Below are 57671 nucleotides of genomic sequence, written 5' to 3'. Positions count from 1 at the left end.
GCAAAAATATTGCACCCATAAATATGCTTGCAGGCATGCTTTTTATGTTATTTGCACCAACTAGCATACGCGCTAAGTGAGGCATGAGAAGTCCCACCCATGCGACTATGCCGCTTATGCAGACGCTGCACGCTGTAAGAAGCGTAGCGCAGATGATGATGACAGCGCGCTCGAATGAGACATTTACGCCAAGTCTAGCTGCACTCTCGTCGCCAAGAGATAGTAAATTTATACGCCAGCTCATGGCGATAAGTAAAATGGCGCAGATGATCATCACAGGGGCTATGTATTTTAAGTTGTCACTATCAAGCTTTGCAAGGCTACCAAGCTGCCAATAAACAATGTCAGGTAGCTTCGTCTCAGGGTCGGCGACATACTTTAAAAAGCCGATCACTGAGCCCATGAGGCCGCTTACGATGATACCAGAAAGAACTAGCATAAGCGTGCTCGTGCGTCCCATCATCTTTGGTATGGCTAGCGTGATAGCAACGGCTGCTAGGCCAAAGCCAAAGGCAAAAGCCTGCACCCAAAATAGCGATAGATCAAAGATGATAGCAGTGGCTGCTCCCACACAAGCACCAGCTGAGACGCCTAGAAGATCAGGGCTAACTAGCTGGTTTTTAAAGACACCTTGATAGGCTGCACCACTCACGCTAAGAGCGGCTCCGACAAGGATGGCTGCGATGATGCGCGGGATGCGTAAATTTTCTATCACGTTTGTGATGTTGCTAGCTGCGCCATCTCCAAAACCAAAGCTGTGAGCCAGCACGCTAAAGACGTCGTTAAATGGTATGTAAAATCTACCAACGCCAAGTGCGACAAAGGCGCAAAGAAGCGTTAGTAGAGCTAAAAAGATAACAACTATTGAAAAATTTGCGTTTTTCATATCTTACTTGCTGCTACCGTCTGGATTTAGACCTTTTAAGATATAGCCGTACTCTGTATCGCTAAGATCGTGATTTAAGAACTCTTTATAAAACTCTTTTGTTTTTGCTTTTATATCGACATCTTTAAATAGATCTGGTTGGATAGTCTTTGCTGCCCATAAAATTTGAAGCACGTTTTCAGCGCCATATCTATCCCAGCTAAATACACCTTTTGGATTGCCATAAACTTTGCCGTTTTTAACAGCGTTTGAGCCAGAGAATGCAGGGTGCTCTTTTATCTTTTTGATCTGTGCGTCTGTGTCATTGCCGCCAACGATGATGATATCAGGATTTGCATTGATGATCTCTTCAGCGCTAACTTCGATCATTGAACCCTCAGTATTGATAGCATTTACACCGCCACCTAGCTTGATCCAAGTATTTTGGATAGTATTTGTACCATCAACTTTTAGCAAATTTGCGCCGCCAAGCAAGTGAAGTACTTTTGGACGTTTAGCGTCAGGGATGTTTTTTGTTCTTGCTGTTACAAACTCAGAGTTATCGTGGATTTTATTAGCAAGCTTTTCAGCTTTTTTTCTAGCGTCATCAGTGCCTATAACTTCAGCTGTTGCGTAGATGCTTTTCTCCATATCTGGGTAGTCTCTAAAGATCAAATTTACCGCGCTAAAGCCGTTTTTGATAAGCTCATCTTGGTAGTTTTTGTTAAAAACTATGATAACATCAGGTGCAAGCTTAACAAGCTCTTCTATCTGAAGGTCTTTGCCGTTTAGCGCAGCTGGTAAATTTTTAAGTTTTGGATAGACGTGCTCAAACCACTTGTTGGTTTTGATCAGATCAGTTGTGGCTACAACCTTATCCATACCGCCAAGTGCTAGGATGATCTCGTTGTTTGCATTCCACAGTGCTGCGATCTTCTCAACCTTCTCAGGCACGCTTACTTTGACGCCTTTCATATCTGTGATGCTTCTAGCAGACTCAGCTGCGCTTAGGCTAAGAGCTACAAAAAGTGAAGCAACAAGGCTAAATTTAGCTACTTTGTGTATGAAATTCATTTGCATATTTTTTCCTTTTTTCGTGTGAAATAGTTTGGTTGATATGTTACTGCTATTTACATTAATGTTATGTAAAATTTGCATGTTTATTGTGAAAAAATTGCATATTTTGTAAATTCATATAAAGCTAATAGGATAAATATTCTCTTTTTATTGACATATATCATTAGTCACTATTTTGAAATGAGATAAACTTTCTCCTAAATTTTAAAAAAGGAGAATCAATGCGTGAATACAAAAGATACTGGCTCGCACTTGTTGCTGTGCTGGTAGTTTGCTTTAGTATTTTAGGCTACTACGGCGTTGAGGTTTATAGAAATTCGCCTCCAGTTGTAAATTTCACTGACGAAAATGGCAAGGTCGTGATCGACAAAGAGAGCATCTACAAAGGTCAAGAGGCTTGGCAAAGCATAGGCGGTATGCAAGTTGGCTCTGTTTGGGGGGCACGGGGCATATCAAGCGCCTGATTGGAGTGCGGACTGGCTTCACAAGGAGCTAGTTGCCTTTTTAGAGATCAAGGCTGATGAAATTTATCATCTAAAATACGCCGATCTAAATGCCGAGCAAAAGGCAAATTTAAAGGTTTTGCTTAAAAAAGAGTATAGAGAAAATAGCGTCAAAGACGATAAATTTGTGCTAAGCGCTGATAGGCTAAAGGCAATAAGTCAAGTAGCTAGCGAGTATGCTGCGCTTTTTGGTAATGACCCTAAATTTAAGCCTTTAAGAGAAGCTTATGCGATGAAAGAAAATACGCTCCCAGGTGCAAGCGACAGAGCCGATCTAAACAACTTCTTCTTCTGGTCAGCCTGGGCGACAGCGACAAACAGACCTGGTAGCGAGGCAACCTACACAAACAACTGGCCGCACGAACCACTAATCGATAACGTGCCAACAAGTGAGAATGTCTTTTGGTCGGTTGCAAGCGTCGTGATACTTCTAACAGGCGTTGGGCTTCTTGTTTGGTTTAGCTCATTTTACGGCAAAAAAGATGATGAAAAGCTTGAGCCAATTAGCGAAGATCCGCTTAAAAAGCTAAATTTAACACCATCACAAAAGGCGCTTAAAAAGTATCTCTTTGTTACGCTAGCGCTATTTGCGTTTCAAATTTTAATAGGTGGCTTTACAGCTCACTACACAGTCGAAGGACAAGAATTTTATGGCATAAATTTATCAGCCTACATCCCTTATTCGCTTGCTAGAACGTGGCATATACAAGCTAGTATTTTCTGGATAGCGACCGGATTTTTAGCGGCTGGACTATTTTTAGCTCCGATCATAAATGGCGGCAAGGATCCAAAATTTCAAAAGCTTGGTGTTGATCTGCTCTTTTACGCGCTACTTTTCCTTGTAGTTGGCAGTTTTGTGGGCGAATATTTAGCTATCGCAAACATCATGCCTATAAATTTAAGCTTCTGGCTTGGACATCAAGGATATGAATATATCGATCTTGGACGAGTTTGGCAGATCATTTTGTTTGTTGGTCTTGTCATCTGGATGCTTCTACTTCTTCGTGGATTTGCAGGCGGGTTTAAAAACAAAGGCGATAAAAATTTACTTGCTATCTTTGCTATGTCGGCGGTTGCGGTTGGCTTGTTTTACGGAGCAGGGCTATTTTATGGTCAAAGAAGCCCACTTCCAGTGATGGAGTATTGGCGCTGGTGGGTTGTACACCTTTGGGTTGAGGGCTTTTTTGAGGTATTTGCGACAGCATCACTTGCTTTTGTCTTTGTTTCTTTGGGCCTTGTCTCAAAAAGATTTGCGACATTTCAAACACTTGCAAGTGCGTCACTCTTTATGGTAGGTGGGATCCCAGGCACCTTCCATCACCTCTACTTTGCAGGCACTACAACGCCTATAATGGCTATTGGTGCAAGCTTTTCAGCGCTTGAGGTCGTGCCTTTAGTTTTACTTGGAGCTGAGGCGTATGAGCACTACAAACTCCAGTTTGCTCAAAGCTGGGCTAAAACGCTTAAATGGCCACTTTACTGCTTCATCGCAGTTGCCTTTTGGAATATGCTAGGTGCTGGCGTCTTTGGATTTTTGATAAATCCTCCGATTTCACTATTTTACATCCAAGGACTAAATACAACGCCAGTTCACGCACACGCGGCACTATTTGGTGTTTATGGATTTTTGGCACTTGGCTTTGTTTGGCTTGTGGCTACTTATCTATTTAAAGGGCAAGAATTTGATGAAAATCTGATGAAAGTTGGCTTTTGGGGACTAAATGCAGGACTTATGCTAATGATCGTGCTTTCACTACTTCCAATAGGCATCTATCAAGCATTTGCAAGCTTGGAGCAGGGCATGTGGTATGCAAGAAGTGCTGAGCTTTTACAACAGTCACACTTGCAAAATTTAAGATGGTTAAGGATGCTTGGCGATACGATTTTAATAATCGGTGGCATCTGCTTCTTTGCTCAGCTTTTAAAATTTATGCTTAATAAAAAGGCTTAAATTTATGGGGGCGCTTTGCCCCTTTATTTAAGCTATCTTTTCATAAAATAGTGCAAATTTAAAGGATAGAAATGATGACATTTTTAAAGAGAATTTGCGTTACATTTGTCGTGCTTTTGCACCTATTTTTGGCGTTTTTGGTTGATTTTTCATTTCCGCACTACGCAAGCGTGCAGATAACTGGCGGCGACGTAAAACGCATGGATAAAGATGGCATAATAGACGCCAAAAACCCAGCCGATGGGCCTGTAAGAGATGTCTATTTTATCTACACAAAAGATGCGAAAAACGCTGAAAAAGTTATGGCTTATAGAAACGAAGATACGGCGTGGGGCTTTCCATTTTATTTTAAATTTAACTCAGCCGACATCCAAGCTAAGGCTCAAGGCTTTACAAATAGCGATAAAAACGTCACTATCAAATACTACGGATATAGAATTTCTATGCTAAACGAGTTTAGAAACGCGATCTCTATAAAAGATAGCGGCACAAACACCAGCTGGCCTATCGCTAGCTACGTGCTTTACTTCATTTTATTTATCTCGCTTATCATCTGGATAAGAAAGATAAACAAGGCTTTTGCGCCAAAAGTTGAAAATTTAGAGACAAAAAAAGAGAGTGTTTAAAACAGGGGCCTTATCAGCCCTTTTTGTTTATAAGATCAATGAGCCTAACATCCTCGCTTCTTACGATTAGGCTCTTTGGTAGCTCAAATTTAGCTATCACCTCGCACTCTTTCTCTCTCATCTGTCCGTCATCTTTTTCGTGATCAAAGCCTAAGATATGCAGCAAGCCATGTGTGAAAAGTAGCGCAGTTTCGGCATCTTCGCTGTGATTTAGCTCGGCTGCTTTTTCTTTTACCATATCTTTGTTTATGACTACCGAGCCAAGTGGGGCGTGGATGACAAGCTCAAGGGGGAAGCTTAAGACGTCAGTTGTTTTGTCTATGCCACGCTCAGATCTATTTAGCTCTCTCATCTCATCTTTATTGATAAAGAGAAGCTCAACTTCTCCAGGCGTTAGATATGAGCAAATTTGATCTAAAATTTCTGGATAACTCTCTTCACAAAGTATCATTTTTGGCTTGTCCTTAGTAAATTTTTGTATAATTTTAGCAAATTTAAAGGGCAAAATATGAAAAAAGCAGTTTGTATAATGAGCGGCGGCATGGATAGCACGCTTTGCGCTGTAATGGCAAAGAGGTCTGGATATGATGTGGTCGCACTTCATTTTGACTATAACCAAAGGACTATGAAGCGGGAAAAACGCGCGTTTGACGAGATCTGCGAGCGACTGGGCGTGGTTAAAAAGATAAATTTAGACGTTAGCTTTATCGCTCAAATAGGCGGAAATTCGCTAACGGATAAGAGCCTGCAGATAAGAAAAGATGGCGTCAGCAAGGACGTGCCAAACACATACGTGCCGTTTAGAAATGGCGTATTTATCTCAATCGCTGCTGCGCTTGCTGAAAAAGAGGGGGCGCAGGCGATCTACATAGGCGTGGTCGAGGAGGATAGCTCTGGGTATCCTGACTGCAAAGAGAGCTTTATAAAAAGCATAAATGAGGCGATAAATTTAGGCACGTCGGCTGATTTTTCTTGCGAGATCGTCACACCACTTGTAAATTTAAGCAAGGCTGACATCGTCTCAAAGTCGCTTGAGCTTGGCTCACCAATAGAGCTAACATGGAGCTGCTACGAGAGCGAGGATGAGGCGTGCGGGCTTTGCGATAGCTGCAGGCTAAGGCTAAATGGCTTTAAAAAGGCAAACGCCGTTGATAAAATCCCTTATAAAAAGTGAAATTTGCCTTGAAATTTAAAAGCTAGCTACTATAAATTTAGCAGCTAGCCTAAAATTTACTCTAAATTTAGCTCACTTATCTGTTTTGCAAGCTTCTCTTTGTATTCAGTCAAAGAGCTTTTGATGATATTTGCATAGTCATTTTGATTTACTAAAAGATACTCCTCTTTGCGTTTTACAACCGTGTTTAGCTCCTTGTTATTTACGTTTAAAGTGGTGCTTATATCGGCATTTAGACCGACTTTTACCGCGCCAAGCGTTAAGTAAGTCCAAAGTTTTTCTATCTTTGCATTGACGCTTATCGTATCCTTGTCTATTTCGTTTTCATTTTTTATGACCTGGTAGCCATTGCTTCTAAAGGCATCCTCGATGCGCGCCCTTACTACGCTAGTTGTCCTTTGTTTATTTTCTAAAATGACGTTCCATAGCCCTTTGCCATAGCCATTTCTCGTCCTGCCGATGTATTTTTGCTTCTCTTTTGCGCTAACTTCATTTACATTGTGCTTGTATAAAGATGGTGTGCTGGCTTGTTTTGGGTCGTTTTCAAAAGCCATCACATCCTTGACGCTTTCTATGTAAATTTTTGTCTTTTTGTTAATGGTTGAAGGCACTTGCTCATCGCATAAAAGCGGCAAATTTCAAATTTTATATTTTGATATCCATAATCATAAAATCTTAAATTTAATAACTAAAATTTAAATTTAACTTTTCTTGACTGCTATCAACCAAAATGGCTAGCCACATAGGATAAAATCCGCTTAAATTTTTAAATTCACAAGGAGAAAAGATGAAAGATATGAAGATGTTTTGCCATCAGTGCGAGATGAGCGCTGAGGATGGATGCGGTGCAAAGGGCCAACCTATGGGCACCTGTGGCAAGAGCGACACACTAGCGCTTTTGCAAGATACGATGGTTTTTGGCTTAAAAGGCCTTAGCGCATATCGCCACCACGCACACGAGCTTGGCGCTGATACTAGCAACGTTGATCGCGTTATGGCTGATACGCTTTATTTTACGCTTACAAACTCAAATTTCAACTTCGATGAGCACATCAAGCAGCTTCTTGAAGTAGGCGGTGCTGGCGTTGAGGTGATGAACCTGCTAAGCGAGGCTCACACAGCTAAATTTGGCATCCCAACACCAGTTAGAGTGAGCCAAAACAAGGTCGAGGGCAAGGCGATTTTGGTAAGTGGTCACAACTTGCATGCCCTAAAAGCGCTACTTGAGGCGACAAAAGATAAAGGCATCAACATCTACACTCACTCAGAGATGCTACCAGCTCACGGATACCCAGAACTACGCAAGTATAGCCACCTAAAAGGCAACGTCGGCAAGGCATGGTTTGACCAAACTAAGCTATTTAACGAATTTAAAGGCGCGATACTAATGACAACAAACTGCATCGTGCCACTACGCTCAAACTGCACATACGCTGATAGGCTATTTGGCTACTCGATCGCAGGCACAAACGGCGTAAAACACATCGAAAACGACGACTTCACACCACTTATCGAGTGCGCTTTAGCTTGCGGCGACGTTAGCGGCTTTGATAGCGACGAGAGCCTAGTAACTGGCGGTCACTACAAGACTATCCTAACTTTAGCTCCTCAAATTTTAGACGCGATAAAGACAGGCAAGATCCGCAGATTTTTCGTGATCGCTGGCTGTGACGCGCCTGGCAAGGGACGTGAGTACTATAGAGAGCTAGCTGCTAGCCTTCCAAAAGACTGTGTGATACTTACTTCAAGCTGCGGTAAATTTAGATTTAACGACATCGACTTTGGCAACGTCCCAGGCACCGAGCTACCACGCTACATCGACCTTGGTCAGTGCAACGACAGCAACGGCGCGGTTAAAATAGCCCTTGCACTAAGCGAGGCAACAGGCATCGCAGTAAATGACCTACCAGTTTCTATCGTGCTAATGTGGATGGAGCAAAAAGCGGTTATCATCTTGCTAGCGCTATTTAGCCTTGGTATCAAAAATATCAATGTAGGACCTAGCTTGCCTAAATTTTTCAATGAAGAGATCATAAATTTCTTAGTGGATAAATTTAACGTTAGACCAATTAGCGGCGACGCGCAAGCTGATCTAAAATACTTCTTAGGTGAGTAAAAAACTGCCAGGGCTTAGGCTCTGGCTCTAAATTTAAAAGAGTCCGCCTTGCTCTTTGCTTTGACTAAGGCTGTCAAGTAGTTCTTCTTTTTTGCAAAGCACAAGGGCGTAGACGAAATTTTGTAGCTTCTTTATCTCGTCTAAATTTTCATAAAAAATGGCATTTTCAACCTTTAGTGTGCTATCTTTTGGCAGGCAAAATTTAAGCTCGCTTTCACTGAAATTTCGCCTTAGAAATATACTTTCAGTCAAAAATAACTCCTCGTCTTCTTCAGCTATCACCGCTCTAAAACTGCTACCAAAGCCAACTGGCTTAAAGTCTTTGTCGATAAAGACTGGGTCAAAGTGCGATGAAATCCTGCTCTCTGTCACTTTAAAGCCGATATTGTTTTTCTTAAGATAGCCAAGAAGTCCGCAAAACATCCCAGCAAAAACTCTAGGGATGGATAAATTTTGATAGTATTTGTCATCGTAAATTAGCGTCGTAAAAAAGATAGAGCTTGGATTTAGCACGCTTATGTTTGTGTCAGTCCAGGCTGTCTCGTAAAGTAGCGAGAGCCTTTGAAGTATCCTCGTATCGTCGCTAAAAAATGTGTCAAACAAATTTGCATGAAAAATTTTGTAAAAAAGCTCGGTTAAATTTTCAGGTATGACGTGGGCGTTTTTTTCAAGGTGCGACTTCTCTAAAAGCGCTTTTATAAAGGGATTGACCGCGCAAAATTTGATATTTTTATGGATCGCCTCAAAGCGCATGAGCTTGATGATAGCCGTTTGCAGGCTTGCTACCTTGATAAAGGCTATCTCATCGTCGATTGGCGTGATATCATCTTCGCTAATGATAGCGTAGGCACCTTGCTTTATCGCAGGTGCGATCTGATCGCTTTGTGTGGCGATGAGAGCGTAGCCTCGTTTTATATTTTTGGCCTCAAACGCGAAGCTAGTCACGCTTGAGATGCTTGGGTTGTTTAGAATTTGCCCATTTATTATGTGGGTTAAATTTTCTATCGTCATTTAGCCAACGATCGCGCCGTTTTTGACCTTGCTCTGCGTGCCAAGAAGCGTTAGAGAGCCGTCTGATGCGCTTAGGATCATGCCTTGCGAGACATATTTTTTCATCATCGTTCGCTCTTTTAAATTTGCTAAAACGCAAACTTGCTTGCCCACAAGTGAGCTAGGCTCGTAGTATTTGGCGATGCCAGATAAAATTTGACGTGGCTGCTCCTCGCCAAGATCTATCTTAAATTTAAGCAGCTTATCACTGCCCTCGACCCTTTCGCACTCGAGCACTTCGCCTACTTTTATCACAATTTTGGCAAAATCATCGATGCTAATGATATCCTCTTTTTTCTCCTCTTTTGGCTCAGCCTTTGCCTCTACTTTTGGCTCGCTGGCCTCACCCATTAGCTCTTTTTCTATCCTTGGGAAGAGTGGCTCAGTAGCTTTTGCTACAAAATTTGAAATTTCATTTTTCAGTACAAGAGTTTCGTAAGAGGCCGTATCTATGCTAAAGCCAAGCGTGTCAGCTATCTTAGCGCAAGTTTTTGGCATAGCCGGACTAAGCAAAATGGCAACTTTAGCAAGTAAATTTGCGCAAAGTGCCACAAGTGCGTTTGCCTCGTCACTTTTACCAGCTTTTACAAGCGACCATGGCTCATACTTCGCAACGGCTGCGTTTGCCAGCGTTACAACCTTCCAAAGATCCTCTAAATAGCGGTTTGTTGCTAAAATTTCTAAATTTTTAATAGCCTCATCAAGATAGCCCTTCGCCTCATCAAGCTCAGCTTTGTGAAATTTGACCACGTCTTTTGAGCCAATTTTGTAGTCGCTATACTTTGCGCTCATGCCTACGATGCGGCTTAGTAAGTTGCCAAGTCCGTTGCCAAGCTCTGAGTTTATGCGCTCGATCAAGGCTTTTTGGCTGTAGTCGCCATCTTGTCCAAAAGGTACCTCTCTAAGCAAAAAGTATCTGAAATTTTCAAGCCCATAAGCGTTTGCGACCTCTCTTGGGTTTATGACGTTGCCCTTGCTTTTGCTCATCTTTTCGCCATCTATCGTCCACCAGCCGTGTGCTGCGACGTGTTTTGGCAGTGGCAAGCCAAGGCTCATCAAAAATGCCGGCCAATAAACTGCGTGAAAACGTAAAATGTCCTTGCCAACGATGTGTGTCGTGTGTGGCCAAAAGTCCATTCTAGCGTTATCTCTTGAGTATCCTAGTGTTGTTAGGTAGTTTATAAGCGCGTCAAGCCAGACGTACATAACGTGTTTGTCGTCATTTGCGCTCTTTGGTAGCTTTATGCCCCAGTCAAAGCTCGTTCTTGTCACAGAGAGATCTTTTAGTCCGCCTTTTACAAAGCTTACGACCTCGTTTTTCTTGCCCTTTGGGATAACGCAAAGTTCGTCGCTCTCATACCATTTTAAAAGCGCGTCTTCATATTTTGAAAGCTTGAAAAAGTAGCTCTCTTCTTTAACTAAAGATGTCACGCGGCCGCAGTCTGGACAGCGATTGTCCTCAAGCAGGTCTCTTTGGTTGAAAAACGTCTCGCAGCTAACGCAGTAAAAGCCCTCGTACTCGCCCTTGTAGATATCGCCGTTTGCTTGCATCTTTTCAAAGACATTTTGCACGGTTTGCTTGTGCTCTTCGTCGGTTGTCCTTATAAAATGGTCGTAGCTTATCTCAAATTCGTCCCAAAGAGATCTAAATTTCGCACTGATCTCGTCTGCATACTCTTTTGGCGTCTTGCTCCTAGCGCGAGCTGCTTGCTCGATCTTTTGACCATGCTCGTCTGTGCCAGTCATAAAGTAGGTCTCTTTGCCTTGCAAGCGGTTAAATCTAGCTAGCGTATCAGCGATGATAGTCGTGTAGGCGTGGCCGATGTGTGGCACGTCATTTACGTAATAAATCGGTGTAGTTATATAAGCTTTTTCTTTCATATCTTTCCTTTAAATTTAAAAATCAAATCCGCCGTCACTGCCGGTGTTGCCTTTTGACATCGAGTTGTAGCAGCTATTTACATACTCTATCCTCGTCTCGCAGTCAAAAAATGCCTCGCAGTTAAAACAGCTTTTGCGCCCTTTTTGCTCTTGACACTCTTGCATGATTTTAGCCTTTTGTTTTAGGGCTAGCTCAAATGCGTCAAGTGGCTCGTTTACTTGTGCTTCTTGCATTATTTTTGCTCGTAAAATTTATGCAAAAGTGAAATTTCATCACGTGAGCCAAAGAAGCATGGCGTAGTTTGGTGAATTTTTTCTATTTTTATATCAAAGAGTGTTTGATTTTTGCCATCTGTCGTTGCGCCCTTTGCGTTTTCATATATAAAGGCAAAAGGCAACACCTCAAAGACGACCCTTAGCTTGCCATTTGGATGATCGCTCGTTGCTGGGTAGCTAAAAAGACCGCCGCCTTTTAGTAAAATTTGATGCAAATCGCTCACCATCGCACCTGAGTATCTTAGCCTGTAGCCCTCGTTAAATAGCTCGTTTATGAAGTTTCTATGCGTTTGGCTCCAGCCTTTTTGCGTAGCTCCTGTGGCGTTTAGCTTGCCTTTTTCTTTTAGCTCAAGCTCTTTTACAAATTTAAACTCGCCATCTTTGCCAAGCCTATAAAATTTAGGCAAAGCACCCTTTTTCTCGGCAATTACTAGCTCAAGTCTTGGACCATAGATGCTGTAAGCCGCGGCTATTAAATTTTCTGGTTTTACCTCGTCTTCGTAGATGCCAAAGATCGAGCCAACAGCGAAATTTACATCAACTAAGCTTGAGCCATCGAGTGGATCGTAAGCGATGATAAATTTAGCATTTTTACTTATCTCAAGCTCGTCCTCTTTCTCTTCGCTAATTAGCGCTTTTACGCATGAAAGCTGCTTAAATTTGGCCGTGATGATCTCGTCGCTTTTAACATCAAGCTTTAGCTGGGTGTCGCCAGTTGCGTTTTCGTGAGTTGTGTAGCCAAGATCGGCGTATTTTATGACCTCGCTTATCTCTTTTGCGATCTCTTTAATGGTGTTAAAAATTTGGTTTAGTTCTTGCATTATACAGCCTTTGCATTTTTGATTATCCACGCACAAATGGCGTCTATATCGTCTAAATTTAGATTTGTGATCTCATAGGGGATCTGCTCTTTATAAGTAGCGATCGCATCTGAAAAGCTAAGATATGCTTCATCGATCTCGCCTCTAAAGACGCTTAGTCTTGGCAGTGGCAGCGTCTTTAGCCCCTCGACCAAGAGCATGTCAAACTCGCCGATCATCCTTATGACCTCGTCTATGCCTTGCGAGCTTTGCGAAAAATAAGTCGTTCTAGTCGGACTCATCACGACTACGTCAGCTCCTGCCTGAGAAAATTTAAAGCTATCCTTGCCTTCAACGTCAAATTTGGCCTTGTCGCCTGGGTCGTGCTTGACTACAACGACCTTTAGCCCATCATCTATAAATTTTTTTGCGACTTTTAAGATAAGCGTCGTTTTTCCGCTATTTGAAGGGCCAGAAAAAGCAATGGCAAGTCTTTTCATAAGAGCCTTTTTCGTTAAAATTTCTTGCGATTATAGCTCATATTGGCTTTAAAATTTATGAGTGAAATTTAAAAAATAAAATGCTAAAATGCGAGAAAAATTAATCTTTTAAGAGTTTTTTTATGAGAAAATTTACACTATTTTTTATATTTGTTTTGATGATATTTGGCTGCGCCGATCAAAAAGTGATCGTGCATGAGCCACTAAAAAATGAGCTTTTAGCCTACACAAGCAAGAGTGAGATCATCGATGGCACCGATAGAACGCTTATAATTGCAACCTATCTAAATCCAATATATAACTCAAATTTAGACGAGAACAAAGAGCACTTTTTAGTAGCCATCAACCCAAAAGAGCATGCGCAAAATTTGAGCAACATAAAGGTAAATGGCGACTCAAATGCCACAAGCGCAAGACTGCTTGATGAAAATGACGAGATGCTTAAATTTGCTGGATTTTCTATGCCTTGGGCGGTCTATTATGAAGTGACCACACCAAGCAAGCAAAGTGACGATCTTGCGCTTAGTTTCGAAATTTATCAGTCAAAGCCGGTTTTGTTAAATTTTCGAAAAGTTGCGAAATCTTTATACTGGAACCATTAAGCGCCATATAGATCACGTAGTTTGCAAGCACCTTCTTGCCGTAGTTTCTAGTCTCTGCAACAGGGACTAGTTCGATCGACAAAAATGGCTCAAATTTCCCCTCTTTAAACATATCTTCTCTTGTGATGACTTTTTTGGTAAAGCCGATACCGCCGTTATACGCGTATGCGGTAAAGAGCGGATGGTAAAGAAATTTATCAAGGTAGTTTAGGTGGTGATTTGCAAATTTAAATGCAACATCAGTTTTAAAAAGATCGTCCTGGTCAAAATTTGGAATTTTTAGCTCTTTTTTGCCGATCGCATTTGCAAGAAATGGCATAAACTGCATCATGCCAAGGGCGTAAGAGGTAGAAACGACGCTTGGGATAAAGAGGCTCTCTTGTCTGGCCAGAGCGTATATCATCGACTTTCGCTCAGTGCTGATGCCCTCAAGCTCTGGTGAGCTTGGCATCAAAAAGTACTGCTTCTCCCAGCCATGCGCCTTTTGCATGAAATATGCGTATGCGCCGATGCTCTCGTTTGTGTAAAATCTCATCGCAAATTCGCTTGCTTGCGTGGCGTTCATATCCTTTGCAAGGGCTGCGGTTTTGTTCCATAAAAATGGATCGCTCACATCAAAATTTTCGATATTTTGCTTGCTAGGCCTTGGTACGATCACCTCAAGTGGCTCTCCACCGACCAAATCTCTTGCGTAAAGTGAGTAGATATTTGCATCTTTGCTAGCGCTTAGCTCTTTTAAAAAGCTCTCATCGCCGCTTAACTCATACTGCCAAAAGGTTGCATTGTCCCTTTGCCAAGCCCTATCGAAGGTATTTTTGGCCCTTGTGAAAAAACTAAATGCAACGTCATTTTGACCAAGCAAGATAGCGTTTAGCCCGAGCGTAAATGCGTCGCTTTTTTCAGTGACAGCTGGATCTATGTTAAGTAAATTTCTTCTAAAGCTTTCATATTTTTTATTAAACACGACATCGTTTAATAAATTTGTAAAGCCCTTTTGCATGTAGAGCTTGTTCATAAAATTTGTTTCAAAGCTTGCGCTAAAAAGGGCATTTTTACTTTGCGGACTTGAAGCGTTAAAAAGCTCTAAAAAGCTCTTTGTATCGTTTGTATTTGCAAAGCTAAGAGCAGGATTTGCCTCGTTTAAAGTGCGTAAAATCCTAGCTTTTTCTGGATTTGTGCTTGCAAGATTTGCCGCTAAAATTTCACGAGTTTTGCTATCAAGCTTTAGAGAAAAGCTCATCGTTGTTAGTAAATTTTGGCAAGCCAAACTAGCACTTGTAATGTTGCTTGCGTTTACGCCAGGGCACTTGCTAGGAGCTGCTTTTGGCGGTAAAATTTTGTCGATTGATTTTTGAACAAGACCTGCTTTTCTAAAGACTTCACGCGAAAGGTCGGCGATCTGCTCCTTTGTGTAGCTACCCTCGTTTATAAGGCGGTTTATGTAGTAGTCTTTTGCAAGGCTTTTTGGCTCTTTTTTTAACTCCTCATAGGTGTAAATTTTAGCCAAAAGAGCGACGCAGGCCAGAGAGATGATACTAAAGAGACGCAGCAAAAACAAACAAAAGCCTTATTAGAAATTGACTTAAAAATTGAAGTGCCAAAAGCACGATGAGCGGTGCAAAGTCGATGCCGTTAAATTCTGTTTTTATATAGCGTCTAATGAAGCTATAAACAGGATCAGTCAGTCTGTAAAGTAGCTGCACGATCGGCGAGCTAGGGTCTGGTCTCACCCAGCTAACAAGCGCTGCTGCGATGATGATCCACGTATAGACGGTGACTATGATGTTTAAGATGTTTGCGATCGCTGTAAATAGTGTCGAAAGTATCATTTTTGCTCCTAGATTAAAATTTTGCCTAGATCATCTTTGATGAGCGGGTAGAGCTCGCTAAGCTCAGGGCCATGAAGGTCGTTTGTAAGCAGCGCACGTAGCGGCATGAAAAAGTTTTTGCCTTTTAAATTTGTAGCGCTCATAAGCTCTTTTTTAAACTCATCAAAGCTCTCGCACGGTTTTAAATTACGAGCTGCTTTTTTGATGATCTCAAATTCGTTTTTGTACTCATCTGGAGCTATTTTCGGTGAGTATATAGCCTCTACTTTTGCCTTTATCTCAGGCACTAGTGAGCTTTCTTGAGTGTAAAATTTAACTAGCTCAGCCTTGCTCTCATCCACGCCAAAGATCTCTTTTATGCGCTCTTTTGAAGCAAGTTTGATGTGTTCTCTATTTATCTGCTCAAGCTTTTTCACATCAAATCTAGCAGGCGAGCGTGAAATTTTAGTTATATCAAACCACTTTACTGCATCTTCTATCGTAAAAATTTCAGTTGGAGTTTTGTTGCCAAGAAGTATCAGATAGTTTGCGATCGCCTCAGGCAAAAATCCCTGCTCAAAGAGCCATTTTACGCTTGATTCGTTCTCGCGTTTGCTCATTTTTTTGCCCTCTATATTTAAAAGGATAGGCAAATGTGCGTAGTTCATCTTACCTGTGTAGCCAAGGCCCTCGCGTATGAGGTCTTGCTTTGGCGTGTTGCTCACGTGATCCTCGCCGCGTATGACAAAGGTTACGCCCTCAAGCATATCATCAACCGCGCAGGCGAAGTTATAAGTTGGAGTTTTGTCTGCTCTCATGATGACAAAGCTATCAACTGCGTCTGGCTCGAAGCTTAGCTCGCCCTTGATCGCATCTGTAAAGCTCATCGTGCGTGTTGGTTTTTTCATGCGGATGACAAATGGCTTCTCGCAGTTTAAAACTTCAGCGTCGCTTAATCTCTCGCAGGTGCCGTCATATCTATATGCCACGCCTTGCTCTTTTGCTTTTTGCTTTTTTGCTTCGAGCTCTTCTTCAGTGCAAAAGCAAGCAAAGGCCTTTTTATCGATGAGAAGCTTTGATGCAAGCTGTCTGTGGAATTTTAAATTTTCACTTTGGATGTAAATTTGCTCTGGTTTTATGCCAAATTTGCTCAAAATTTCTAAGATATCTTTCTCTTTTCCCTCGATATTTCGCTCTTTGTCGGTATCTTCTATGCGTAAAATAAAGCCACTTTTATCTTGCAAAGAACAAATATAGTTGAAAATAGCAGCACGTAAATTTCCTATGTGCATATCTCCTGTTGGAGAGGGTGCAAAACGATACATAAGCTCATTCCTTACGTTAAATTTGAAGTTTGGATTATAACACTCGCTTGATAAATTTAAAGTTATGTAATTTTAAATTTTTAGGCTAAGCAAAGCATATTTTTTATAAAATCCGCACGAAAATTTAACTATTTATAGGAGAAAGAATGAGTTTTATCAGTGAATTTAAAGAATTTGCGATGCGCGGAAATGTCATAGATATGGCAGTTGGTGTTGTTATCGGTGGGGCATTTGGTAAGATCGTTTCATCGCTAGTTGGTGATATTATTATGCCGGTGGTTGGTGTTATAACAGGCGGTGTAAATTTCACTGATCTTAAGCTAACATTAAAAGAAGCAGTTGATAGTGCGCCTGCTGTTACGATAAACTATGGCTCATTTATACAAACAATGGTTGATTTTTTAATCATTGCATTTTGTATTTTTTGCGTTATCAAAGCTTTAAATACACTTAAAAATAAATTACCAAAAGAAGAAGAGGCAGCTCCTGCAGAGCCTGAAACTCCAGCTGATATAGCACTTCTAACTGAGATCAGAGATCTTCTTAAAAAATAAATTCTTAAATCAAAGAGATAAAGCTCCCTTTGAAATCCGTTAAATTTTGTCCTATTTTTTATGCTAAAATGCTTTTTCATCTTTAAAAGCGAGTGAAATATGATAGAACAAATCCCATTTTTCCAAGGTCTTAGCGCCGATGATCTAGCCAAACTTGAAGCAATAAGCGTTGTTAAAAAATATAAAAAAGGCGAGTTTTTATTTATGGAGGGTGAGGAGCCAAAGTGGCTTACATTTTTGATAACTGGCTCGGTTAAGCTTTATAAAACTACGGCAAACGGCAAAGAAATTTTTATCCATCAGCTTGCACCTATGAATTTTGTAGCTGAAGTTGTAAATTTTGAAAATATACCTTATCCAGCAAGCGCCATTTTTACTATTTCTGGCGAGGTTTTAAAGATAAATTATGAAAAATTTGAAGCACAATTTTTAACAAGGCCAGAAATTTGCATGAAATTTCTAAAATCAATGGCTCAAAAGATAAGAATAACTACAAATTTACTCCACCAAGAACTAATACTTAGCTCCGAAGAGAAGGTGGCTAGGTTCATTTTAAATCATGAAGATCTATTTAATGAACTAAAGCATACAAAAATTTCATCAATACTCAATATGACTCCAGAAACTTTTTCGAGAATTTTAAATAAATTTAAAACAAATGGTTTGGTCAAACTTGACGAGAAGAACCAAATTCTAGAAAAAAATATAGGTGGGCTACAAGAAATTTATTCTTATTGAAAGTTAATATCAAATAAATATTTTCATTTACTTAAAGAAAAAATTTATATATTTTTGGATAGTATTCGTCTAAAATTTTCGTAAAAATTTACGATATATTGATAAATTCAGGAGGAAATTTTGGCTGAAGTTAAGAAGAAATTTTTTGTTTGGTCATCTGTGATAATAGGCATCGTAATCGGCCTTATCGCTTCTATGGGCATAGCTGATGCACTTCATGCGACTGGTAGCGGATTTGTCTGTACTATGTGTCACACGATGGATCCTATGAATGCTGCATATCATGAAGATGTACACGGCGGCAATAACAAGCTTGGCATAAAAGCTGAATGTTCAGCCTGTCACCTGGACCACACAAGTGCCTATACCTATGTACTTACAAAACTTAAAGTATCGATAAATGATGGCTATAAGACATTTTTTACAGATACAGACAAGATCGACTGGCTTAAAAAACGCGAGCATGCATCTCACTTTGTCTATGATAGTGGTTGTATGACTTGCCACTCAAATTTAAAAAATGTTATTCAAGCTGGTAAATCATTCTTGCCACATAGAGATTATTTCGTTCTTGGAAATCCTAATAAAAAATCATGTGTTGATTGCCATGAGCATGTTGGTCACAAAAATTTAGGACTACAAATGGATAAATTTGAAGCAATTAAAAAACAAGAAAACAATAAAACCAAGTAAGGAGGAGAGATGTTTAAAAAGTCGCTAATGTTATTAGCCTGTCTAATGTCTTTTGGCTTTGCCGCAAACATGGATGCAAATAAATCTGACGCTTTAAACCTTAATGTTGTAAAAAACATTAAAGTTGCTCACAAAATGTCAGACTTATCAAAAAGCTGTGTTGAGTGCCACGCTAAAGAGACACCCGGCATAGTTGCCGATTGGAAAAATAGTCGCCACGCTCACGTTGGCGTAAGTTGTATGGATTGCCACTCTGTAAATGCAGATAATCCTATGGCTTCAGTTAAGGTGCATCCAAAAGATTCTAACAACCATGTTTCAATGCTAGTTAGCCCAAAAACTTGTGCTAAGTGCCACGAAAACGAAGTTGATGAACTAGTAAAGAGCGGTCACGCAAGAGCTGCTATGCAAATGTATGCTAATCCTGCAATGGTGAAACTAATGTATCACTATGAGGGAGCAGATCATCCTGACTTTAAAATGGCTCCAGATGCCACTGGTTGTTCTCAGTGCCACGGAACCGTCATCAAACTAGACGCTGATCACAAACCTACAAAAGAGACTTGGCCAAACTATGGTATAGGCAATGTTTATCCAGATGGTGGCGTAGGTAACTGTAAATCATGTCACAGCGCGCACACATTTAGCGTAGCTGAAGCTAGAAAACCAGCTGCTTGTGCATCTTGCCACCTTGGACCTGATCACCCAGATATTGAGATCTTTAACAACTCAATGCACGGACATATCTATAACAGTGAAGCTCACAAATGGAACTTTGATGCTGCTCCTGATACATGGGATGTACCAGATTTTAGAGCTCCAACTTGTGCAGCTTGCCACATGAGTGGTGTTGGTGAAACAACAACAACTCACAACGTTTCAAGAAGACTAAAATGGAACCTATGGGGCATCAGCAGTAAGCTAAGAACAGCTGGTGATGAACAAGCTGCTGCTATTTACGAAAAAACTGGCAAACTAAACATAGGAACACCTCTAGCAGGTCACCCAAGTGGCGATCCTGAAAAAGCACGTGCTGAGATGAAACTAGTTTGTAAAGCTTGCCACTCTACAACTCACACAGATAACTTCTTCATTATGGGTGATAAACAAGTAGAGCTTTATAACGTTTATAGCGCTGAAGCAACTAAGATGCTTGAAGAGTTGAAAGCTAAAAACCTACTACTAGAAGATGCTTGGTCAGATGAATTCCAAGATGTCTATTATCATATGTGGCACCATGAAGGTCGTCGTATGAGACAAGGCGCTCTAATGGGTGGCCCTGACTACTCACACTGGCATGGTGTATTCGAAGTTAAGAACGACATTAGAAAACTTCGCAAAATCTATAAAGAAAGAATTGAATCTGGCAAAGTCCAGTAATCTTTTTTAAGGTGGGAGTTTTCCCACCTTTTTATTTTTAAATTCCAAATTTTATCTTTTAGTTATTATCCTAAGGCAAATATCTTTTAATAATTATTTTTGTAAATTTAAATTATAAAATCATACGGCTTAGCACTACAAATTGTTCTAAATAATTAATAAAATTTATAATGTAAATTTAAAAATATAAAATATAATCTTTGTTTTCAAGGAGATATTTTGGGACTTTTTCGGATCATTATTGGGGCATTTATCTTTAGTGCTCTTACAAATTTATACTCATACAAACGTTTTATCAAAAAGGTATCTTTTTTTACTCCACATCTTAAAAAAATTCGTATATTTTTCTATATTATTAGTGTGCTTGAGTTTGTATTTGTTCTTCAACTAAGATTTCCTTTTTTAAATATAGAACTCTATCTGATAGCAGGGACGCTCATTGGTTTTTCTCTATTTTTATTTGGTGTTAGTTTGTTTTATGATGTTGTTAGATCCATTTGTTCAAAAGCTCATTTTAATCCCACAAGACGAAAATTTATTAAATTTTGCTTTGATGTGACATTTGTCATTTTTGTAGTTGCTTGCTTTTTGAAAGGAATTTTTAACGCACTTACTCCGCCAAAGATCAGACAAGTTAGTATAAAAATAAAAAATTTACAAAGTGATCTAAAAATAGCCATGATAACTGATGTGCACATTGGTGAGTTTTTGCAAAAGGATTTTGTGGCTGAGCTTGTGAAAGAGATAAATTTAGCTAGACCAGATCTAGTCGTGATAGTTGGCGACTTGGTCGATATGAGAGCTGAGCTTATAGGGGATTTTTTAGATCCATTAAAAAATCTTAAAAGCACCTATGGCACCTTTTATGTCCCTGGCAATCACGAATACTACCACGGAGTTGATGGGATACTAGAAAAAATTCGCGCTCTTGGCATTAGGATACTTGGTAATAAAAATGAAAAAATAGCTGGTATAAATTTGGCAGGGGTCTATGATTTAGCAGGCATAAGATTTAAAAATTTAGAGCCAAATTTAGACGAAGCGCTAGCAGGATGTGACCCAGATCTACCGACCATCCTACTCTCTCATCAGCCAAAATTTATAAAAACTATGCAAAAAGACGTTGATCTAGTCCTTTGCGGTCACACGCATGCTGGACAAATTTTTCCTTTTAGTATCCTTGTTTTGCTGGATCAAGGTTTTTTACATGGGCTTTATAAGATTAATGATAAAATGCAAGCTTATATTAGTAGCGGTGCAGGATTTTGGGGACCTCCGGTTAGGATATTTGCTCCTAGTGAGATCGCTATTTTAAATTTAAGCAAGGACTAAAATGAACAAGGACAATCTCTTTTCTCAAATTTTTGGCAAGGTGGCAAAAATAAACTTTTTCAAGCCGCTTCAAGAGCTTATCAACTCCTTTTATGTAAAGCTATTTAAGATCGATATGAGCGAGTTTAAGCCAGCAAGTGAGTATAAAAATTTAAACGAACTTTTTACTAGAGAGCTCTTGAAGCCAAGAGAATTTGACGCAGCAGATGAGATATTTATAAGTCCTGTTGATGGTACCTGCCTTAGCTTTGGTACCACAAAAGAGCTAGAAGCTTTTAGTATAAAAGGCATGAGTTATGGCTTAAAGGAGCTTTTAGGGCAGGGCGAGTTTGAGGGCGAGTTTGACTTTGCCAACATCTATCTTAGCCCAAAAGACTATCATCACTATCATGCACCTAGCGATATTACGATAAAAAAAGCGGTCTATATCCCAGGTAAGCTTTACAGTGTGGCGGTAAAATGGCTTGGCAAGGTCGATAGCCTTTATACCAAAAACGAGCGTGTGGCGCTACTTTGCGAGATGAAAAATGGCAAAAAACTTTGGCTAGTTTTTGTGGGTGCGCTAAACGTTGGCAAGATGAGATTTTGCTTTGATGAGCGCATTCAAACAAATGCTATGGCAAATTTTACGCAAATTTATGAGTATGAAAATTTACATATCAAAAAGGGTGAGCGCATTGGAAATTTTGAGCTTGGTTCGACCATCGTCATACTTAGCGAAAAAGATGCGATCGAATACAACCTTTTTGAAAATAAAGAGCTAAAATTTGCTGAAGCGATTGGTAGGATAAAAGAGTAACTAGAAGAATTTTACAAGGTAAAAACCTTGTAAAATTTAGACATTAAACCTAAAGTGCATCACGTCACCATCTTGCACGACGTAGTCCTTGCCCTCAAGTCTCATCTTGCCAGCCTCTTTGGCTCCGTTTTCGCCGCCATGTGCGATGTAGTCATCATAGCTTATCACTTCAGCTCTGATAAAGCCCCTCTCAAAGTCGTTGTGAATAACACTTGCTGCTTTTGGCGCTTTCCAGCCATTTGTGATCGTCCAAGCCCTTACTTCTACGACGCCAGCGGTGAAATAGCTTATCAAATTTAGCTTTGCAAAAGACGTTTTGATGATCTTTTCAAGACCGCTCTCACTCGTGCCAAGAGATGCCAAAAACTCGTGAGCCTCCTCGTCGCTTAGACCTATTAGCTCCTCTTCGACCTTGGCGCAAAGCTTGATCACCTCGTGGTCTGAGGCCTTAGCATACTCTTTTAGCGCTTTTACAAATTTATTATCTTCGCTAAGTCCATCTTCATCGACATTTGCGCCATAAACTACCTCTTTTGCGCTTAGAAGCCTTAACTCTTTGTTTAGTGCCAAAAACGCCTCACTATCTCTTTGCTCAAAGCTACTTGCGCTTTTGCCATCATTTAGGTGAGCTAGAAGTAAATTTGCTATTTCAAGTGCCTCTTTTGCGCCTTTTGCATTTGCTTTTGCCTCTCTTGTGAGCTTTTCTATCTTTTTATTTAGCTGCTCGATGTCAGCTAGTATCAGCTCGGTTTGGATGATCTCGATGTCTCTTACTGGATCGACGCTACCCTCGACGTGAGTGATGTTCTCATCCTCAAAGCAGCGAACGATGTGCAAAATAAGCTCTGTCTCTCTGATGTTTGATAAAAATTTATTACCTAGTCCCTCGCCAGAGCTGGCCCCTTTTACAAGGCCTGCGATATCGACGAATTCGATGGTTGAATACTGAATTTTATTAGGACTAACTATCTTTGCAAGCTCATTTAGGCGCTTATCAGGCACTGGCACGATGGCTTTGTTTGGCTCGATAGTGCAAAACGGATAGTTCGCACTCTCAGCGTTTTGTGCCTTTGTAAGTGCGTTAAATGTCGTTGATTTGCCCACATTTGGTAGGCCTACTATTCCAACTGAAAGTCCCATCAATTCTCCTTGCTAAGTGCTTGTAAAAAGTATAAATTCATTCTCACGCCAGCCCCACTAGCACCTGCTTGGTTATAGCCCCAAGCCTTTTCGCGGTATGCTGGGCCAGCGATATCAAGGTGTAGCCACTTATCTTTGTACTCATCTTTGATAAATTTAGCTAAAAACATGCCAGCTGTGATCGCGCCGCCATATCTGCTTGAGGCGCAGTTGCTAACGTCGGCGATCTGGCTTTTGATAAGCTCACTAAGATAAGGGTTAAAATCAAGCGTAGTCGCGAGCTCGCCGCTATCTTTTATCTTGTTTTTAAACTCGCTTTTTAGGCTCTCGCTGTTGCCCATGATGCCTGTTGTGTATTCGCCAAGTCCCACGACGCAAGCGCCAGTTAGGGTTGCCATGTCGATTAGGATGTCTGGCTTAAAGTCTTGCGCGTAGCTTAGGCAGTCAGCCAGCACCAAGCGTCCCTCTGCGTCGGTGTTTCTCACCTCTATGCTAACGCCACTTCTTGAAATAAGCACGTCATCAGGCTTATAGGCATTGCCGCCGATCATATTTTCAGTTGCGCCCAAAATGGCGTGAATTTCAAATGGTAAATTTAGCTCTGCTGCACCTTTTATGATGCCAAGAGCTGCTGCTGCGCCGCTTTTGTCTGACTTCATTGTTAGCATATAATCAGCCGGCTTCAAGCTAAGTCCGCCACTATCGTATGTTAGGCCTTTGCCAACAAAGATGATGCGTTTTTTAGACTTTTTAGGCTTGTATGTTAGGTGGATGAGCCTTGGTTTATGCACGCTTGCGCGATTTACCGCCAAAAATGCGTTCATATTCTCTTTTGCTAGAAATTTCTCGTCATAGACCTCGCACTTTATACTGGCGATATTTTTGGCTAAATTTAAAGCGTCCTGTGCCATCTTTTGCGGTGTGTAAATTTCTGGGATTTCATTTACGATATCTTTTGCGAAATTTGTAGCATTTGCTATTACCTCTGCCTCTTTAAAGCCCTCATTTGCAGCTTTTAGATCGACCTTTTTGCCAGCAAATTCTTCAGTAGAAAAGATGATCTCTTTTAGGGTGTATTTCTCTTTTTTTTCTTTATACTTGTTAAATTCATAACTTCCAAGCAAAAAGCCCTCAGCTAGCGCTTCAAAGCTTAGTTTTTGGCACCCCGCTACGTAAGAAGCTAGCTTTATGCTCTTAATGTTTAGTGACTTTAACGCGTTATAAGCTTTAGCGGCTGCAACTCTAAGCTCGTCAAGATCAAGCTTAGAAAGTGGCACGTAAGCCCTTTTTGCTTCGCTTAGGATGAGGACGCTATCGCCTTTGTAATTGTTAAATTTAATAGCCTCTTTATCGCCTATAAATTTATGTTTTAACTCCTTATCTACTACGAAAATTAGTTCAATATCAGCTTTTATATCTTTTAATTTTTTATCAACTATTTGAAACTGCATGTCTTCTGTCTCTCCTTTCGTTTAAAATTTTATTTTCGATGCGCTTAAATGTATATATTAAAAGCCCCATAAATATGGCAACCACTGGGATAGCGACATACCAGTGCTCTTTTGCTTTTTGAAGCAGCACTAATATATGCTCGCCAAGTATCCAAGCAGGTATGGTGGTGATCGCCGCCCAGCACCAAGCGCTGATCAAATTTATAAAGGCGTATTTTTTAACATCATAGCCAGTAAGTCCTATGCAAAGCGGTATGATGACACGAAAGCCATACATATAGCGTTGCAAAAAGATGATCGGCCAGCCATATTTTTTTAGCATTATGTGTGCCACTGCAAATTTTCTCCGCTGCGTGTGAAGCCTTTTTGCGATGTATTTTTTATTGTAACGGCCAAGGTAGAAGTAAATTTGATCTCCCACAAATCCTCCAAGCCCAGCCACAAAGATAGCAAGCGCGATGTGCATGTGCGTGGTGTGCGCGAGAATTCCAGCCATTATTAAGGCCATCTCGCCCTCCATGATACACCAGACAAAAAGTATGATGTAGCCGTACTCTTTAAGCAGTTCTATAAAAAACTCTTCCATTCTAAACCTCTAAAACGCTGTAAATTTTAGTAAGCGACTTTAGCTTTTCGCTACCTTTTAGATCAACTAGATCTATGAGAAAGCACGCTTCTACGCAGGTCGCGTTAGTTTGATTGATAAGCTCAACTGAAGCCTTTGCAGTGCCACCAGTCGCGATGAGATCGTCCATCAAAAGCACTCTAGCGCCTGCTTTTTCTCCAAAAGCATCGATGTGAATTTGCACTTCATCGACGCCGTATTCTAGGCTATATTTTTGAGAAAGCGTGATAAAAGGCAGTTTTTTTGGCTTGCGAATAGGCACAAAAGGTAGCCTTAGCCTTGCTGCAAGCGCTGCGCCAAAGATGAAGCCACGAGACTCGATGCCAGCTATGTAATCAATCTTTGCGTCCTCATATCTAGCTACCAAATGATCTATCAAAAAGTTAAATGCCTCTTTGTTGTTTAGTAGCGTCGTGATGTCGCGAAAGACTATGCCAGGCTTTGGAAAGTCGTTTATGCAGCGAATAGAGTTTAGTAAAAATTCTTTGCCTTTTTGATCTAAAATTTTCATAAATTTCCTTAAATTTGAGGTTATAGTAGCGCTTCGATCTTGCCTTCAAGCTCACGTATGCGTTGTCTTAGCTTGTCGTTTTCTAGGCGGTACTGGGAATTTCTTGTGCGAAGTGAGGTTACGTCGTTTTTAGTTTTGTTTAGCTCGTCTGTCAAGATGTCGATGTTGCCTAGACTTCGTTGAAGTTGGATCTGAAATTTTCTTATGACGACCTCGGTGTCTTGGAGGTTATTTTTCATAAAATCTTTTGTAGCACGCTCTTTTTTTAGAAGTGTTTTGAAGTAAAAAACCATGACGGTTAGGTAGATCGCAGCACAAACAAGAGCGGTAAAAACGATCCACTCGCCTATCATTTGCCTGCCTCAAGTTCTATTTTTTTGACTCTTCTTTCGTGTCTGCCGCCTGCAAACTCAGTCTTTAAAAAGGCTTCAACCGCCGAGATAGCCACGCCTGCTCCAATAACCCTTGCGCCAAAAGCGATCACGTTTGCGTCGTTGTGCTCTCTTGCAAGTCTAGCGGTAAATTCGTCGTGGCAAAGGGCACACCTTACGTTTTCGTGCCTATTTGCGGCTATTGATATGCCTATGCCTGTGCCACAAACTAGCACGCCGTAGCAGTTAGGCTCAAGTTTGCTTGCTAGCAAATGCGCATAATCAGGGTAATCAACGCTATTTTTATCGTTTGTGCCAAGATCAACTACTTCGTATCCAAGCCCTTTAATAGCCTCTTTAAGCTCGTTTTTTAGCTCAAAACCAGCGTGATCGCTAGCTAAGAAAACTTTGTCTATCTTCATGAAAAGTCCGTTAAATTTTTTGTTGATTATAGTCAAAGTTGCATTAAAATAAAATTTTACTCTCAGCCAAAATGAAGCTATAATTTACCAAAAATTTAAAGGAGAAAATGTGAAAAAAGCGCTCTTTTTAGTGGCTTCTACGCTAGCCTTTGCAAATGAAAATCTAATAGAGATCTACACAGATCAAACCATCGTCACTCAAAAATTTAGTGACGCAAATAGCTCTTTTAGCGCCTTTGTGCCAGAGGGCGTGCAGAGTGAGAACATCACTATAAACGGGGATTGTGATGCGAATGCTTATCTAAAAAAGATCAGCGAAGAAAATAGCCCAAGTTACATAAAATGGAAGCAAGAAGTTGTAAATTTAAGTAACAAGCTTGAGGCACTAAATGCAAGAGGTAGGTTTATAGAGCAGGCTTTGATAGGAGAAAACAAAAGTAACGATGTGACAAAAAGAGCTGATGAGTTTTATAAATTTAGCCTAGAAAATATCGAGAAAATTTCAGCTGCTAAAAGTGAGCTTGAAGCGCTTAAAGAAAACGAGCCAAAGAGCGAGATGGCTGGATTTTTGCAGCTTGATATGAAATTTGCTTGCAGCCCAAAAGAGGCGACGCTCTCATATATGGATGATGAGGCGCCAAAGACGCTAAATGAAATTTATGCAGACACAAAAAACAAAAATATCTTGATAAAACAAGAAATTTTGCTCACCAACCCTTTTGCAAGTGAAGTTAAAAATTTAAAGCTCGCCATCTATCCGACCAGATATCAAAAAGCGCTTGCTCCAAGCAAGTTTTACCCTTGGTACGAGGAGAGCGAGGCGGAGACTGATGGTTACGGCGCTTCGAAAAATATGCTAAGAGCCGCAAAAGTCGCCGCTGAGGTCGCTGATATGCGTGTGCAAAGAGATGAGAATGAGTTTGCCAAAATTTGGAAGATAGATGGGATAAATTTAGCAAAAGGCGAGAGCAAATATATAACTTATGATACGCAAAAAATGGACGCAAATTTTAGCGTTTTTGCTGATTTTTACGGCTCGCTAAAGGCTTATAATGTAGCTAGCTTTAAGCTAAATGATGATCTAACGCCAGCTAAAACGCAGTTTTACGTTAATGGTGTGAGCGTTGGCAGTCCAAGCGAGTTTGAGATGAAAGCTAAAGATGAGCCAGCGCAGTTATTTTTAGGACAAAACGAGCTAATCGAGCTTAAAAAAGAGCGATTAAATAAATTTAAAAAGAGCTCGCTTCTTGGCAAAGAGCGCATAAGCGAAGAGGACTATGAGATAAGTGTCAAAAACAACTCAAGCAAAAGTGTCGATGTCACTTTGGTCGATCGCGTGCCAGTATCTGCCGACGAGGCGGTAAAGGTCGAGATAAAGGGCTTTGACAAAAAAGATATCGGCAAAGATGGCAAGGTGGAGCTTAAATTTAGCCTCGCGCCAAAAGAGGAATTTAAAAAAGAGTACTCTTATAAGATCACAAAGCCAAAAATTTAGAGCAAATTTGCTCTAAATTTAGCCATTTATAAATGCGCTTGCGATATCTAAAACGTATCTTGTTGGATAAAAGATAGTATCTTTTAAAGGCGAGACGAGGATGATGATAAGGATGACAAAGCCATATCGCGAGATGCCCTCAAGCTTCTCTGCCAGTGCGTGAAAACCAAAATTTCTAAGCGCGTACTCAAGCGCGTGAAAGCCATCAAGTGGCGGGATCGGATAGAGATTGAAGATGGCTAACATCAAATTTAAAAGCGCAAGCGTAAATAAAAACTGAAGTAAAATTTCAAAGGTTTCTATATTTAATAAAGCCTTTAGCACAAAAAGCGATAAGATGCCTAAGATGACGTTGTAGCAAATGCCAGCTAGACTTACGTAGATAGCTGCCTTGTAGCCGCCATTTCGCACGACTGTGTAGGTATTTACAGGCACTGGTTTTGCCCAGCCAAACATCATACCAGTGCTTAGATAAAGCACCAGTGGCACGATGATAGTGCCAACAAGATCGATGTGTTTTATGGGATTTATGCTAAGTCTGCCAAGATTTTTTGCGGTGTTGTCACCAAATTTATAAGCGACATATCCGTGAGCGATCTCGTGACCGACGATAGCGATTATTAAAGAGAGGACGATAGTGGCGACTTTTATGGGGTCAAAATTAGTGAAGTCCATCAACTTCTCCCTCTTTTAAAGCTTGTTTTGTGAAAAACTCATCGTTTTCTATCGTATCTACAAAGCGTCCGATACGCTCCCAGCGCACATTGTAGTTATTATCCCAGCTAAAATATATAAACCAAGGCTGTCCAACTATATCTTTGTAAGCCACGCTTCCCCAAAAACGGCTATCGTTTGAGTGGTCGCGGTTGTCGCCTATCATAAAGTACTCATCTTTTGGCACTTTGACGTAAAAAGCGTTAAAGTTAAAATTTGGATTTTGCGGTAGTGAGCTAATTAGCGCTGGCTTCATAAAGACGTTTGATTTGTTTGTATTTAGCATGAAAACCATTTGCTCAAATAAATTTACATTTTCGTCGTAGTGGATGCCGCTAAATCTATATGGCTCTTTTATGAAAAGTTTGCCATCAAGCTCGACAACATCGCTACATGAGTAGCCAAATTTGCTATCTTTGCCGTTTAAATTTTCACGGCAGTTTGCCTTTATGAAGCTATCTCCCTCTTTTGGGCGTAGATAGAGGGCTTTTTCAGTAAAGACGATCTCGTCCTCGCTAGTTGCAAAGCAGCGCTTTACAAAGTGAGTTTTCTCATCGTTTGGATAGCGAAATACGACTATATCGCCCCTTGCAGGACCATCGCCAGTTATAAGGTGACCATTGTCATTTAGCTCAGGTAAAATTTTCATCTCAAGCCAAGGAATTCTTGGTGTTGGTATGCCATAAACATACTTTTTAGCAAATAAAAAATCCCCAACCAAAAGCGTATTCTTCATCGAACCAGACGGGATCACAAAGGCTTGAGCTACAAAGAAAATGACAAGCAAAACGATGATAACCGTGCCTGTCCAGCTCGAGCAAAAGTCATAAAATTTAGTAAAAGCTCTCTTCATTATCTCACTCTTTAATTTTTAGCTATCTTTGCTTGTGTAGCAAGGATTGTGTTGTTTAAAAGCATGGCTATGGTCATCGGACCAACGCCGCCAGGAACAGGTGTGATGTATGAGCATTTTGGTGCGACCTCTTCAAAATCCACATCGCCCACAAGCCTGCCATCATCAAGTCTGTTTATGCCCACATCAACGACTACTGCGCCATCTTTTACCATGTCAGCCTTTAAGAAAAATGGCTTGCCAATGGCTGCAACGATGAGGTCAGCATTTTTGCAAATTTCTTTTAAATTTTTAGTCTTGCTGTGTGTTACCGTAACCGTTGCAGAGGCATTTAGGAGTAAATTTGCCATAGGTTTGCCAACGATGTTGCTTCTGCCGATCACCACTGCATTTAGCCCAGCTACATCTATGCCATACTCTTTTAAAATCTCCATCACGCCAAGCGGTGTGCAAGGCACAAAGCCATCAAGTCCGCTAACAAGCTTGCCAACATTTACAGCGTGAAAGCCATCTACGTCTTTTCGTGGATCGATCGCTGCGAGCACGACGTTTGTGTCGATGTGCTTTGGTAGTGGCAGCTGAACCAAGATGCCATGGATGCTATCGTCTAAATTTAGCACGTTTATAAGCGCAAGTAGCTCGTTTTGGGTTGTATTTTCACTTAGACGGTGAGCCACGCTTTTTATGCCGTATTCGTTGCAGGCTTTCTCTTTTGCTCTAACGTATGTTTGAGATGCCTTATCTTCGCCGACTAAGACGACGGCTAAGGTTGGCTCGACACCAAATTTTTTTAGTTCTTCAGCTCTTACTTTTACGCTTTCTTTGACCTTTAAAGATACGGCTTTGCCGTCTAAAATTTTCATATTGGATCCTTATTTAAAAGCTTTTTTAATCACAAGGGTGGTATCATACCTAAAAATAAATTAAATTTTTAAAAGAGAGGTTTATGCGGTCTGTTTTTTTGATTTTGCTTTTTTGCATGGCGATTTTTGGAGCTGATTTTATCACAAAGACCGAGTACGCCAAGATGCTCTACCTAAACCCACGTGGCATAGGCTGTGATAAATGTCACGGCGCAAAGGGCGAGGGCAGCCTAATCTCTAAATACAAGCACTTTGACAAAAAAGCAAACAAAACGGTCGATGATGAGCTTAGAGCGCCAAAGATAAATGATATAGATTTTGAAAGTTTTAAAGCAGCTCTTACAAAGCCAAAAGGCGTAATGCCAAGCTACTTTTTGACAGACGAGGAGACGACCATCATTTATGAATACATTACAAATCAGATGAAACCTCCTGTAAAAGCGGTAAAAGTAGCACCCAAAAATTTAGCTAAGCCAGCCGCTCCTGCTGCTACGCAAAAACAGCCTGAACCTGCTAAAGCTGCCCCTGCAGCAAAAGCAGCAGTAGAGCCAGCCACCGCGCAGGCACCAAAACCGCCAGCAAAACCAGTAACAAATCAAAAAGATAATCAAAAGACAAATTTAAAAACACAAAATCAAAAGGATAAAAAATGACAAATAAAGAGGCATTTAGTGAAGCTAAAAAATATATCCCAGGTGGCGTAAATTCACCTGTTCGTGCATTTGGCAGCGTTGGAGGCGAGCCTGTGATGATAGATCATGCAAAAGGCGCTTATCTATACGACGTCGAGGGTAAAAAATACCTTGACTTCATCCAAAGCTGGGGTCCGCTCATCTTTGGTCACTGCGACAAAGATATAGAAGAAGCGATCATCTCTGCTGTAAAGCAAGGCGTATCTTATGGCGCTCCCTCACCAAAAGAGACCGCTCTAGCAAAGCTAATATGTGATGAGTTTAAACAAATAGATAAAATTCGCTTCGTTAGCTCTGGCACAGAGGCTACTATGAGTGCTATCAGAGTGGCTAGAGGATATGCCAAAAAAGACGGACTTATCAAATTTGAAGGCTGCTACCACGGACACAGCGACGCACTTCTTATCAAAGCAGGAAGTGGCGCTACGACATACGGCAACGCTTCAAGCGGCGGCGTGCCACAAGATGTTGTGAAAAATACATTTTTAGCTATCTACAACGATATAGAGAGCGTAAAAGCCATTTTTGAGAACAATAAAGACAAAATAGGCGTCGTCATAATCGAGCCAATCGCAGGAAATATGGGACTTGTGCCAGCTGATAAGAAATTTTTACGTGAGCTTAGAGAGCTTTGCGATAAATTTGGCGCTGTGCTCATTCTTGATGAGGTTATGAGCGGATTTAGGGCTTCTCGCCTCGGCTCATATCCATTTCACGAAGTAGATGCTGATCTTGTCACATTTGGTAAGGTTATAGGCGGAGGTATGAACGTCGCTGCATTTGGCGGTAAGGCCAAGATAATGGACTGCCTAAGCCCAGAGGGCGCTGTCTATCAAGCAGGCACGCTAAGTGGCAACCCAGTGGCGATGAGCGCTGGTATAGCGGCTATTTCTAAGATAAAAAGTGACGCAAATTTATACACTAGACTTGAAAAACTAGCTAAAAAACTAATGGAGGGCTTCAAAGAGGCTGCAAAAAGCGCTGGCATCACCATCCAAACCGAGGTTCGTGGCTCGATGTTTGGCTACTTTTTTACAGAGCATGCCGTAAAAAACTACGACGATGCGCTAAAGAGCGACACAAAACTCTTTGCTAAATTTCACCAAGCGATGCTTAGACGTGGAATTTATCTTGCACCTAGTCAGTTTGAGACTGGATTTATCTGCGATGCGATGAGTGAAGCTGATATCGATCTAGCGATAAATGCAGCTAAAGAGGCATTTTTGGAGATAAAAGCTTAATGGCAAAATTTAAGATAAAAGATATCGTAGCAGGGGCTGAGCAGCTAAGTCTTGGCGTTTCAATCGTAGTTGCGATCTTGCTTGGCACTGGGCTAGGATATCTTGTAAAAAAGGCTACAAATTTCACGCCAGCGCTTTGGATAGGCTTTGCTATTGGCATCGCAGCTGCTATTTTAAATGTCTATAAAGCCTATAAAGCGCAGGTTAAAAGCCTAGATGAGCTAAAGGACGAGACTAGATATAAAGGCTACACAAAAGACGATGATGACGAGGACGATTAGCAGGCTTTTTATTTGCTACTTTACGCTTTGGCTAGCCCTTAGCGTGGTTGGCAAATTTATATCAAATCAATTTTTTATAAGCTCGCAAATTTCATTTTTTGCCTCGCTTATCATCCTAGCGGCTAGCTTTTTTGCCTATAAAAACCGCATAAACTCAAGGCTAGAAAATGCAAGAGAGGAAATTTTAGCCAAGATAGAAGAAGAGGACGAAGAAGATGATGAAATTTTGCCCCAGAGGGAGGCAAAAGAGTTTAGTCTAAAAGATGAAAAAGCAAGGCTAAAAAAACAGAAATTTTCATTTAAAGATAGAAGCTTTGCAGCGGCATTTATGCCTTATCGTTTGGTTGCGTATGCGATACTTTTTTTTGGATTTATATTTTTAAAAAATGAAAATTTACTAAACGTGCCTGGCTTTTTGGTGGGGCTTGCTCCGATGCCTATTGGAGCTTTTATCTTTGGGATAATGCAAAATAATTTGAGAAAGGACGAAGATGGCAAGTAGCTTTAGGATCATTCGCTCGATGGGACCGCTATTTTTAGGCATGAGCCTACTTTTTATAGGCAATGGCCTAGTCATCGCATCTTGTAGCGCGCTTCTTAAGCAAAATGGCGTAGGCGAGCTTGCGATTGGACTAATTAACACTGGATTTTTCATAGGAGCGTTAATTAGCACGATCACAGCGCACAGAGTTATCTCAACCACTGGCCACATCAGAGCTTTTGCTATCTTTTCAGCTATATTTGCAGTCTCAGCCATGCTTCACGCCATAAGTGAAAATTTGATCTTTTGGGCGATTTTACGAGCCTTTTTGGGATATTGCTACTACGCACTTTTGATGGTTATAGAAAGCTGGCTAAATGCTAAAATCCCAAACAAGATAAGATCGCGCGTCATCGCCTTTTACGAGTGCGTTTTCTACACGAGCTTTGGCCTTGGAATTTTGATCTTAGCGCTTGATCTTAGCGCATTTGAAATTTTCATCATCAGCGCAGCCTTTATCATGCTCTCAAGCATACCTTTAAATTTAATCCGCATCAACCAGCCTCAAATCCCGCAGCGCCAACCCATAAACATCCCAAAAATTTTTGGTATCGTCCCGCTAGCACTCGTGGGAGCGCTCGTTGCAGGACTTGCGATAAATGGCTTTTTTTCTATGGCAAGCCTCTTTGTCTTGCTTCAAGGATATAGCGCAAAAGAGGCATCATTTTTTATGACTATAGCGATGGCTGGAGGCTTTTTGGCTCAAACATTTATCGGAGGCTTTTCAGATAAATACGGCAGACGCCCAGCGCTCTTGCTTTGTAGCGTTGTATCTTTAATCAGTGCGGTTTTATTTTTGCTAAATGGCTCAAATTTGATCGTTCAATACATACTTTCGTTTTTCTTTGGTGGCGGCATTTTTTGCACATACGGACTTTCGCTTGCTAGGGCAAATGACGAGATCACAGACAAGACAAAGAGCGTCCAAGTGGCACGTGCGTTGCTTTTTAGCTACTCTTTTGCCTCACTTTTCTCGCCGCTTCTTATGAGCTATGCGATGAAAATTTTTGGCGCATTTGGCTTTATCTATGTCTATTTGGTGCTTTATGTTGGGCTCATTTTGTTTGCGCTAACGCAAAAGACCATACCGCAGCACATGAGAAAAGACTACAACGACAAGCTCGTTGCAAGGACGGCTGGCATCGCGACTATTCAGCAAAATGGCAATTTTGCCGATAGAGAAAATAAAAAGTAGAAAATGGACGTAGCAAATTCTCTAAATATATCAAACACCTCGGTTCAAACTGGGCAAAACGCCGCCCAAAACGCGCCTGTTCGTAAAAATGAAGGCTCGCTTTTTAAAAATCAGCCAGCTCAGCCAGCTGGGACGCCAAGCGAGCAGACCATCTCAAACGCCCTTGATAACGTTGGCAAGCTAGTTGCAAGGGTGCTTGATGATCTAAAAAGCGCTTCAAGTCTTAGCAAAGCTGAGCAAATTTTATCTCAGGCAAAAGATACAAAGATCGCTCCAAATTTAGCTAGTGAGCTCTCTGATCTTGCAAAAAGCTTAGAGGCAGAAGCCACGCAAAATGAAAGCCCTGAGATAAAGAGCCTTGCTCTAAAACTAAAAGAATTTCTAAAGCCAATAGCAGATCTCAAAGCTGGCTCGCTAAATGATCAGATCAAAAACTCTGGCGTCATGCTTGAAGCAAATTTAAAAGATGCGCTTACCCCAGAGAAACTGCCAAGCTCGATACAAAAGCTACTAAGTGATATAAAAAATCTCTCAAATCAAAATTTACTTAGTCAAATTTTAACCCTAAATGATGAGAGCTTAGATAATCAAAACTCATTTATGAAGCTTACTTCTATGCTTGAAAAAGCGAGTGGTGACGCTAAAAATCTCCTTGATAACTCAAGCATAAAAACGCTTTTAAAAGATGTGGATAAGCTTGATAATGTGGCTAAATTTCTTGATAAAAACTTCTCAAAAGAGCAAAGCGCAGACGCGGTTAAAAGCCAGATCGGCAAGATGGAGAATTTCATCTCAAATTTAAGCGAAAAGGTAGCAAATTTAGCGAGTGAAAAGCTAAATCAAAACTTTGGCTTTACACAAAATCACAAAGAGCTAAAAGCTATCCTTGAGAGCCTAAAAAACGATCTAAAAATGCTAAATAACATAGGCGATGAGGCTGGACTTGTAAAGGCGTTTAATGAGGTTAGCGACGTCTCGAAAGAGGGCAGCTTGCAAGATAAGCTCCAAAGTGCGGCAAGACGTCTCGCTCACAGCCTAAGTCTAGCAGACCCAGAAGCAAGCACAGCTAAAAGCGATCTAGCTGAGAGTAAGGCACTTTTAAAACAGCTAAAACTAGCCACTAATGATATAAACAACATCACGACAAAGAGCCAGAGTGAAATTTCAAAGGTGCTAAATCAAGATGTAAAAAGCACGCTTTTAAACATAAGCGAAAAGAGCCAAAACGCCCAAACTGTAAATGCTGCAAACAAGATGATCTCGCAAATAGAAATGCACCAGATGGTCTCAAGCCTGCAAGGGGGCATACAAACTTATATGCCATACATCTGGGACGGCGTGGAGGGCGGAAATGTCGCGTTTAAACAGGGGAAAAAGGATAAATTTTATGCCCAGATCGATCTAAATTTTAAAAAATTTGGGCAGATAAATGTGATGGTGGGGCTTGTGGATAAACGCTATATCGATCTATCGGTGGCAACGCAGACAAATGACTTTAAAGAGCTCATTTTAGGAAATTCAAGCGAGCTAAAGCAAGCGATCTCAAAGCTTGGACTAATCGTTTCAAATTTTAACATCAAAACCTTGCCAAAGGTGAAGCTAAACGATAGATTTAAAAATTTTGGCGGCCTTGATGTGGGCTTTGATAAGAAAATTTGATGCAAGTAAATAAGAAAAAAGCCGTCGCTCTTGGCTACAACAGATCGCAAGATAACGCTCCAAAGGTGCTTGCAAGCGGTGCTGGCGAGATAGCAAACAAGATAATAAGCCTAGCAAAAGAGCATGATATACCTATCAAAGAGGATCCTGATCTCATTGAAATTTTAAGCAAGGTCGAGGTCGATCAAGAGATACCGCCAAATTTATATAAAGCGGTGGCCGAGATATTTAGCTTTTTATATAAGATCACAAATAAAAAGTAAATATTGCACTTTAATAGTGCTATAATCTCAAAATTAAGGAAATTTAAACATTAAAAAGGAGGTATTATGAAAATTTCATCAAAAGTGACGATGATGATCGTCTCGTCCCTACTGGTGCTTGGAGCCATCTTAGTATTTCTAAACATTTACGAGCAAAACAAAGCGATAGAATTTTCTACCAAAGAGCTGACTGAAACGGTCTTGGCCGATAAAAGAGCAGCTTTAACTGAGGAGATGGATATCGTCTCAAGCATCTTGCTAAAAATTCAAGAGGTCTATGACGACGCAAACGAGACCATAGAAGATCAAAAAGAAGATATCATCGACTATCTCTCAAGGGCTAGATTTGGTGATGGTAAGCTTGGTTACTTTAGTCTCTCAACAATAGATGGCGTGGTTATTGCAAACCCTGGTATACCTGAATTTAATGGACAAAATAGGCTTGACGCAACTGACGCAAATGGCTATAAATATGTAAAAGAGCTTATCGAAAAGGCTAAGCAAAATAGTAATGGAGACTTTGTAAATTTTGTTTCGAAGTCAAAGGATGGCTCAACCACAAGAAAGATAGCACGTGGACAAAAGCTAAATTTATTTCATGAAGATGTACTTTTGATGTCTGTTGTTGATCTTGAGGGCATGTATAAAGAGATAGATAAAATTTCAGCTACCATGCAAAATGACGCCAATGCAAACACTACAAATTTCATCGTCATAGCCGTTGTAGTTTTGATCATATCACTAATAGTTGCCATGCTTTACTCTAAATTTTCTATCACAAAACCGCTAAATGAGCTAATCTCGCGAGCTACAAACCTCTCAAGTGGCGATGGCGATCTAACAAGAAAACTAGAAGTCGTCGGCAAAGATGAGATAGCAAAGGCAAGCGAAGCCATAAATAAATTTATAGAAAAAGTAAGGGTTTTAATAGCCGAGGCAAAAGATATCTCAAATGAAAACAGTTCCATCGCAAACGAGCTTAGCTCAACCTCAGTCCAAACTGGCCGTGGGGTAGAAAACTCAAGTAAGATACTTCAGAGCGCTGGGAAGGATTGCGCTGAGATACAATCATATATGAAAGATTCAATCGAAGTTGCAAAAGGTGGCAAAGATGACCTTCAAAAGGCGCTAACCTACGTTGATGAGACGCTAAATACCATCTCAAATTTATCTTCAGAGATCGCTCAGACATCAGATATAGAAAATCAAATGGCTGGCAAGATCGAGCAGCTTAGCCGTGATGCTGAGCAGGTTAAATCAGTCCTTGTGGTTATCAACGACATAGCAGATCAGACAAATTTACTAGCCCTTAATGCAGCCATTGAGGCAGCAAGGGCTGGCGAGCATGGACGTGGCTTTGCAGTTGTTGCGGATGAGGTTAGAAAGCTAGCTGAGCGCACTCAAAAGAGCCTCACTGAGATAAACGCAACTATCAACGTCATCGTTCAAGCGATAAATGAAAGTAGCGAGCAAATGAGTATAAACTCTAAGCAAATAAGCGAGCTGACAGGCGTGGCAAACAACGCGCAAAACACCATAAGAGATATGAGTGGTATCATGAGATCAGCCATAGGACTATCTGATAAAACTATCGAGGACTATATAAAGACTGGCAAGGATATTGACGATATAGTAAAAAGCATGGAGGGCATAAGTCAAATTTCATCTCAAAGTGCAAGAAGCGTAGAAGAGATAGCTTCAGCTGCTGAGCATCTAAACAAGATGACAGATGCGCTAAATGCAAAACTTGGCGAATTTAGAACTTGATTTGTGTGGTAAATTTTAAATTTAAAGGCAATTAGTGGCTCAAAAACTGGTCTTAATAGGGGCTTCTACAGGAGGCCCAGGTCATATAAAAAAACTATTAAAAGATATAAATTTAAATGGTGCGATGGTCGTCATAGCTCAGCATATGAATAAGATGTTTATAAACTCATTTGTCACGCAAATGGGCAGGGAGTGCAATATAAATGTTGAAATTCTAAGCGAAAAGACAAATTTAAGAGAAAATATCGTCTATATCTGTGATCAAAATTTTGAAATTTCAGCGACTTTGCCAGTTAGTGCAAAGCCACAACCTGAGATAAAAACGATATATACGCCAAATGTTGATGTGCTTTTTAACTCAGGCACGCAGATCTCCAAAAATATAAATTTACTTGCGATCTTGCTAACTGGCATCGGTGATGATGGCGCAGCTGGGCTTGATAAGCTTTATAAAGCAGGTGCAAAATGCATAGCTGAAAACGAAGAGAGCGCGATAGTTTATGGCATGCCAAAGCGTGCTAAAGAGCTAAATCAAAATTTAAAATCGTTAAATTTAATGATGATAAGAAAAGAGCTTGAGGAGTTTTTAAATGCTTTTTAACAAAGTGGATAAACAAAGCGAAGTTTTAGAGGCAAAAGCACCAAGCGATATGGATGGATTTAACGAATTTATGAGCACTATAAAGACGCTTTGCGGGGTTGATCTAGAGCCAAAGAGGGATATCACGCTGCAAAGAGTTAGTATATTTGCCAAAAATCGCCAGATAAAAAGCTTTAAAGAGTTAGTTTCGATGATAAGATTTGACACGCTGCTTAGGCAAGATCTTTTAAATTTAGTCACCGTAAATGAGACATATTTTTATAGAGAGCTAGCACAGCTAAAAGACGTGATCTACTACGCAAAAGAGCTTGGGGAGGCTAGAATTTTATGCGCACCTTGCTCAACTGGCGATGAGACCTATTCGCTTGCGATGCTTGCTTATGAATTTGGCCTTAGACAAAGTGATATCCAGCTAACTGGCATCGACATAAACTCAGAAGCCATACAAGCTTGTAGCGTCGGAAGCTATGGCGAGAGGAGCTTACATAGGCTAAGCGAGTTTCAAAAGGAGAGATTTTTTACAAAAAAAGATGACAAATTTTTCATCAAAAAAGAAATTTTACCAAGGTGTGAGTTTAAAATTTTAAATGTTTTTGACGATGCGATGTTTAATCTTGGTAAATTTGACATCGTCCTTTCAAGAAATATGATGATATATTTTGACGACGAATTTAGGCTAAAATGCGTTGAGAGACTGCATAGGATGCTTAAACCAGAGGGCAGGCTATACGCAGGACACGCTGATCTTGTGCCATACACCCCACTTTATACAAAGCGTTTTTCAAACGGAGCTACATATTACGAGCGTGCTTAAGGGTTAAATTTAACCCAAGCCGCTTTGCCCTTAGCAAGTTTTTATCAATTTTTGGCTAAAATCCCACAAGCTAAATTTAAGGATAAAAATGAAAGACAATCTACTTGAATTAACTCAAGATATCGCTTCAGTTGATATCGAAGATTCTATAAAAAATAGCTATCTTGACTACTCTATGAGCGTCATCGTCGGACGTGCTTTGCCTGACGCTAGAGACGGACTAAAGCCAGTTCATAGAAGAATTTTATACGCTATGGATAACCTCGGCGTTGGCAGCAGAAGTGCCTATATGAAGTCAGCTCGTATCGTCGGTGAAGTCATCGGTAAGTACCACCCACACGGCGACATAGCGGTTTATGACGCACTTGTTCGTATGGCTCAGAAATTTTCTATGCGTTACCCAGTCGTTGACGGACAAGGAAACTTTGGCTCGATTGACGGCGACAGCGCAGCTGCGATGCGTTATACCGAAGCTAGAATGACCATGCTTACTGAAGAGCTTTTAAAAGATATCGACAAAGATACGGTTGATTTTGTACCAAACTACGATGATAGAGAGGTTGAGCCAGATGTTCTGCCTAGCCGTGTGCCAAATTTATTGTTAAACGGCTCAAGCGGTATCGCTGTCGGTATGGCGACAAATATCCCACCACACAGCCTTGATGAGCTAATAGACGGTCTTTTACTACTTCTTGAAAACAAAGAGGCGACACTTGAAGAGGTGATGGAATTTATAAAAGGTCCAGACTTCCCAACTGGCGGTATTATCTTTGGTAAAAAAGGCATCATAGAGGCCTACCGCACAGGTCGTGGCAGGGTCAAACTAAGAGCCAAAACTCACATAGAAAAAAAACCGAACAAAGATGTCATAGTAATCGACGAGCTACCATATCAAACAAACAAAGCAAGACTTATCGAGCAGATCGCTGAGCTTGTAAAAGATAAGCAGATAGATGGCATCAGCGAGGTTAGAGATGAGTCTGACAAGGACGGCATCCGCGTAGTCATCGAGCTAAAACGCGACGCGATGAGCGACATCGTGCTAAATAATCTCTTTAAATCAACCACGATGGAGAGTACTTTTGGCGTTATTATGCTTGCTATTAATAACAAAGAGCCAAAGGTATTTAACCTTATCGAGCTACTTAAGCTATTTTTAAATCACAGAAAAACCGTCATCATTAGAAGAACGATATTTGAGCTTGAAAAAGCGCGCGCAAGAGCCCACATCTTAGAGGGTCTAAAGATCGCACTTGATAACATCGACGAGGTGATCGAGCTTATTAGAAATAGTGCTGATACAGCCGTTGCTAGAGAAGGCTTGATGAGTAAATTTAACCTCTCAGAGCTTCAAGCAAACGCTATCCTTGATATGCGTCTAAGCAAGCTTACAGGCCTAGAGAGAGAAAAACTAGAGGCTGAGTTAGCCGAGCTTATGGCTGAGATCGCAAGACTTGATGAAATTTTAAAGAGCGAGACATTGCTTGAAAATTTGATCAAAGAAGAGCTTCTTGAGATCAAAAATAAATTTAAAGTGCCAAGAGTTACTGAGATCGTTGATGACTACGATGATATCGACATCGAAGATCTCATACCAAATGAAAATATGGTAGTAACCATAACTCACCGCGGCTACATCAAGCGTGTGCCAAGCAAGCAGTACGAGAAGCAAAAACGCGGTGGCAAGGGCAAAGTAGCGGTCACGACATACGACGATGACTTTATAGAGAGCTTCTTTACTTCAAATACCCACGACACGCTTATGTTTGTGACTGACCGCGGACAGCTCTACTGGCTAAAAGTATATAAGATCCCAGAGGGAAGCCGCACGGCAAAGGGCAAAGCAGTTGTAAATTTGATCCAGTTGCAGCCTGATGAGAAGATCAAAGCGATCATTCCAACGACTGACTTTGACGAGAGCAAATCTCTAGCATTCTTCACTAAAAACGGCATCGTAAAACGCACAAATTTAAGCGAGTTTAAAAACATCCGCTCAGTTGGCGTAAGAGCGATAAGCCTTGATGAGAACGACGAGCTAGTAACTGCGCTCATCGCTCAGACATACGATGATATGCCAGTGACTGACCCTGAAAATGAGCTAAGCGTTGAGACAGAGGTGCTTGAAGTTGAAGAGCTTCAAAATGAGATCGACGAAGATAATGTAAATGCCGAAGAAGACGCAAGCTCAGGCGATGAGACAATGCTATTTGTCGTTACTAAAAAGGGTATGTGCCTTAAATTTAAGATCAGCAAGGTTCGCCAAATGGGAAGAACGGCACGCGGCGTAACTGGCATTAAATTTAAAGAGCCAGGCGATGAGGTCGTAGGCGCAGCAGTCATCGAAAGCAATGACCAAGAAATTTTAAGCATATCTCAAAAAGGTATCGGCAAGCGCACAACCGCTGATGAGTACCGCTTGACAAACCGCGGTGGCAAAGGCGTCATCTGCATGAAACTAACAAGCAGAACAGGCGATCTAGTGGGCGTTGTGATGGTTGATGAAGAGCAAGATCTAATGGCTCTAACATCAAGCGGCAAGATGATAAGAGTTGATATGCAAAGCATCCGCAAAGCAGGACGTAATACAAGCGGCGTGATCGTCGTAAATGTAGATGGCGATGATGTTGTAAGTATCGCAAGATGCCCTAAGGCAGATGATGGCGAGGACGAGGATGAAGCACCAAGCGAAGATATGGGGCTTTTGGAATAAATTTTGCTATTAAATTTTAAATAAAAGCATAAAAAAGGTTGTTTATGAAGGTTAAAATTTTATCTTTTGCTTTGATGATCGCTATTTTTGGCGGCTGCTCATTTAACGGCTTTATGGGCGAGCCAACTAGCACATCAAACCGCAACGTAGTCATCCAAAAGGTCGATAAAGACGATCTTAGAGAGGTGATGAAAAAAGAGAAGATGATATATGATAGCGCTCCAAGAGAGACCACTTTTAGAGCCACAGGCGAGGGCATAGCTCCGCTAAATTCGCTCTCATACGCTCAGTCGGTTACACTTGCAAAAAGAGCGGCGATGGCCGATGCTTATTCTCAGCTTGCTGGCAAGCTTTACGGCGTAAAGATCAACGCTGAAGACACCGTAAGAGACGCGATGCTAAACGACTCATCTATCACTTCAAAGGTTCAAGGTCTTGTCAAAAACGCAAGGATCGTGAATGAAAATTTCAAAGACGGGCTTTATAAGGTAAATATGGAGCTTAAGATAGACGAAGATAAGTGGCGAGAAGTCTTTTCTTACTAACGATACTTTTAAATTTCGCCTTTTGCCTAGAGGAGTTTATCTTCTGGGCGAAGGTCGATACAAAAAATCAAATAGTTGCCTTTGAAGAAATTTCATTTTCAAAGGCGATGACTCTCACACCAAATCCACAACCAAAATTTCTTTGCCAGATAGACGCTTTTAAAGATGAAAATACCACAACTCTTGGCTTTTTAAATTTACACAAAGATGAAATTTTTGACTGCTTTGTCTTAAAAAAAGTGATGATAAAAAATGAGCTTAATGTCAAAAATGCGCAGGTCACAAACGCTTCAAATTTGAAAATTTTGCCAGTTAGATTTATGGTGGAATTTAAGCCAAAATCCGCTATCATCGGCACACTTCAATAAAAAAGAGATCAAATGAATATCGTCATAGTAGAAGATGACATCAATATGCGAAAGTCGCTTGAGATCGCACTTGGCGAGTATGAAGAGCTAAACATTAAAAGCTACAAGAGCGCAGTTGAAGCTCTAAAAAAGCTAAGCGATGACACTGATCTAATAATCACTGACATAAACATGCCAAAGATGGATGGACTTGAGTTCATTAAAGAGTTAAACGGCAAATTTGACGTCATCATAATGACTGGAAACGCCACACTTAACAAGGCGATCGAGAGCGTTAGACTCGGCGTGAAGGACTTTTTAACAAAGCCATTTGACGTCTCAACGCTATATGAAGCGATAAAAAGAGTAGAAGCGCTAAAGCAAAAAACTCCAAAAAGCATAAAAAAAGTTGAAACTAAAAGTGAAAATAACGGCTTTTTAGCCACTTCAAAGGCGCTTGAAGCGACGCTAAATATCGCGCTAAAAGCTGCAAGAACTGACGCCTCAATAATGCTTAGTGGCGAAAGCGGCGTTGGCAAGGAGGTCTTTGCTAAATTTATCCACGCAAACTCACCAAGAAAAGATGCGGCATTTATCGCTCTAAATATGGCTGCGATCCCTGAAAATTTGATAGAAAGTGAGCTTTTTGGCTTTGAAAAAGGCGCTTTTACTGACGCTGCGACAACCAAAAAAGGGCAGTTTGAGCTGGCAAATGGCGGAACATTATTTTTAGATGAGATCGGTGAGATGCCTATAAATTTACAGCCAAAGCTGCTTCGTGCGCTTCAAGAGCGTGAGATAACAAGGCTTGGTGCCACAAAGAGCGAAAAGATAGATGTTCGCATCATCTGCGCTACAAATGCAAATTTAGAGCTTGCGATGAAAGAGGGCAGGTTTAGGGAGGATCTTTTCTACCGCCTAAACACGATCCCCCTTTTCATCCCGCCACTTCGCGAGCGAAAGGATGAAATTTTGCCTATCGCGCAGGATGCTTTGGACAAATGCTGCAAAGAGTATGGCTTTGAGCCTAAAAAATTCTCAAAAACAGCCAAAGAGGAGCTTTTGGGCTACGACTACCCAGGCAACATAAGAGAGCTCATCTCGGTCGTGCAGCGTGCAGCGATACTAAGCGAGGGCGATGAAATTTTGCCAAAAGATCTATTTTTGCAAGCGAGAAGTAAAAAATAGGTAAAAATTTAAGTTTTTGGCTAGTAAAATTATGCAAATTAAGAAAATTAAAAGAAACCAAGGAGAGCAGATGAGAAAATTTAACGTAGCGGTCGTTGGTGCTACTGGTGCGGTCGGCGAAGAGCTTTTTAGAGTTATGGAGGAGGTTGATTTCCCAGTTAGTGAGCTTTTGCCACTTGCAAGCGCAAAGAGCGTTGGCATGGAGATCGAATTTAAGGGCAAACATTATAAAGTAAAAGAGCTAACCGAGAAAGTTTTTAGCGAGCACGAGATCGATATCGCATTTTTTAGTGCAGGCGGCTCAGTTTCAGAGAAATTTGCCAAATTTGCAGCCGACAGCGGCGCAGTAGTTATCGATAATACCAGCCATTTTAGGATGGATAAAGATATCCCGCTAGTCGTGCCTGAGTGTAACCCAAGTGACATCGCCATGTGGAAAAACCGCGGCATCATCGCTAATCCAAACTGCTCAACCATCCAAATGGTTCAAATTTTAAAGCCCCTAAATGACGCTTTTGGTATCAACAGGGTCGATGTTTCTACCTATCAAGCAGCAAGTGGCGCCGGCAAAGAGGGTATGGAGGAGCTTGTTGTTCAGATGCAAAAGTTTTTTGAATTTAAGCTTGATGAGTGCGAGCCAAAGGTCTTTGCGCACCGCCTAGCACTAAACGTGATCCCACACATCGACGTCTTTTTGGACAACGACTACACAAAAGAAGAGATGAAAATGGTCAATGAAACGCAAAAAATTCTTCACAAAGATATCGAAGTGAGCGCTACTTGCGTGCGTGTGCCAGTGCTTAGAAGCCACTCTGAGGCGATCACCATCCACTTTGACAAAGACGTGAGTGCAGATGCGGCAAGAGAGGTTTTAAGCAAAGCTCCAAGCGTCGTCGTAGTCGATAACCCAGCTAAAAAAGAGTATCCGATGCCTACTATCTCAAGCGATACAAACGAGACTTATGTTGGCAGGATCAGGGTTGATAACTTTAGATCAAATGTGCTTCACCTTTGGTGTAGTGCCGATCAGATCCGCGTTGGAGCTGCGACAAATGCCGTCAGGATCGCGCAAAAATGGATCACGATGCAGGAGTAGTTTGTAAATTTATTTTAGGCTAGAAAGGATCAAGCTTCTAGCCTAAATTTATCTTGCAAGCTCGTCTAATAAGTCTTGCAAAGTAACGTTTTTTAGCTCGTTTTCTAGGGCAGTTTGCGCTCTTAAAAAGTGCCCAGACAAAAGCTCTTCTATCCTGCCGCCAACTGGGCAGGCTTTTGGTGAGTCAGAGTGAATTTTAAAAAGTTTTTCTTTATCATTTACTGCGTTAAAAATTTCAAGTAAATTTATATCTTTTGGCTCTTTTGCAAGGCTCACCCCACCAACTCCAGCTGCGACATTTACGAGCCCTGCGGCCTTTAGAGTGCCAAGCAGGCGCCTAACGATAACTGGGTTTGTGTTTATGCTGCCAGCTATAAATTCGCTTGTAACCTTCTCATTTTCAAAAAATTTAGCACATAAAAGCGCGTGTATCGCAGTTGAAAATTTAATGCCAACTTGCATGATCGTCCTTAAATTTTTCGTGATTATACTTAAATTTTCTATCAAAGACAGCCAGCTAAATTTGACTTACGAGTCTTCGCCAGCTATCAAATTTATAAACTCATGCTCTCTCTCCGACCGCGGTAAAGCGCTTTTGGATAAATTTCTTTTTTTTAGCTCGTCAATGATCGCAAGCGCAAGGTCTGCGTAGCTTATGTAGCTCTCATTTTTTGAGTTTAGTATGAGATCATCCCCGCCAAGCACGTATTTGCCGGTGCGAGCGCCGTTTGCGTCGTAGTCGCCTGCTGGGCTTACGTATGTCCAAAGTACATTTGTGCTACCTTTTAGCTCAAAATATGACTCCGCTGTCGCCTTTGCCACGCCCATATATGCAGCTGTAAAGTCTGGCGTATCCATGACCTGCCTTTGCTATCATCAAATAACGTACCAGCGCCACCAACTACGATGAGCCTTGTGCTAGTGCCTTCTAGTAAATTTACTAGGTGAGCTGCCACTTTTTTGTGAAGTGGAAAAGTCTCTTCGCTCCATGCTGCAAATGCGCTGATAACCGCGTCAAAGCCTGTTAGATCAGCTTTTGTGGGCTCAAAAATATCTTTTATAGATAACTTTTACGTCGTCGTTTTACTCTTTGTCTCTAACGATCGCCGAGTTTTGAAGCCATTTTTAGATAAATCTACGCCGCTTTTGCCGTTTGTGCCTAAGATTGCTATTTAAATTTTGCTTTTTAAATTTACAGCCAGCTTGGCTTTACGTCATCAACTATCACGCCGTCAGTCATAGTGTATTGCTCTAGGCTACCGCGTTTTGTCTGGATGCAGATCATTTTGATACCGTTTTTGCCAGCTTTAAAGCACCTTTTACCATCTGGATCTATGCGCACTGCGTCGCCTTTGCTTACTTTTATCACTTCGCCGTCGATGAAAAGCTCGCCATCGCCATCAGTGATGATGTAAAGCTCCTCGTTTTGCTTGTGCGAATGGACAAATGGCACGCTCACATTTGCTGGAAGCTCATTTATAGATACCTCACAGCCAGTTAAATTTAAAGCCTCTTTTAGCTCGACTCTTGGCGCATTTGCGATCTTTGCAACTTGATAATTTTTCATTTTGTTCTCCTTGTTTTTTTGTTGTAATCTTTTTTCTTACAACTGATGAGCGAAGTATAATACTTTTTTGTTGTAATGTCAAGTGTTACAACAAAAATTTATCAAAATTTGCAAATTTAGGCTAAAATTTACGAAAAATTTATGATAACTTGGAGTTAAAATTTGCAAAATAATGCCTTTAAAACGCTAAAGAGCATAGCGACCGAGCATAACAAAAAGCTCATTTTAACCTTTGCTTTAGTGCTAGCAGAGAACGGACTTTTTCTAGCATACCCGATATTTGCGGGCTTTGCGATAAACGCAATCATGCAAGGAAACACGTTAAATGCCCTCATTTACGCACTTTTTGTGCTTATAGCGTGGCTTGTAGGAGCCATTAGGCGCCGCGTGGATACGCAAGTTTTTGCAAATATCTACGCAAAGCTTGCTGTAAATGTCATCATGAATGAAAAACAAAATGCCAAAGACGACTCCGCCATCATCGCTAGAGTAGCGCTCTCGCGAGAGTTTGTAAATTTCTTTGAGATGCATTTTCCTATGTTTTTTACATCGGTCATTTCGATTATCGGCTCAGCGTTTATGCTCATCTTTGTCGAGCCAAAGGTCGCTGTGGCGTGCTTTGCCGTGATGACCTTTTTTCTTATATTTTTGCTAAAATATATCAAGAAAAATGACGATCTTTATCTTCGCTTAAATGACCGCCTAGAAAAAGAGGCAAAGGTGATAGGTGTTTTTAATAAAAGCACGCTAAGTAGGCACTACGATGTCGTTTCTAAATTTCGTATAGCGATCTCAAACAGGGAGGCGATGAGCTATTTTATCATCGGCATTAGCGCTTCGCTGCTCTTTTTGGTGGCGATAATAGTGCTAAGCTCGCAGCAGACAAATGCCGGCCACATCTACTCTGTGATGACCTATATATGGAATTTCGTCATCAGTCTTGACGACTCGCCAAAGCTCATCGAGGAATTTTCAAATTTAAAAGATATCGGTAAGAGGATCGACACCCAAAAGAAGGACAATAATGCACAATAAGAGCGTTCTTAGAAATTCGTTTTTTCTAATTTTCACGTTTATGATAGTTGAGGCCGTTTTTGGCTTCGTTTCAAACTCGCTTGCGCTTATTAGCGACGCATTTCACATGCTCTCAGACGCTGCGGCTCTCTTTTTGTCGCTGGTCGCTTTTAAGATCGCAGAAAAAAGGGCAAATTTGCAAAAGACCTTTGGCTACAAAAGGGTCGAGATCATCGCCGCTTTCATAAATGCTATCGCTCTTATCGCGCTTGCTGTTTTTGTCATAGTTGAAGCTATCATCAGGCTTTTTAACGAGCCAGAGATAGAGGCTGAAACGATGCTTTTGGTTAGTATTTTGGGGCTTATTATAAATTTAGTCGTGGCTGTTTATATGCATAAAAGTGCTGATACAAAAGAAAATTTAAATATGAAAGGTGCTTATTTGCATGTGCTTGGCGACACGCTTGGCTCAGTTGGCGCCATCGTCGCGGCGCTTCTTGTGATGAAATTTAACTTCACGCAGGCCGATAGCATCGCAAGCATCTTTGTCTCGCTACTCATCATAAAAAGCGGCGCTAGCTTGCTAAAAGATAGCTTTAATATCCTGATCGAAGCTGTGCCGCTTAAGCTTGATACGGATGAAATTTTAGGCGTTATAAAGGGCGTAGATGGCGTTAAAATCGTGCATGACCTGCATATCTGGGCGATAAATGCTGGCACAAACGCGCTCATAGCCCACGTGGTGGTGGATGATGCGTTAAGCGTGGCTGAAATTTCAAAGATGATAAAGCGCATCGAGCACGAGCTTTCTCACGCAGGTATCGGTCACGTCACGCTTCAGTTTGAGAGCGAGAGCCTTGGGCACAAAGACGATCTCATCTGCGAGCTAAAAAGCGAGCATAAAGACGAGCACTTTGGGCATCATCACTAACCTGCTTTATTAACGACCTTTTTGGTTGCTTCTATCTTTTTGTCAGCCCAAAGCACGACGTCTTTTATAACTAGCTTTTTGATAGCTTTTATGAAATCTTTTATAAATTTGTAGTTAATCTTACCATCTTCACTTATTGGAAGTAAAATTTTTGTCTCATTAAATAATCTTTCAAAGTCACGGACTAAGTGACTTTGATAAAAATTTTGTTTTTTATTAAGCCAACATATAAAATATTGAGCTATGTCTTTATTAAAATTATCAAATTTCGGATAAATTGTTTTCGTAAATTGGCCTGCGTAAAAATCCTTTTTCATATAGAAAAATTGCATTCCAAGCATCCCAACAGCTAGCGAATTGCCGTTAATTTTATGTTTTTCATCTAAATAATCAACATAACCTGCTATTCCATTATTTAAAACTGTTCGCGTAAAATATGGGTATTCACCATTATCGCTAAAATGAAAACTTTCTTTGTTGAGTTGTGGGTTTGAAACAACCAAAAACAAATCACCAATTTTAAATTTCTTCGCTACCCCCCCCGTCGGCTAAATTCGTCGAATTTTGTAAGGGCGGATTTTTCGGTATCAGTTAATTCATAATTTTTAAGTCCAGTTACCGCAAGACACGCGTCAAATTTTTTGGTATATTTTTGCTCTTTTTCTTTAACATATTCTCGTTCAAGCTCTTCAATAAAATTTTCCATAAATAAAAAATCTATCTTGTCGCCTTTTGTTGGTAAAATAACTTTTTCTTGTTTTAATGTTTCTTTTTTTGGATAATTAGAATAACCTCCATAATTTAGCGTATTTATAGCTGTAGCGATAAAAAGCTGAGCACGCTTAGACCAATTTGGCATGGGCATAGCTAAAATATTATTTGCTAAAACAAATTTTTCTGAATGATATGTTACAGTTCCAGAATATTCACCACGAGTTGAAATTGTTAAACATTCTTTAAATATCTCATTTTCTGGCAACTTATCATTTGTATAATAATTTACACCATTATTTGTAGTAATTCCACTTATAACTGCAACTGAGTTAATATTTGGTTTATCATATCGTGTTATATAATTTTTGTTTTTGCCATAAATCCAAGTTTTTTCAACATCAAATAAATCACCTATGCGATATTCTTTAAATTTTCCACCATGCGCTTTAAAATCATTTTCTAAATTTGCAATTCGTTGACTGATGATAGTTCTTTTACTGGGACTTTCCTTTTTAAGAATTTGTGACACTTCCCAGCTTAGATAGTCACCTACAGTTCTTTTAAAATCTATTAAAGTTGGTATAGTGTCGACTGGTCTAGATTTGTTCCAGTCAGCACCGTTATTTGGATCAATAGTATCCTCATAGTATTCGTCTTCGCTAAAAATTATAAGCTTGCTTTTACCAAACCGCACCAAATTTACAAGCTCATCATAACGCTCTTTCGCATTGTCTGTATCTTTTAAATTATTACTCGCTTTTTTGCGATTCGAGCGTGTGTAGCCATCGTTTGAAAAATCAATAAATTTTACCATTTCGTCTTTTTCGTGTTTTTCACCAACTTTAAAAACATAGATGTTTGTTTGCACGTTTGATTTACCAAAGAAAAGGTCAGTTGGCATTTTAATACTTGCAACAAGGGTATTTTGTTCAAGAATTTTTTTATTTATCTCTTTTGCCTTACCATTACCTGCTGAATTTTGTATAATGATAGCGGCATAGCCTTTACTCATCATACTTAAAGCAGTTTCTACAAAGACCATGCCATTTCCAGGCGCAGAATAAGGTGGGTTTAGCACAAAAGCTGTTGCAGGAAATTTTTCTTTAACATTACCAAAACCATATTCGCCACTAAAATCACTTAAACTATCCTTGTTTAAGATGTTGGAGCTTCCATCGCCCATCATTATCATGTTTAAGACAGCTAGCATATAAATAGATGGAAGAATTTCAAGTCCTAAAAGTTGTTCCGCCTTTATCTTTAGCTCTTTTTGCTTAAATTCTTCAGGTGATTTTATATTGTCTTTAGCATCTTTTATCATTTCGTTCATAGCAGCAACCAAAAGTCCAGCTGAGCCTGTGGCAAAATCCCAGACGTAACTGTCTTTATTTACCCGCGCAAGGCGCACTAAAAGCGTAGCAACATATGAAGGAGTGAGAACTACATCGTTTTGCTTGTCTTGAGAAAAACCAAGCCATGAATACATTTGGTTAAATAGTTTTCCAGTAAAATCAGTCGTAAGTCCGATTTTATAGTAAATTCCTAAGTCATCTACTATTTTAGAAAATAATCGTTTTAACTGTGTTTCGCCGTTTGTTACTTTATTAATATTTTCAGATAAGATTGTGTTTGATAGTGTGCGAATGATGAGATCTTTTTTATCTGTTGGAATACTTTTACAGTCCAAAAATGCTTTTATCTTTCTCGTTAAAATTTCACCATCAGTGTTGCCTTGCTCGGGTGAAGATTTTAGTTCATGTTTTTCAAGTGGAGCAACCTTGCCAGGTATACCAAGAGTAGCAATGATTGAAGCTGCAACAAGATAAACTCTGTCATTCTCGCCAATTCCTTTTTCATAAATATCTTTATTTAGTTTTACTAAGCTGGCGTCAATCTCTTTTTCGCGCTTTTGTTTTATCTTTTCAAGTTCATCGTATGATAAATTTAGATATTTTAGGCTTTTTGCAAATTCATCAAAATTTGATATTTTTAAAAATGAAAGGTCGCTAAAGTCACCAACTTTTTGACCTATACCTAAATTTGACTTTGAAACATAATAGACTCCGATTTTTGTTTGGAGTTTGCCTTTGTTATCTTTAAAACCAGTGACACCAATGGCGATGATGTCAGTATAGCTTGTATGGTGAAGCAGAGCATTTGCATAGTGGATCGCTCCATTTACAGCGTATTCTTTTATATTTTTAAAATTTGGTTCATTTTTGGCGGTGCGATTTTCTACATTGCCGTCGGTGTCTAACTTTTCTAACTTATCTTCATAGCCTTTGTATTCAATCAATACAGGATAAAAATTTAAGCTCTTATCTTGTAAGAGTAGTTTAGCATCAGGTTTGTTGCCACCTTTGCCACCTCCCTTAGAGGCATATTCTTGTAAGGCATTATCTATCTCACTATTTAAGCTCTCTTGTTCCATTTTAATATCAAGTTTATATGATTTTAGCTCTGAATTTATCATATATGCCACATTTGGTTCTACGCTTTGGATTGCCATTTTTAACCTTCATAATTTTATTTTTAAAGTTGTTATTTTAACTACTTTTTACTTAATATTTAAAATTAGATTATGCAAATTTTAAATCAACTTTAGGCAAAATAAAGCCCAAATTCTCAGAAAAAGTAAAGCTTATATGAAAAACATTAGAAACTTTAGCATCATAGCTCACATCGACCACGGCAAAAGCACGCTTGCTGATCGCCTCATTCAGGAGTGTGGCGCTGTTAGCGACCGTGAGATGAGCTCGCAGATCATGGACACGATGGATATAGAAAAAGAGCGTGGCATCACGATCAAAGCTCAGTCTGTCCGCCTAAACTACGCACTAAATGGGCAAAATTTTGTTCTAAATTTGATAGACACCCCAGGACACGTTGATTTTAGCTATGAGGTGAGCCGCTCTTTGGCTAGTTGTGAGGGTGCGCTACTTGTCGTGGATGCTTCTCAGGGCGTGGAGGCGCAAACCATCGCAAACGTCTATATCGCACTTGAAAACAACCTAGAGATCATCCCAGTCATCAACAAGATTGATCTGCCGGCGGCTGACCCTGCTAAGGTAAAAGATGAGATCGAGCACATCATCGGCCTTGACTGCTCAGGAGCTATCGAAGTGAGCGCAAAAACAGGCGTTGGCATAAAAGAGCTGCTTGAAGCGATCATCACAAGGATCCCTGCACCAAATGGCGACGTAAGCAAGCCTACAAAGGCACTAATCTACGATAGCTGGTTTGACAACTACCTTGGTGCGCTTGCTCTTGTGCGCGTTTATGATGGTGAAATTTCAAAAAATGACGAAATTTTGGTCATGGGAACAGGTAAAAAACACATCGTGCTTGACCTCATGTATCCAAACCCTATAGCTCCGATCAAGACTAAAGCGCTTAGCGCTGGTGAGGTTGGCATCGTGGTTTTGGGACTTAAAAACGTTAGTGACGTGCAAGTTGGAGATACGATAACGCAGTCAAGAAATCCCCTAAAAGAGCCAGTTGGCGGCTTTGAGAGGGCTAAGCCGTTTGTTTTTGCGGGACTTTATCCTATTGAAACTGATAAATTTGAAGATCTGCGTGACGCGCTTGATAAGTTAAAACTAAATGACAGCTCCATTAGTTATGAGCCAGAGACCTCGGTCGCACTTGGATTTGGTTTTAGGGTTGGTTTTTTGGGTCTTCTTCACATGGAGGTCGTCAAAGAGAGGCTGGAGCGTGAATTTGATCTTGATCTCATCGCCACAGCGCCGACTGTGACTTATGAAGTCATCCAAACTGATGGGGTAAATTTAAAAATTCAAAACCCAAGCCAGCTGCCACCAGTCAATAAAATAGACTCAATCCTTGAGCCATACGTGAAAGCGACTATCATCACGCCAAGCGAGTTTTTGGGTAACATCATCACGCTTTTAAACAACCGCCGTGGCATACAAACAAAGATGGACTACATCACGACTGACCGCGTATTACTTGAGTATGACATACCGATGAACGAGATCGTGATGGACTTTTACGACAAGCTAAAATCAAGCACCAAAGGCTACGCGAGCTTTGACTACGAGCCTAGCGACTACCGCGTGGGCGATCTAGTAAAGCTTGATGTAAAAGTGGCTGGTGAGACGGTCGATGCGCTCTCTATCATCGTGCCTGAGAGCAAGGCGCAGACAAAGGGCAGGGACTTTGTAAAGGCGATGAAAGAGATCGTGCCGCGTCAGCTCTTTGAGGTGGCGATACAAGCGAGTATCGGCAATAAAATAATAGCACGTGAAACCGTAAAATCAATGGGTAAAAACGTCACAGCCAAGTGCTATGGCGGCGACATCACTCGTAAGAGAAAGTTGCTTGAAAAGCAAAAAGAGGGTAAGAAGCGGATGAAGGCGATAGGTAAGGTGAATTTGCCGCAGGAGGCGTTTTTATCCGTCCTAAAAATAGACTAATGCGTTGTCTCGCTTTGTCATACTTTGTTGTGTCTAAAATTTACTCGGTCATTACCTGCCATGGTAACTCCCGTCGTAAATTTTACCCACGCCTTGTCTGACTTTGCGATACCGCCGCATTTGGTTTTTGCGTTTGATTAAAATTTAAGTGCTAAATTTACAAAAAGGAGCGCTATGCCGTTTGTGAAAATTTGCGTGACAAAAGAGAATGATAGCCCAAGTGTGGAGCAAAAAGAGAAGATGATAAGCGGAGTTACAAAACTAATAAGCGAAATTTTAGGTAGAAGCGCTCAAAATACTGTTGTCATTATCGATGAGATCGATACGAACAACTACGGCATCGCAGGCGAGAGCGTGAAAAATCTCCGCAAAAAACAAAAAGAGCAAAAGGAAGTGAAATGCTAAGAGCGACATTATTAGCAGTTTTTGCAGCCGTCTTTTTAACTGGCTGCGTGGCAAAAGCTAGCCTTTGTCTATCATGCGAGGGCATAGATGGCGTGCAAAGTGCGAGCATAAGCAGCCAAGATAATACCTATTTTGAAGAGGTCATGAGGATCCCAGCTGACTGCAGCGCTTGCAGGGGCAGGGGCGATGGCGTCTTTATAAATGGCGTCAAGTATAGAAGCGACGTGGCGATAAATTGCTGCTTAGAAAAAAATATGATCGACATAAATGTCGGGCTAAAGAAGGTCTATTTTCATAGGATCGTGGATGCTAGAAGCAGCGCAAGGTCGATTTATTACACAAGAGAAGATGGTAGCGGCGTAGTCTTTAACTCAAACCCACGCCTTGAAGTGCTCTTTTATATGTTTTTAAAACGTGAGCTAAATTCGCGCGGCATCGTTGTCGTGGATACGCAAACATCGCCTTATACATATAGGCTTGATTTTAGATTTGACGAGCTTAGAGGCACTTACTCTAGAAGCTCTGAAATTTTAAACGGACATCTATATGGCGAGCTTGTGCTTTCAGATATAAATTTCAAAAAACGAATTCCTATCTCTACTAGACACCACGTGGAGGAGCTTGAGGCGTCAAAAAGCGGTCAGTTTGACTTCTTTATCGCACTTTTAGTCAAGCAAGCTGCCATAAAAGTGGCTGATGAGATCACTAAACTTTGAAAGGAAAAATATGAGTAAATTTAAATTTCTAGCTATCTTTGGACTTTTTGTCCTATTTTTGAGCGGTTGTGCGCCTACTCAGACGGTGCTTGCGTTTGATCCTTATAAGGCTATCGTTTCAAATCAACAAAGCAGTGGTTTTGAGGTTTATATAAGTGCGGTGCATGATAGTCGCAAAAACAAAAGCACTATAGCAACTATAACAGATGGCAAGGGCACCGTGGATGAATACGTCGTGCTTCAAAACGATCTCGCGACCTATTTTGGCGATTCTCTTAAAAAAGAGCTCATAGCTCATGGCGCAAATGTAAATGGCATGGGTGGCGTCGTGGTTGAAGTTTTCATAAACGAATTTGAAGCAAATATGAGCGGATATGGCAGCGACAACACAAAGGGCAAGATAAAGATCACTCTTAAAATTCAAAAAGGTGATCAAAGCATCATCAAAAATATCTCAAACAATCAAACCAAATTTGAGCTAGTTCGCACTGGCGGAGCATTTAAGCCATTCTTAACAGACATCATCAACGACGCCGTTAAACGCTCTGCGATCGCTATCTTAAATAGCTGATGTTTTGCGCGTTTTGCAAGAGCTTTACGCTAAAGACATTTTGTAAAACCTGCTCGCAAATTTTAAGCGAGCCAAGCCCTTTGGTAAGAGAGCTAGAGGGCTTTAAAATTTATAGCTTCTATGGCTACTCTGAGATCAAAGAGCTCATCCACTCAAAGCACCAAATGCACGGACTTTTTATCTATAAAAACTTAGCCAAATTTGCATTTAAGAAATTTGCTAAAAGCTTTAGCTTTCCAGAGCAAATTTACGCACTGCCGATAGATGATAGAGTGCATCAAGGCTACTCACACACGGCTATTTTGGCAAATGAACTTCGTGCTAAAAACATTAAACCCATCTTTCACGCCTTGCATGCGACAAGCAGTGTCAGTTATAGCGGCAAGGATCTTAAATTTAGACAAAATAATCCAAGAAATTTTAAAATTTTAAAAAAGATCACTGCGCCAGTTATCTTAGTCGATGACATCGTAACCACTGGCACAACGATACTAGAAGCTAGAGATACGCTTCAAAAAGCAGGCATTAATGCGCTTTTTGCACTTGTTTTAGCAGATGCTAGAAACTAAGTTTTATATGAAATTTAGCTTGAAATTTTATGCTTTAATAGTATTAATTGGCTATTAACTAAAACTATTTTTTACCGATATAGTTTTAGTTAATTTAAACAAGGAGTTTTACCAAATGAAGAAAGTGGCAAATAAAATAGCACTCATTATCGTAGTGCTTTTAGTTGTCTCTTTGGCTGTATTTTCTACTGTAAGTTATACAAACACCAAAGAGAATATTTATGATCTAGCAAAGGAGTCTAAGACTTCGGCTTCAAAAGTTTTGCAGTTCTATATGAATGCATTTTTTGATGATAAGATTGATGTTGTTGAAAAATTTGTTAGATACCTTGAACTACATCCGGAAATTTTAGAGAATAGAGAAAGCTTAAAAAAAGAGCTGATGACAGCATCACAAGTAACTGAATTTTTTGAGTTTTACTTTGGTTATGCTAACGACGGAGCGACTTTTAGTGCTGATGTTGATGGCGAAGGACGTAAATTTTCTCTTTTAGATGCAAGCACAAATTTTGATGCAAGGACTAGAGTTTGGTATAAAGATGCTATCGCAAAAGGCGGTGTTGTTTTTACGGAGCCGTATGTTGGTTCAGCTGGTGTAATGAATATTACTATCGCTAAAAAGGTAGTAGTTGGCGGTAAGGTTGTTGGTGTCTTTGGTGGAGATATAGGTATAGATAAACTTGATGCTGAGCTTGACAAGATAAAACCAACTCCAAGTAGCGCGATAGCACTATTTGATCTAGAGCATAGAAAGATCGTTCATTTTAGGATTAAAGAACTTGTGCTCTCAGACTCTAGTGAAGCTATGAAGATCATTGATGACTACTCAAACGAGTATAAGAAAAACGGAGATAAAACATTTACTTATAATCTTAGAGGCACAGAGAGACTTCTTGCTTGCGAATCTTATGATAAAGCTAACTGGCTTGTTTGCTCTGCAAACTCTATAAGTGATTATGATAATAGCCTAAATAGCACTCTTGTTTCGCAGTTTATATCTTCTATCATCTTTATAATCGTTGTTATAGCACTTTTGATCTTTGTTGTTGGTAGATATTTAAAACCTCTTTCAAATATATCAGAGTCTTTAACATCATTCTTTAAATTCCTAAACTATGAGATCAAAGAGCCAGTTATCACAGAAGTAAAAACTAAAGATGAATTCGGCGTTATGGCAGAACTCATAAACGAAAACATCAAAAAGATACAAGACACTGCTAATCAAGATGCTACTGCTGTTAATCAATCAGTATCAACAGCTAAAGAGATAGAAAAAGGAAATTTAAAAGCTAGGATCACAGAAAACCCAGCTA

60 protein-coding genes and 1 pseudogene (1 of these 61 running past the window's edge) are annotated in these 57671 nt (G+C 40.4%); 35 read left to right on the top strand and 26 right to left on the bottom strand.

Features of this window, described 5'->3' with window-relative positions; all coding sequences use genetic code 11:
* Positions 1-886 carry the 5' portion of a FecCD family ABC transporter permease gene (locus G6W41_RS08170; protein WP_021084752.1) on the bottom strand. Its footprint begins 122 nt before the window's first position, so only the first 886 of its 1008 coding nucleotides appear in the window; its start codon is at positions 884-886; its stop codon lies beyond the left edge, outside the window.
* Positions 887-889: 3 nt separating this feature from the next.
* The gene (locus G6W41_RS08165) at positions 890-1945 is read right to left on the bottom strand and encodes an ABC transporter substrate-binding protein (RefSeq protein ID WP_194171197.1); all 1056 of its coding nucleotides are present in this window, start codon (positions 1943-1945) and stop codon (positions 890-892) included.
* Between the two features lie 218 nt (positions 1946-2163).
* Here G6W41_RS08165 and G6W41_RS08160 point away from each other — a divergent pair.
* Positions 2164-4396: pseudogene (locus G6W41_RS08160) on the top strand (nitric-oxide reductase large subunit).
* Positions 4397-4467: 71 nt separating this feature from the next.
* A complete protein-coding gene (locus tag G6W41_RS08155; RefSeq protein WP_194171196.1) occupies positions 4468-5022 on the top strand; it encodes a DUF1523 family protein in 555 nt (184 codons plus the stop codon).
* Between the two features lie 13 nt (positions 5023-5035).
* Here the strand turns inward: G6W41_RS08155 and ybeY are convergent, their stop codons facing one another.
* Positions 5036-5473, bottom strand: a complete 438-nt coding sequence (gene ybeY / locus G6W41_RS08150) for an rRNA maturation RNase YbeY (RefSeq protein WP_194171195.1) — start codon at positions 5471-5473, stop codon at positions 5036-5038.
* Between the two features lie 57 nt (positions 5474-5530).
* Here ybeY and queC point away from each other — a divergent pair, with 57 nt between their 5' ends.
* Positions 5531-6196: a 7-cyano-7-deazaguanine synthase QueC gene (gene queC / locus G6W41_RS08145; RefSeq protein WP_194171194.1), complete on the top strand. Its 666-nt coding sequence runs from the start codon at positions 5531-5533 to the stop codon at positions 6194-6196.
* A 56-nt stretch (positions 6197-6252) separates the two neighbouring features.
* On the opposite strand, the gene G6W41_RS08140 is transcribed toward queC, so the two are convergent.
* Entirely contained in the window at positions 6253-6807 is a 555-nt protein-coding gene (locus G6W41_RS08140) for a hypothetical protein (RefSeq protein ID WP_194171193.1), read from the bottom strand.
* A 176-nt stretch (positions 6808-6983) separates the two neighbouring features.
* Between G6W41_RS08140 and hcp the strand changes: the two genes are divergently transcribed.
* A complete protein-coding gene (hcp, locus tag G6W41_RS08135; RefSeq protein ID WP_002940097.1) occupies positions 6984-8312 on the top strand; it encodes a hydroxylamine reductase in 1329 nt (442 codons plus the stop codon).
* 33 nt (positions 8313-8345) lie between these two features.
* Here the strand turns inward: hcp and G6W41_RS08130 are convergent, their stop codons facing one another.
* Genes G6W41_RS08130 through mobB form a run of 5 tightly spaced genes read right to left on the bottom strand, consistent with a single transcriptional unit; the run spans position 8346 to position 12819 of the window.
* Positions 8346-9323 (bottom strand): ferrochelatase, encoded by a 978-nt coding sequence (locus G6W41_RS08130; protein ID WP_194171192.1) that lies wholly within the window; start codon positions 9321-9323, stop codon positions 8346-8348.
* The gene (gene metG / locus G6W41_RS08125; protein WP_194171191.1) at positions 9324-11243 is read right to left on the bottom strand and encodes a methionine--tRNA ligase; all 1920 of its coding nucleotides are present in this window, start codon (positions 11241-11243) and stop codon (positions 9324-9326) included.
* A gap of 15 nt (positions 11244-11258) precedes the next feature.
* Entirely contained in the window at positions 11259-11477 is a 219-nt protein-coding gene (locus G6W41_RS08120; RefSeq protein ID WP_103590829.1) for a hypothetical protein, read from the bottom strand.
* A complete protein-coding gene (locus G6W41_RS08115; RefSeq protein ID WP_242039939.1) occupies positions 11477-12340 on the bottom strand; it encodes a class 1 fructose-bisphosphatase in 864 nt (287 codons plus the stop codon). The genes G6W41_RS08120 and G6W41_RS08115 overlap by 1 nt, the downstream gene beginning before the upstream one ends.
* Positions 12340-12819, bottom strand: a complete 480-nt coding sequence (mobB, locus tag G6W41_RS08110; protein ID WP_012001396.1) for a molybdopterin-guanine dinucleotide biosynthesis protein B — start codon at positions 12817-12819, stop codon at positions 12340-12342. Before mobB ends, G6W41_RS08115 begins: the two co-directional genes overlap by 1 nt.
* Before the next feature lie 122 nt (positions 12820-12941).
* On the opposite strand from mobB, the gene G6W41_RS08105 reads away from it, so the two are divergent.
* Positions 12942-13421: a hypothetical protein gene (locus tag G6W41_RS08105; RefSeq protein WP_194171189.1), complete on the top strand. Its 480-nt coding sequence runs from the start codon at positions 12942-12944 to the stop codon at positions 13419-13421.
* On the opposite strand, the gene G6W41_RS08100 is transcribed toward G6W41_RS08105, so the two are convergent.
* Genes G6W41_RS08100 through gltX form a run of 3 tightly spaced genes read right to left on the bottom strand, consistent with a single transcriptional unit; the run spans position 13342 to position 16554 of the window.
* A complete protein-coding gene (locus G6W41_RS08100; RefSeq protein ID WP_194171188.1) occupies positions 13342-14979 on the bottom strand; it encodes a lytic transglycosylase domain-containing protein in 1638 nt (545 codons plus the stop codon). The genes G6W41_RS08105 and G6W41_RS08100 overlap by 80 nt on opposite strands.
* Positions 14957-15250 (bottom strand): YggT family protein, encoded by a 294-nt coding sequence (locus tag G6W41_RS08095; RefSeq protein ID WP_194171187.1) that lies wholly within the window; start codon positions 15248-15250, stop codon positions 14957-14959. The genes G6W41_RS08100 and G6W41_RS08095 overlap by 23 nt, the downstream gene beginning before the upstream one ends.
* An 8-nt stretch (positions 15251-15258) precedes the next feature.
* On the bottom strand, positions 15259-16554 hold the full coding sequence (gene gltX / locus G6W41_RS08090) for a glutamate--tRNA ligase (RefSeq protein ID WP_194171186.1): 1296 nt from the start codon (positions 16552-16554) through the stop codon (positions 15259-15261).
* A 146-nt stretch (positions 16555-16700) separates the two neighbouring features.
* Between gltX and mscL the strand changes: the two genes are divergently transcribed.
* The 6 genes from mscL (at position 16701) to G6W41_RS08060 (ending at position 22050) form a co-directional block, all read left to right on the top strand.
* Positions 16701-17108, top strand: a complete 408-nt coding sequence (gene mscL, locus G6W41_RS08085) for a large-conductance mechanosensitive channel protein MscL (protein WP_021090696.1) — start codon at positions 16701-16703, stop codon at positions 17106-17108.
* A 99-nt stretch (positions 17109-17207) separates the two neighbouring features.
* Complete coding sequence (locus tag G6W41_RS08080) at positions 17208-17846, top strand: Crp/Fnr family transcriptional regulator (RefSeq protein ID WP_194171185.1); 639 nt, start codon at positions 17208-17210, stop codon at positions 17844-17846.
* A 120-nt stretch (positions 17847-17966) separates the two neighbouring features.
* The gene (locus G6W41_RS08075; RefSeq protein ID WP_103612330.1) at positions 17967-18539 is read left to right on the top strand and encodes a cytochrome c3 family protein; all 573 of its coding nucleotides are present in this window, start codon (positions 17967-17969) and stop codon (positions 18537-18539) included.
* A 9-nt stretch (positions 18540-18548) separates the two neighbouring features.
* On the top strand, positions 18549-19919 hold the full coding sequence (locus tag G6W41_RS08070; RefSeq protein WP_103601735.1) for a multiheme c-type cytochrome: 1371 nt from the start codon (positions 18549-18551) through the stop codon (positions 19917-19919).
* A gap of 219 nt (positions 19920-20138) precedes the next feature.
* Positions 20139-21251 carry a metallophosphoesterase gene (locus tag G6W41_RS08065; RefSeq protein ID WP_194171184.1) on the top strand — a complete coding sequence of 371 codons (1113 nt, stop codon included), beginning with the start codon at positions 20139-20141 and terminating at the stop codon, positions 21249-21251.
* Between the two features lies 1 nt (position 21252).
* Complete coding sequence (locus tag G6W41_RS08060; RefSeq protein WP_194171183.1) at positions 21253-22050, top strand: phosphatidylserine decarboxylase; 798 nt, start codon at positions 21253-21255, stop codon at positions 22048-22050.
* Positions 22051-22086: 36 nt separating this feature from the next.
* On the opposite strand, the gene ychF is transcribed toward G6W41_RS08060, so the two are convergent.
* From ychF to rpiB, 6 genes are read right to left on the bottom strand one after another with little or no spacing between them, the layout of a single operon-like run.
* Positions 22087-23190 (bottom strand): redox-regulated ATPase YchF, encoded by a 1104-nt coding sequence (gene ychF, locus G6W41_RS08055; protein WP_194171182.1) that lies wholly within the window; start codon positions 23188-23190, stop codon positions 22087-22089.
* Positions 23190-24641 (bottom strand): leucyl aminopeptidase, encoded by a 1452-nt coding sequence (locus G6W41_RS08050; protein WP_194171181.1) that lies wholly within the window; start codon positions 24639-24641, stop codon positions 23190-23192. The genes ychF and G6W41_RS08050 overlap by 1 nt, the downstream gene beginning before the upstream one ends.
* A complete protein-coding gene (locus G6W41_RS08045) occupies positions 24622-25227 on the bottom strand; it encodes a DedA family protein (RefSeq protein WP_194171180.1) in 606 nt (201 codons plus the stop codon). Before G6W41_RS08045 ends, G6W41_RS08050 begins: the two co-directional genes overlap by 20 nt.
* 1 nt (position 25228) lies before the next feature.
* Complete coding sequence (gene apt, locus G6W41_RS08040) at positions 25229-25777, bottom strand: adenine phosphoribosyltransferase (protein ID WP_087581040.1); 549 nt, start codon at positions 25775-25777, stop codon at positions 25229-25231.
* 20 nt (positions 25778-25797) lie between these two features.
* Entirely contained in the window at positions 25798-26130 is a 333-nt protein-coding gene (locus tag G6W41_RS08035) for a hypothetical protein (RefSeq protein ID WP_002939538.1), read from the bottom strand.
* Positions 26127-26570 carry a ribose 5-phosphate isomerase B gene (rpiB, locus tag G6W41_RS08030; protein WP_021086444.1) on the bottom strand — a complete coding sequence of 148 codons (444 nt, stop codon included), beginning with the start codon at positions 26568-26570 and terminating at the stop codon, positions 26127-26129. The genes G6W41_RS08035 and rpiB overlap by 4 nt, the downstream gene beginning before the upstream one ends.
* A 109-nt stretch (positions 26571-26679) precedes the next feature.
* Between rpiB and G6W41_RS10375 the strand changes: the two genes are divergently transcribed.
* Positions 26680-28065 (top strand): DUF4139 domain-containing protein, encoded by a 1386-nt coding sequence (locus tag G6W41_RS10375; protein WP_194171179.1) that lies wholly within the window; start codon positions 26680-26682, stop codon positions 28063-28065.
* Positions 28066-28083: 18 nt separating this feature from the next.
* Here the strand turns inward: G6W41_RS10375 and G6W41_RS08020 are convergent, their stop codons facing one another.
* From G6W41_RS08020 to folD, 3 genes are read right to left on the bottom strand one after another with little or no spacing between them, the layout of a single operon-like run.
* A complete protein-coding gene (locus tag G6W41_RS08020) occupies positions 28084-28740 on the bottom strand; it encodes a site-2 protease family protein (RefSeq protein ID WP_087585627.1) in 657 nt (218 codons plus the stop codon).
* Positions 28727-29632: a signal peptidase I gene (lepB, locus tag G6W41_RS08015; RefSeq protein WP_194171178.1), complete on the bottom strand. Its 906-nt coding sequence runs from the start codon at positions 29630-29632 to the stop codon at positions 28727-28729. The genes G6W41_RS08020 and lepB overlap by 14 nt, the downstream gene beginning before the upstream one ends.
* Positions 29633-29643: 11 nt before the next feature.
* Complete coding sequence (gene folD, locus G6W41_RS08010) at positions 29644-30495, bottom strand: bifunctional methylenetetrahydrofolate dehydrogenase/methenyltetrahydrofolate cyclohydrolase FolD (RefSeq protein ID WP_194171177.1); 852 nt, start codon at positions 30493-30495, stop codon at positions 29644-29646.
* Positions 30496-30578: 83 nt separating this feature from the next.
* Between folD and G6W41_RS10520 the strand changes: the two genes are divergently transcribed.
* From G6W41_RS10520 to G6W41_RS07935, 15 genes are all read left to right on the top strand, one after another.
* On the top strand, positions 30579-31148 hold the full coding sequence (locus G6W41_RS10520; protein ID WP_430733021.1) for a c-type cytochrome: 570 nt from the start codon (positions 30579-30581) through the stop codon (positions 31146-31148).
* The gene (gene hemL / locus G6W41_RS08000; protein WP_194171176.1) at positions 31145-32428 is read left to right on the top strand and encodes a glutamate-1-semialdehyde 2,1-aminomutase; all 1284 of its coding nucleotides are present in this window, start codon (positions 31145-31147) and stop codon (positions 32426-32428) included. The genes G6W41_RS10520 and hemL overlap by 4 nt, the downstream gene beginning before the upstream one ends.
* Positions 32428-32709 (top strand): AtpZ/AtpI family protein, encoded by a 282-nt coding sequence (locus tag G6W41_RS07995; protein WP_012001455.1) that lies wholly within the window; start codon positions 32428-32430, stop codon positions 32707-32709. Before hemL ends, G6W41_RS07995 begins: the two co-directional genes overlap by 1 nt.
* Complete coding sequence (locus tag G6W41_RS07990) at positions 32693-33211, top strand: hypothetical protein (protein ID WP_242039938.1); 519 nt, start codon at positions 32693-32695, stop codon at positions 33209-33211. Before G6W41_RS07995 ends, G6W41_RS07990 begins: the two co-directional genes overlap by 17 nt.
* A complete protein-coding gene (locus G6W41_RS07985; RefSeq protein ID WP_194171174.1) occupies positions 33201-34445 on the top strand; it encodes an MFS transporter in 1245 nt (414 codons plus the stop codon). Before G6W41_RS07990 ends, G6W41_RS07985 begins: the two co-directional genes overlap by 11 nt.
* A gap of 3 nt (positions 34446-34448) precedes the next feature.
* Positions 34449-36104: a hypothetical protein gene (locus G6W41_RS07980; RefSeq protein ID WP_194171173.1), complete on the top strand. Its 1656-nt coding sequence runs from the start codon at positions 34449-34451 to the stop codon at positions 36102-36104.
* Complete coding sequence (locus G6W41_RS07975) at positions 36101-36367, top strand: FlhB-like flagellar biosynthesis protein (protein ID WP_223227339.1); 267 nt, start codon at positions 36101-36103, stop codon at positions 36365-36367. Before G6W41_RS07980 ends, G6W41_RS07975 begins: the two co-directional genes overlap by 4 nt.
* Positions 36368-36433: 66 nt before the next feature.
* On the top strand, positions 36434-38134 hold the full coding sequence (locus tag G6W41_RS07970) for a methyl-accepting chemotaxis protein (protein WP_194171172.1): 1701 nt from the start codon (positions 36434-36436) through the stop codon (positions 38132-38134).
* Positions 38135-38168: 34 nt separating this feature from the next.
* Entirely contained in the window at positions 38169-38735 is a 567-nt protein-coding gene (locus tag G6W41_RS07965; RefSeq protein ID WP_194171171.1) for a chemotaxis protein CheB, read from the top strand.
* Entirely contained in the window at positions 38725-39549 is an 825-nt protein-coding gene (locus G6W41_RS07960) for a CheR family methyltransferase (protein ID WP_194171170.1), read from the top strand. The genes G6W41_RS07965 and G6W41_RS07960 overlap by 11 nt, the downstream gene beginning before the upstream one ends.
* Before the next feature lie 88 nt (positions 39550-39637).
* A complete protein-coding gene (gyrA, locus tag G6W41_RS07955) occupies positions 39638-42259 on the top strand; it encodes a DNA gyrase subunit A (protein WP_194171169.1) in 2622 nt (873 codons plus the stop codon).
* Positions 42260-42303: 44 nt separating this feature from the next.
* Positions 42304-42804: an LPP20 family lipoprotein gene (locus tag G6W41_RS07950; protein WP_002939671.1), complete on the top strand. Its 501-nt coding sequence runs from the start codon at positions 42304-42306 to the stop codon at positions 42802-42804.
* Positions 42780-43172 carry a hypothetical protein gene (locus G6W41_RS07945; protein ID WP_194171168.1) on the top strand — a complete coding sequence of 131 codons (393 nt, stop codon included), beginning with the start codon at positions 42780-42782 and terminating at the stop codon, positions 43170-43172. Before G6W41_RS07950 ends, G6W41_RS07945 begins: the two co-directional genes overlap by 25 nt.
* A gap of 12 nt (positions 43173-43184) precedes the next feature.
* A complete protein-coding gene (locus G6W41_RS07940) occupies positions 43185-44339 on the top strand; it encodes a sigma-54-dependent transcriptional regulator (RefSeq protein ID WP_194171167.1) in 1155 nt (384 codons plus the stop codon).
* A gap of 70 nt (positions 44340-44409) precedes the next feature.
* The gene (locus G6W41_RS07935; protein ID WP_103589737.1) at positions 44410-45435 is read left to right on the top strand and encodes an aspartate-semialdehyde dehydrogenase; all 1026 of its coding nucleotides are present in this window, start codon (positions 44410-44412) and stop codon (positions 45433-45435) included.
* Between the two features lie 48 nt (positions 45436-45483).
* On the opposite strand, the gene G6W41_RS07930 is transcribed toward G6W41_RS07935, so the two are convergent.
* The 3 genes from G6W41_RS07930 to G6W41_RS07920 all read right to left on the bottom strand — a co-directional run bounded on the left by G6W41_RS07930 (position 45484) and on the right by G6W41_RS07920 (position 47002).
* A complete protein-coding gene (locus tag G6W41_RS07930) occupies positions 45484-45897 on the bottom strand; it encodes an Rrf2 family transcriptional regulator (protein WP_103605824.1) in 414 nt (137 codons plus the stop codon).
* 66 nt (positions 45898-45963) lie between these two features.
* Positions 45964-46293 (bottom strand): hypothetical protein, encoded by a 330-nt coding sequence (locus G6W41_RS10215; RefSeq protein ID WP_159071053.1) that lies wholly within the window; start codon positions 46291-46293, stop codon positions 45964-45966.
* A 334-nt stretch (positions 46294-46627) separates the two neighbouring features.
* Positions 46628-47002 carry a cupin domain-containing protein gene (locus G6W41_RS07920; protein WP_194171166.1) on the bottom strand — a complete coding sequence of 125 codons (375 nt, stop codon included), beginning with the start codon at positions 47000-47002 and terminating at the stop codon, positions 46628-46630.
* 162 nt (positions 47003-47164) lie between these two features.
* Here G6W41_RS07920 and G6W41_RS07915 point away from each other — a divergent pair, with 162 nt between their 5' ends.
* Positions 47165-48037 (top strand): ABC transporter six-transmembrane domain-containing protein, encoded by an 873-nt coding sequence (locus tag G6W41_RS07915; protein WP_194171165.1) that lies wholly within the window; start codon positions 47165-47167, stop codon positions 48035-48037.
* Positions 48027-48947 (top strand): cation diffusion facilitator family transporter, encoded by a 921-nt coding sequence (locus G6W41_RS07910; protein ID WP_194171164.1) that lies wholly within the window; start codon positions 48027-48029, stop codon positions 48945-48947. Before G6W41_RS07915 ends, G6W41_RS07910 begins: the two co-directional genes overlap by 11 nt.
* Here the strand turns inward: G6W41_RS07910 and G6W41_RS10210 are convergent.
* Both G6W41_RS10210 and G6W41_RS10205 read right to left on the bottom strand, forming a co-directional pair.
* A complete protein-coding gene (locus G6W41_RS10210; protein WP_242039937.1) occupies positions 48944-49450 on the bottom strand; it encodes a restriction endonuclease subunit S in 507 nt (168 codons plus the stop codon). The genes G6W41_RS07910 and G6W41_RS10210 overlap by 4 nt on opposite strands.
* Before the next feature lie 29 nt (positions 49451-49479).
* A complete protein-coding gene (locus tag G6W41_RS10205) occupies positions 49480-52170 on the bottom strand; it encodes an N-6 DNA methylase (protein ID WP_430733020.1) in 2691 nt (896 codons plus the stop codon).
* Between the two features lie 136 nt (positions 52171-52306).
* Here G6W41_RS10205 and lepA point away from each other — a divergent pair, with 136 nt between their 5' ends.
* The 6 genes from lepA to G6W41_RS07875 all read left to right on the top strand — a co-directional run.
* A complete protein-coding gene (lepA, locus tag G6W41_RS07900) occupies positions 52307-54097 on the top strand; it encodes a translation elongation factor 4 (protein ID WP_194171163.1) in 1791 nt (596 codons plus the stop codon).
* Positions 54098-54271: 174 nt separating this feature from the next.
* Positions 54272-54502 carry a 2-hydroxymuconate tautomerase family protein gene (locus G6W41_RS07895; protein ID WP_103566346.1) on the top strand — a complete coding sequence of 77 codons (231 nt, stop codon included), beginning with the start codon at positions 54272-54274 and terminating at the stop codon, positions 54500-54502.
* The gene (locus G6W41_RS07890) at positions 54496-55218 is read left to right on the top strand and encodes a hypothetical protein (RefSeq protein ID WP_194171162.1); all 723 of its coding nucleotides are present in this window, start codon (positions 54496-54498) and stop codon (positions 55216-55218) included. The genes G6W41_RS07895 and G6W41_RS07890 overlap by 7 nt, the downstream gene beginning before the upstream one ends.
* A 10-nt stretch (positions 55219-55228) precedes the next feature.
* Positions 55229-55789, top strand: coding sequence for a YajG family lipoprotein (locus G6W41_RS07885; protein ID WP_194171161.1), 561 nt, complete (start codon positions 55229-55231; stop codon positions 55787-55789).
* Positions 55789-56358 carry a ComF family protein gene (locus G6W41_RS07880; protein ID WP_194171160.1) on the top strand — a complete coding sequence of 190 codons (570 nt, stop codon included), beginning with the start codon at positions 55789-55791 and terminating at the stop codon, positions 56356-56358. Before G6W41_RS07885 ends, G6W41_RS07880 begins: the two co-directional genes overlap by 1 nt.
* Positions 56359-56473: 115 nt before the next feature.
* On the top strand, positions 56474-57671 hold a 1198-nt coding region (locus G6W41_RS07875), incomplete at its 3' end, for a cache domain-containing protein (RefSeq protein ID WP_275944626.1).

Origin of the sequence: Campylobacter concisus (genome assembly GCF_015230035.1) — a bacterium.
Lineage (GTDB): Bacteria > Campylobacterota > Campylobacteria > Campylobacterales > Campylobacteraceae > Campylobacter_A > Campylobacter_A concisus_BK.
Note: the sequence above shows the minus strand (reverse complement) of the source record. Positions and strands in the feature narration are given on the sequence as shown.

Coding starts and splice junctions, on each gene's coding strand:
- G6W41_RS08165 (WP_194171197.1), bottom strand. CDS start 1,945: ATGCAAATGAATTTCATACACAAAGTAGCTAAATTTAGCCTTGTTGCT.
- G6W41_RS08155 (WP_194171196.1), top strand. CDS start 4,468: ATGATGACATTTTTAAAGAGAATTTGCGTTACATTTGTCGTGCTTTTG.
- ybeY (WP_194171195.1), bottom strand. CDS start 5,473: ATGATACTTTGTGAAGAGAGTTATCCAGAAATTTTAGATCAAATTTGC.
- queC (WP_194171194.1), top strand. CDS start 5,531: ATGAAAAAAGCAGTTTGTATAATGAGCGGCGGCATGGATAGCACGCTT.
- hcp (WP_002940097.1), top strand. CDS start 6,984: ATGAAAGATATGAAGATGTTTTGCCATCAGTGCGAGATGAGCGCTGAG.
- G6W41_RS08130 (WP_194171192.1), bottom strand. CDS start 9,323: ATGACGATAGAAAATTTAACCCACATAATAAATGGGCAAATTCTAAAC.
- metG (WP_194171191.1), bottom strand. CDS start 11,243: ATGAAAGAAAAAGCTTATATAACTACACCGATTTATTACGTAAATGAC.
- G6W41_RS08120 (WP_103590829.1), bottom strand. CDS start 11,477: ATGCAAGAAGCACAAGTAAACGAGCCACTTGACGCATTTGAGCTAGCC.
- G6W41_RS08115 (WP_242039939.1), bottom strand. CDS start 12,340: ATGCAAGAACTAAACCAAATTTTTAACACCATTAAAGAGATCGCAAAA.
- mobB (WP_012001396.1), bottom strand. CDS start 12,819: ATGAAAAGACTTGCCATTGCTTTTTCTGGCCCTTCAAATAGCGGAAAA.
- G6W41_RS08105 (WP_194171189.1), top strand. CDS start 12,942: ATGAGAAAATTTACACTATTTTTTATATTTGTTTTGATGATATTTGGC.
- G6W41_RS08095 (WP_194171187.1), bottom strand. CDS start 15,250: ATGATACTTTCGACACTATTTACAGCGATCGCAAACATCTTAAACATC.
- gltX (WP_194171186.1), bottom strand. CDS start 16,554: ATGTATCGTTTTGCACCCTCTCCAACAGGAGATATGCACATAGGAAAT.
- mscL (WP_021090696.1), top strand. CDS start 16,701: ATGAGTTTTATCAGTGAATTTAAAGAATTTGCGATGCGCGGAAATGTC.
- G6W41_RS08080 (WP_194171185.1), top strand. CDS start 17,208: ATGATAGAACAAATCCCATTTTTCCAAGGTCTTAGCGCCGATGATCTA.
- G6W41_RS08070 (WP_103601735.1), top strand. CDS start 18,549: ATGTTTAAAAAGTCGCTAATGTTATTAGCCTGTCTAATGTCTTTTGGC.
- G6W41_RS08060 (WP_194171183.1), top strand. CDS start 21,253: ATGAACAAGGACAATCTCTTTTCTCAAATTTTTGGCAAGGTGGCAAAA.
- ychF (WP_194171182.1), bottom strand. CDS start 23,190: ATGGGACTTTCAGTTGGAATAGTAGGCCTACCAAATGTGGGCAAATCA.
- G6W41_RS08050 (WP_194171181.1), bottom strand. CDS start 24,641: ATGCAGTTTCAAATAGTTGATAAAAAATTAAAAGATATAAAAGCTGAT.
- G6W41_RS08045 (WP_194171180.1), bottom strand. CDS start 25,227: ATGGAAGAGTTTTTTATAGAACTGCTTAAAGAGTACGGCTACATCATA.
- apt (WP_087581040.1), bottom strand. CDS start 25,777: ATGAAAATTTTAGATCAAAAAGGCAAAGAATTTTTACTAAACTCTATT.
- G6W41_RS08035 (WP_002939538.1), bottom strand. CDS start 26,130: ATGATAGGCGAGTGGATCGTTTTTACCGCTCTTGTTTGTGCTGCGATC.
- rpiB (WP_021086444.1), bottom strand. CDS start 26,570: ATGAAGATAGACAAAGTTTTCTTAGCTAGCGATCACGCTGGTTTTGAG.
- G6W41_RS08020 (WP_087585627.1), bottom strand. CDS start 28,740: ATGGACTTCACTAATTTTGACCCCATAAAAGTCGCCACTATCGTCCTC.
- lepB (WP_194171178.1), bottom strand. CDS start 29,632: ATGAAGAGAGCTTTTACTAAATTTTATGACTTTTGCTCGAGCTGGACA.
- folD (WP_194171177.1), bottom strand. CDS start 30,495: ATGAAAATTTTAGACGGCAAAGCCGTATCTTTAAAGGTCAAAGAAAGC.
- G6W41_RS10520 (WP_430733021.1), top strand. CDS start 30,579: ATGCGGTCTGTTTTTTTGATTTTGCTTTTTTGCATGGCGATTTTTGGA.
- hemL (WP_194171176.1), top strand. CDS start 31,145: ATGACAAATAAAGAGGCATTTAGTGAAGCTAAAAAATATATCCCAGGT.
- G6W41_RS07995 (WP_012001455.1), top strand. CDS start 32,428: ATGGCAAAATTTAAGATAAAAGATATCGTAGCAGGGGCTGAGCAGCTA.
- G6W41_RS07990 (WP_242039938.1), top strand. CDS start 32,693: ATGACGAGGACGATTAGCAGGCTTTTTATTTGCTACTTTACGCTTTGG.
- G6W41_RS07985 (WP_194171174.1), top strand. CDS start 33,201: ATGGCAAGTAGCTTTAGGATCATTCGCTCGATGGGACCGCTATTTTTA.
- G6W41_RS07980 (WP_194171173.1), top strand. CDS start 34,449: ATGGACGTAGCAAATTCTCTAAATATATCAAACACCTCGGTTCAAACT.
- G6W41_RS07970 (WP_194171172.1), top strand. CDS start 36,434: ATGAAAATTTCATCAAAAGTGACGATGATGATCGTCTCGTCCCTACTG.
- G6W41_RS07960 (WP_194171170.1), top strand. CDS start 38,725: ATGCTTTTTAACAAAGTGGATAAACAAAGCGAAGTTTTAGAGGCAAAA.
- gyrA (WP_194171169.1), top strand. CDS start 39,638: ATGAAAGACAATCTACTTGAATTAACTCAAGATATCGCTTCAGTTGAT.
- G6W41_RS07950 (WP_002939671.1), top strand. CDS start 42,304: ATGAAGGTTAAAATTTTATCTTTTGCTTTGATGATCGCTATTTTTGGC.
- G6W41_RS07940 (WP_194171167.1), top strand. CDS start 43,185: ATGAATATCGTCATAGTAGAAGATGACATCAATATGCGAAAGTCGCTT.
- G6W41_RS07935 (WP_103589737.1), top strand. CDS start 44,410: ATGAGAAAATTTAACGTAGCGGTCGTTGGTGCTACTGGTGCGGTCGGC.
- G6W41_RS07930 (WP_103605824.1), bottom strand. CDS start 45,897: ATGCAAGTTGGCATTAAATTTTCAACTGCGATACACGCGCTTTTATGT.
- G6W41_RS10215 (WP_159071053.1), bottom strand. CDS start 46,293: ATGGATACGCCAGACTTTACAGCTGCATATATGGGCGTGGCAAAGGCG.
- G6W41_RS07920 (WP_194171166.1), bottom strand. CDS start 47,002: ATGAAAAATTATCAAGTTGCAAAGATCGCAAATGCGCCAAGAGTCGAG.
- G6W41_RS07910 (WP_194171164.1), top strand. CDS start 48,027: ATGCACAATAAGAGCGTTCTTAGAAATTCGTTTTTTCTAATTTTCACG.
- G6W41_RS10205 (WP_430733020.1), bottom strand. CDS start 52,170: ATGGCAATCCAAAGCGTAGAACCAAATGTGGCATATATGATAAATTCA.
- lepA (WP_194171163.1), top strand. CDS start 52,307: ATGAAAAACATTAGAAACTTTAGCATCATAGCTCACATCGACCACGGC.
- G6W41_RS07895 (WP_103566346.1), top strand. CDS start 54,272: ATGCCGTTTGTGAAAATTTGCGTGACAAAAGAGAATGATAGCCCAAGT.
- G6W41_RS07890 (WP_194171162.1), top strand. CDS start 54,496: ATGCTAAGAGCGACATTATTAGCAGTTTTTGCAGCCGTCTTTTTAACT.
- G6W41_RS07885 (WP_194171161.1), top strand. CDS start 55,229: ATGAGTAAATTTAAATTTCTAGCTATCTTTGGACTTTTTGTCCTATTT.
- G6W41_RS07880 (WP_194171160.1), top strand. CDS start 55,789: ATGTTTTGCGCGTTTTGCAAGAGCTTTACGCTAAAGACATTTTGTAAA.